The organism is Micromonospora antibiotica, from assembly GCF_017599305.1.
Classification (GTDB): Bacteria; Actinomycetota; Actinomycetes; order Mycobacteriales; family Micromonosporaceae; genus Micromonospora; species Micromonospora antibiotica.
The window spans coordinates 399,821-455,935 of the sequence record NZ_JAGFWR010000003.1 but is presented as its reverse complement, the minus strand read 5'-3'; the positions used below and the strand labels follow the sequence as shown (position 1 = coordinate 455,935).

28 protein-coding genes (1 of these 28 running past the window's edge) are annotated in these 56,115 nt (G+C 74.5%); 15 read left to right on the top strand and 13 right to left on the bottom strand.

All coding sequences use genetic code 11. The features are described from left to right. Nucleotides 1-5,894 (bottom strand): type I polyketide synthase (locus JQN83_RS10050; protein WP_208566789.1); only part of this gene is annotated, 5,894 nt, incomplete at its 3' end. Between the two features lie 835 nt (nt 5,895-6,729). Between JQN83_RS10050 and JQN83_RS10045 the strand changes: the two genes are divergently transcribed. After that, nucleotides 6,730-7,659 carry a sulfite exporter TauE/SafE family protein gene (locus JQN83_RS10045; RefSeq protein WP_208566788.1) on the top strand — a complete coding sequence of 310 codons (930 nt, stop codon included), beginning with the start codon at nt 6,730-6,732 and terminating at the stop codon, nt 7,657-7,659. Between the two features lie 136 nt (nt 7,660-7,795). Here JQN83_RS10045 and JQN83_RS10040 read toward each other — a convergent pair whose 3' ends face one another. Beyond that, complete coding sequence (locus tag JQN83_RS10040) at nt 7,796-8,446, bottom strand: hypothetical protein (RefSeq protein ID WP_208566787.1); 651 nt, start codon at nt 8,444-8,446, stop codon at nt 7,796-7,798. Between the two features lie 71 nt (nt 8,447-8,517). Here JQN83_RS10040 and JQN83_RS10035 point away from each other — a divergent pair, with 71 nt between their 5' ends. Next, nucleotides 8,518-9,357, top strand: a complete 840-nt coding sequence (locus JQN83_RS10035; RefSeq protein ID WP_208566786.1) for a fumarylacetoacetate hydrolase family protein — start codon at nt 8,518-8,520, stop codon at nt 9,355-9,357. 120 nt (nt 9,358-9,477) lie between these two features. On the opposite strand, the gene JQN83_RS10030 is transcribed toward JQN83_RS10035, so the two are convergent. Next, nucleotides 9,478-10,215 (bottom strand): SDR family NAD(P)-dependent oxidoreductase, encoded by a 738-nt coding sequence (locus JQN83_RS10030; protein ID WP_208566785.1) that lies wholly within the window; start codon nt 10,213-10,215, stop codon nt 9,478-9,480. Nucleotides 10,216-10,416: 201 nt separating this feature from the next. On the opposite strand from JQN83_RS10030, the gene JQN83_RS10025 reads away from it, so the two are divergent. The 4 genes from JQN83_RS10025 to JQN83_RS10010 all read left to right on the top strand — a co-directional run bounded on the left by JQN83_RS10025 (nt 10,417) and on the right by JQN83_RS10010 (nt 14,721). Beyond that, nucleotides 10,417-11,103 carry a (Fe-S)-binding protein gene (locus tag JQN83_RS10025; RefSeq protein WP_208566784.1) on the top strand — a complete coding sequence of 229 codons (687 nt, stop codon included), beginning with the start codon at nt 10,417-10,419 and terminating at the stop codon, nt 11,101-11,103. Beyond that, nucleotides 11,100-12,551: a lactate utilization protein B gene (locus tag JQN83_RS10020; protein WP_208566783.1), complete on the top strand. Its 1,452-nt coding sequence runs from the start codon at nt 11,100-11,102 to the stop codon at nt 12,549-12,551. Before JQN83_RS10025 ends, JQN83_RS10020 begins: the two co-directional genes overlap by 4 nt. Then, nucleotides 12,541-13,062, top strand: coding sequence for a LutC/YkgG family protein (locus JQN83_RS10015; RefSeq protein ID WP_208566782.1), 522 nt, complete (start codon nt 12,541-12,543; stop codon nt 13,060-13,062). The genes JQN83_RS10020 and JQN83_RS10015 overlap by 11 nt, the downstream gene beginning before the upstream one ends. A gap of 75 nt (nt 13,063-13,137) precedes the next feature. Next, entirely contained in the window at nt 13,138-14,721 is a 1,584-nt protein-coding gene (locus tag JQN83_RS10010; protein ID WP_208566781.1) for a DUF4139 domain-containing protein, read from the top strand. 49 nt (nt 14,722-14,770) lie between these two features. Here the strand turns inward: JQN83_RS10010 and JQN83_RS10005 are convergent, their stop codons facing one another. From JQN83_RS10005 to JQN83_RS09995, 3 genes are all read right to left on the bottom strand, one after another. After that, on the bottom strand, nt 14,771-16,303 hold the full coding sequence (locus JQN83_RS10005; RefSeq protein WP_208566780.1) for a polysaccharide deacetylase family protein: 1,533 nt from the start codon (nt 16,301-16,303) through the stop codon (nt 14,771-14,773). Nucleotides 16,304-16,415: 112 nt separating this feature from the next. Next, a complete protein-coding gene (locus JQN83_RS10000) occupies nt 16,416-17,792 on the bottom strand; it encodes a glycosyltransferase family 2 protein (RefSeq protein ID WP_208566779.1) in 1,377 nt (458 codons plus the stop codon). A 1-nt stretch (nt 17,793) separates the two neighbouring features. Continuing rightward, nucleotides 17,794-19,152, bottom strand: coding sequence for a nucleotide sugar dehydrogenase (locus JQN83_RS09995; RefSeq protein WP_208566778.1), 1,359 nt, complete (start codon nt 19,150-19,152; stop codon nt 17,794-17,796). A 631-nt stretch (nt 19,153-19,783) separates the two neighbouring features. Between JQN83_RS09995 and JQN83_RS09990 the strand changes: the two genes are divergently transcribed. From JQN83_RS09990 to JQN83_RS09970, 5 genes are read left to right on the top strand one after another with little or no spacing between them, the layout of a single operon-like run. Beyond that, nucleotides 19,784-20,659: a DUF4132 domain-containing protein gene (locus tag JQN83_RS09990; protein WP_208566777.1), complete on the top strand. Its 876-nt coding sequence runs from the start codon at nt 19,784-19,786 to the stop codon at nt 20,657-20,659. Continuing rightward, nucleotides 20,656-25,404, top strand: coding sequence for a hypothetical protein (locus tag JQN83_RS09985; protein WP_208566776.1), 4,749 nt, complete (start codon nt 20,656-20,658; stop codon nt 25,402-25,404). Before JQN83_RS09990 ends, JQN83_RS09985 begins: the two co-directional genes overlap by 4 nt. Beyond that, complete coding sequence (locus tag JQN83_RS09980; protein ID WP_208566775.1) at nt 25,401-26,564, top strand: AAA family ATPase; 1,164 nt, start codon at nt 25,401-25,403, stop codon at nt 26,562-26,564. The genes JQN83_RS09985 and JQN83_RS09980 overlap by 4 nt, the downstream gene beginning before the upstream one ends. Beyond that, nucleotides 26,548-30,099: a vWA domain-containing protein gene (locus tag JQN83_RS09975; protein WP_208566774.1), complete on the top strand. Its 3,552-nt coding sequence runs from the start codon at nt 26,548-26,550 to the stop codon at nt 30,097-30,099. The genes JQN83_RS09980 and JQN83_RS09975 overlap by 17 nt, the downstream gene beginning before the upstream one ends. Then, nucleotides 30,096-31,964, top strand: coding sequence for a hypothetical protein (locus JQN83_RS09970; protein WP_208566773.1), 1,869 nt, complete (start codon nt 30,096-30,098; stop codon nt 31,962-31,964). Before JQN83_RS09975 ends, JQN83_RS09970 begins: the two co-directional genes overlap by 4 nt. A 58-nt stretch (nt 31,965-32,022) precedes the next feature. Here JQN83_RS09970 and JQN83_RS09965 read toward each other — a convergent pair whose 3' ends face one another. Genes JQN83_RS09965 through JQN83_RS09950 form a run of 4 tightly spaced genes read right to left on the bottom strand, consistent with a single transcriptional unit; the run spans nt 32,023 to nt 42,828 of the window. After that, nucleotides 32,023-32,292: a phosphopantetheine-binding protein gene (locus JQN83_RS09965; protein WP_208566772.1), complete on the bottom strand. Its 270-nt coding sequence runs from the start codon at nt 32,290-32,292 to the stop codon at nt 32,023-32,025. Next, nucleotides 32,292-35,606 carry a non-ribosomal peptide synthetase gene (locus JQN83_RS09960; RefSeq protein WP_208566771.1) on the bottom strand — a complete coding sequence of 1,105 codons (3,315 nt, stop codon included), beginning with the start codon at nt 35,604-35,606 and terminating at the stop codon, nt 32,292-32,294. Before JQN83_RS09960 ends, JQN83_RS09965 begins: the two co-directional genes overlap by 1 nt. Before the next feature lie 23 nt (nt 35,607-35,629). Then, nucleotides 35,630-37,138, bottom strand: coding sequence for a class I adenylate-forming enzyme family protein (locus tag JQN83_RS09955; protein WP_307799138.1), 1,509 nt, complete (start codon nt 37,136-37,138; stop codon nt 35,630-35,632). Further along, entirely contained in the window at nt 37,135-42,828 is a 5,694-nt protein-coding gene (locus tag JQN83_RS09950) for a non-ribosomal peptide synthetase/MFS transporter (protein ID WP_307799137.1), read from the bottom strand. Before JQN83_RS09950 ends, JQN83_RS09955 begins: the two co-directional genes overlap by 4 nt. A 139-nt stretch (nt 42,829-42,967) precedes the next feature. Here JQN83_RS09950 and JQN83_RS09945 point away from each other — a divergent pair, with 139 nt between their 5' ends. After that, nucleotides 42,968-45,838: a condensation domain-containing protein gene (locus JQN83_RS09945; RefSeq protein ID WP_208566770.1), complete on the top strand. Its 2,871-nt coding sequence runs from the start codon at nt 42,968-42,970 to the stop codon at nt 45,836-45,838. An 82-nt stretch (nt 45,839-45,920) separates the two neighbouring features. On the opposite strand, the gene JQN83_RS09940 is transcribed toward JQN83_RS09945, so the two are convergent. Further along, the gene (locus JQN83_RS09940) at nt 45,921-48,002 is read right to left on the bottom strand and encodes a cellulase family glycosylhydrolase (protein WP_208566769.1); all 2,082 of its coding nucleotides are present in this window, start codon (nt 48,000-48,002) and stop codon (nt 45,921-45,923) included. Between the two features lie 574 nt (nt 48,003-48,576). Between JQN83_RS09940 and JQN83_RS09935 the strand changes: the two genes are divergently transcribed. From JQN83_RS09935 to JQN83_RS09925, 3 genes are all read left to right on the top strand, one after another. Then, nucleotides 48,577-49,629 carry a LacI family DNA-binding transcriptional regulator gene (locus JQN83_RS09935; RefSeq protein WP_244252077.1) on the top strand — a complete coding sequence of 351 codons (1,053 nt, stop codon included), beginning with the start codon at nt 48,577-48,579 and terminating at the stop codon, nt 49,627-49,629. Between the two features lie 689 nt (nt 49,630-50,318). After that, on the top strand, nt 50,319-51,707 hold the full coding sequence (locus tag JQN83_RS09930; protein ID WP_208566767.1) for an endo-1,4-beta-xylanase: 1,389 nt from the start codon (nt 50,319-50,321) through the stop codon (nt 51,705-51,707). A 235-nt stretch (nt 51,708-51,942) separates the two neighbouring features. Next, nucleotides 51,943-53,259 carry an extracellular catalytic domain type 1 short-chain-length polyhydroxyalkanoate depolymerase gene (locus tag JQN83_RS09925; RefSeq protein WP_208566766.1) on the top strand — a complete coding sequence of 439 codons (1,317 nt, stop codon included), beginning with the start codon at nt 51,943-51,945 and terminating at the stop codon, nt 53,257-53,259. A 173-nt stretch (nt 53,260-53,432) separates the two neighbouring features. Here the strand turns inward: JQN83_RS09925 and JQN83_RS09920 are convergent, their stop codons facing one another. Both JQN83_RS09920 and JQN83_RS09915 read right to left on the bottom strand, forming a co-directional pair. Beyond that, a complete protein-coding gene (locus JQN83_RS09920; protein ID WP_208566765.1) occupies nt 53,433-55,262 on the bottom strand; it encodes an alpha-galactosidase in 1,830 nt (609 codons plus the stop codon). Nucleotides 55,263-55,283: 21 nt separating this feature from the next. Next, nucleotides 55,284-56,115, bottom strand: the 3' portion of a protein-coding gene (locus JQN83_RS09915; protein WP_208566764.1) for an arabinofuranosidase catalytic domain-containing protein. It continues 635 nt past the right edge of the window; 832 of the gene's 1,467 nt are visible here — the last part of the coding sequence; its start codon lies beyond the right edge, outside the window; the stop codon is at nt 55,284-55,286.

Genomic DNA, 56,115 nt, shown 5'->3' with positions numbered 1-56,115 from the left:
ACGAGGTCTTCGAGTTCGCTCTCGTCGCCTTCGACGCTGAGGGAGAGGCGTTGGGCGACCTCGCCGGCGACTTCGGCGCGTTTGATGGAGTCGATGGAGAGGTCGGCTTCGAGGTCGAGGTCGGGCTCGATGAGGTCGACGGGGTAGCCGGTGCGCTCGCTGATCACCGCCAGGATCGCCTGCTGGAAGTCCGCTGCGGTCACGCCGACCTGGTCGCCGGAGGGCAGCGCGGCGGTCAGGGTGGCGGTGGCCGTGACCGTGCCGCTCATCTTCTGGTCGAGCCAGGTGACCATGGCGCGGACGGTGCGGGCCTTGACGAGGTCTTCGAGTTCGCTCTCGTCGCCTTCGACGCTGAGGGAGAGGCGTTGGGCGACCTCGCCGGCGACTTCGGCGCGTTTGATGGAGTCGATGGAGAGGTCGGCTTCGAGGTCGAGGTCGAGTTCGATGAGGTCGACGGGGTAGCCGGTGCGCTCGCTGATCACCGCCAGGATCGCCTGCTGGAACTCGGCGATGCCCGGCCCGGCCGGAGCCACGACCACGCCTGCCGGGGCGGCAGCCGGGACGACACCACCGACCGTGGGGAAGGAGGGCACGAGGTCCGGGGTGACCGGCGCGGGCCGTTCGATCACCGGCGCGGTGGCCAGCGCCGTGCCGCCGTTCGACGCCGCCACGGCGGGCATCGCTGCCGGAGCCGCCACGGCCCGGGGGGTCGGGGTGGGAGGCGGAGCCACCGCCGGCGTCACCGGGGGCCGGGGCGTCGCCACGGGCGTCGCCGCCGGGGTGGGCACCGGGGCCGGGGCGGGCGTCGGGGCCGGGCCGGCTGGCAGCGCCGGGTACTGCTCGACCCGGTACGTCTCGGTGGGCTGCCCGCCCACCCGACCGCCGCCGTCACCGGAGTCGCCGAGGAAGGCGAGCATCACGTCGCGTTGGGTGGCGATCATCTCCCGGGTGGTGCGCAGGTATTCGCTGAGCAGCTCGCCCCGGATGTCCCGGACGGCCGCCGGCTCGGGGACGGTGACGGTCCGGACCTCGCGGACGGTCACCGGTTCGGGGGCGCGGACGGTGCCGGTGGCGGTGCCGGGGGTGGTGGCGGTGCCGTTGGCGGGGGTCATCGACAACTCCTTGATCCGTCGGGGTGGGGTCATGCCACCGGGAAGACAGTTGCCGTGCTGGTCCCGGACGAGTTGACCGTCGACCGTCCACAGCGGACGACGACTCGGAGCGGTGGTGGTAGTGGTGTCGTCCGCGACCCGCCCGTGGAAGAGCCAGTCGGGGCGGACCGGTGCGCCGGCGCAGGCGAGTTCGGCCACCGAGATCAGGAATCCGCGCAGCCCGTCGGACGGACCGCGTTCGCAGGCGACCGTCCGGTGCGGCCGGTCGCCGAGGACCGCCTGCACCAGCCGGCTGAGCACCTGACCGGGGCCGACCTCGACGAAGAGGCGGGCGCCGGCGGCGTACATCGCCTCGACCTGCTCGACGAAGCGCACCGGTGCGCCGATCTGCTCGGCGAGGTGGTGCCGGACCTGGCCGGCGTCACCGGAGTACGGGGCGGCGGTCAGGTTCGACCAGACCGGGATCCGGGGCTCGGCGATCGGCCGGGCGGCGAGCACCTCGGCGAAGGTCTCCACCGCCCCGGCGACCACCGGGCTGTGGAAGGCGCAGGCCACCGGGATGGTCCGGGCCGACAGGCCGGCCTCCTTGAGCGCGACCACCGCCGCCCGTACCTTCGCCGTCGGGCCGGAGACCACCACCTGCTGCGGCGCGTTCCGGTTGGCCAGCACCACCTCGCTGGTCAGGCCGGCCCCGGCGAGCACCTGGGCGACCTGGTCGGCGGTGGCGGTGACGGCCGCCATGGTGCCCGGGTCCTCACCGCACGCGCCGAGGATGGCCGCCGCCCGTTCCCGGCTCAGGTCGAGCAGGGTGGCCGCGTCGAACGCCCCGGCGACGCAGAGGCCGACGAGTTCGCCGTAGCTGTGGCCGGCGGTCATGTCGGGGCGGACCCCCAGCCGGCGCAGCAGGTGGTCCATGGCCAGACCGCCGATGCCGAGCACCGGTTGGGCGGTCCGGGTGTCGCGTACCCGGTCGTCCTGGGCGCGGCGGGAGTCCTGGTCGAAGGCGGCCGGCGGGAAGAGCAGCTCCGCGGCGGCCGGGTCGAGTTCGAGGTAGTGCCGCAGCTCGGGGAAGGCGACGAAGAGTTCGGCCAGCGCGCCGGGGCGCTGGCTGCCCTGGCCGGGGAAGAGGAACGCCAGCTGACCGGGCCCGACCGGGTCGACCCCGGTCGGCTGGACCAGGCCCCGGACCGGGTCGTGTTCGCCGGCCAGCGCCCGGTGCAGCAGGGTCTCCAGTTCGGCCAGGTCGCGGGCGACCACCGCGACCTGGGTCGTCCCGGGCCGGTTGGCGGCCTTGGCGGCGACCGACGCGGCCAGCTCGGCCAGCCGACCCGACCGGTTGCCGGTCCCGTCGGCGGCCAGGCTCTCCAGCAGCTGCCGGACGCCCTGGTGGGCGGCGGCCCGGTCGGTGCCCCGGAAGCAGAACAGCTCCGCCGGCCAGATCCGGTGCGCGTGCCGGGGTTCCGCCGCGTTGGGGTAGGCGCTGAGCACGACGTGGAAGTTGGTGCCGCCGAAGCCGAAGGCGCTGACCCCGGCGATCCGCTCGGCGGCCGGCACCGGCCACGGGCGGGCCTCGGTGAAGAACGCGAACGGGCTGTGCTGCGGGTGCCAGGCCGGGTTGGGTCGTTCCAGATGGATGGTGGGGGGCCGGACGCCGTGGTAGAGGGCGAGCGTCGCCTTGATCAGCCCGGCCAGGCCGGCGGCGCACTTGGTGTGCCCGATCTGGGACTTCACCGAGCCGAGCGCGCAGCTGCCCGGTTCGGCGCCGGACTCGACGAACATCCGGGTCAGCGTCTCCAGTTCGGTGCGGTCGCCGACCACCGTGCCGGTGCCGTGCGCCTCGACCAGCCCGACCTCCCGGGGGGAGATGCCGGTGCGGTGGTAGGCGCGGTCCAGGGCCCGGCGCTGCCCGTCGGGGCGCGGCGCGGTCAGGCCGAGGGCCCGCCCGTCGCTGGCCCCGCCGAGCCCCTTGATCACGCCGTAGATCCGGTCGCCGTCGCGCTCGGCGTCGGCCAGCCGTTTGAGTACGACGCAGGCGACGCCCTCGCCGAGGGCGATCCCGTCACCGGTGCTGTCGAAGGGACGCGACCGGCCGGTGGGGGACAGCGCGTGCGCCGAGGTGAACATGAGGTAGTCGTTGACCCCGTTGTGCAGGTCGGCTCCGCCGCAGATCATCAGGTCGCTGTCCCCGGCGACCAGTTCCTTGCACGCGGCGTCCATCGCGGCCAGCGACGAGGCGCAGGCCGCGTCGATGGTGTAGTTGGGCCCGCCCAGGTCGAGCCGGTTGGCGACCCGGCCGGCGATCACGTTGGCCAGCACGCCGGGGAAGCTGTCCTCGGTGACCGTGGGCAGCAGCTCCTGCATCTGCTCGGGCACCTCACCGAGGTACGCCGGGAGCATGGTGCGCAGGGTCTGCGCGTGTCCCATGTCGCTGCCGGCCTCCGCGCCGAAGACCACGCCGGTGCGGGCGTGGTCCGCGCCGGGGGCGTCGTAGGCGTAACCGGCGTCGACCAGCGCCCGGTGGGAGACCTCCAGGGCGAGCAGTTGGGTCGGGTCGATGCTGCTCAGCGCGGCCGGCGGAATGCCGTAGCCGATGGCGTCGAAGGGCACCGGGTCGATGAACCCGCCCCACTTGGAGACGCTGATCCGGCCGGTCTGCCCCGGACCGACCTCGGGGGCGTAGTAGTGGTCGGTGTCCCAGCGGTCGGCTGGGACCTCGGTGACGGTGTCGACACCGCTGAGCACGGTGCGCCAGAAGCTGTCCAGGTCGGGGGAGCCGGGCAGCATGCAGGCCATTCCGACGATGGCGATGTCCAGCGGGGCGGGCGACTCGTCGAGGTCGGCGGTCGGCGGCGTGAGCCGGGCCCGCAGCGCGTCGAGCCGGTCGGCGTGGAAGCCGCGTACCTCGGTGGTCACCTCGTCGTGCAGCGCGGCGACGGTGGTGGCGGTGTTGCGCAGTACGGCGACCTGGCCGGCCATGAACAGGCCGTCGCTGGCCTGGACGCTCTCGTCGACGGACTCCACGACGTCGCCGGAGCGGCGCAGGCCCTTGCTGGCGATCCGCAGCCGGCCGACGTTGAGCAGCTCCAACTGTTCCCACACTTCGCGGTTCTCCGCCCCGGCGCCCTCCAGTTGGTTGCGCAACTGGTGGAAGTCGTCGACGAACGGGGTGTGCAGGCAGCGGGTGGCGTGCCCGGGGGCGGTCTCCAGCAGCGCGGTGTGCTCGGCGGTGAGCGCCTCACGCTGGAACAACGGCTGGACCGCGCCGTGGGTCACGGCCTCGGCGGTGAACAGGTAGGCGGTGCCCATCAGCACGCCGACCCGGGCGCCCCGGCGGGCCAACGGCGCGGCCATCGTGGCGACCATCGCGGCCGACCGGGCGTCGTGTACCCCACCGGCGAAGAAGACCTGGAGCTGGGCGCCGGCGGCCGGGTCGGTGTCGAGGTACTCGTCGAGCACCGCGAGCTGGGCCTCCCACAGCGGGAAGCTCGCCCGGGGTCCGACGTGCCCGCCGCACTCGGCGCCCTCGAAGATGAACTTACGGGCACCGGAGCGCAGGAACTGGCGCAGCAGGCCGGGGGAGGGCACGTGCAGGAAGGTGCTGATCCCCTGCTCCTCCAGGGCGCGGGCCTGCGGTGGGCGGCCACCGGCGATGATCGCGCAGGCGGGCCGGATCTCCTGGATGACCGCCAGTTGGGCGGCGCGCAGCTCCTCGGGGGCGAAACCGAGCACCCCGACGCCCCACGGGCGGTCACCGAGCTGGGCGGCGGTCTCGGTGAGCATCCGGCGGCACTGGTCGGCGGAGTTGAGGGCGAGCGCGATGAACGGCAACGCGCCGCCGTCGGCGACGGCGGCGGCGAAGGAGGCCTCGTCGCTGACCCGTGTCATCGGGCCCTGGGCGACGGGCACCCGCACCCCGAGGGCCTCGGCCAGGGGCGCACCGGGTTGGAGCAGGTCGGCGGCGTCCGGGCCGTCGACGGCGTCGAGCATCGCCGCGCGCATGCCGCGTACGGCGGCGGCGGTGTCCGGCCAGCGGTCGGCGAAGGCGGCGGCCAGCCAGCCGTCCTGGCCGACGGGGAGCAGTTCGGCGTCGGCCTGGTGCGGCCCGCCCCGGCGGATGCCGCGTACCCCGTCGCGCAGCACGGTTTCCGAGCCGTCCATCCGCCGGATCACGGCCTGGACGTCGGCCGGGAGTTCCGACTCGGGCATCAGGGCGAGCTGGGTGTCCAGGACGACGCCTGCCGCGCCGCCGACCAGGCAGGCGCCGGCGGTCCGCGGGCCGATCCCGCCGGCCACCCAGACCGGCAGGTCGAGGGTGTCGTCGGCGACGAGCTGCTGGAGCAGGACGAACGAGCTGAGCTCGCCGACCCGGCCGCCGGCCTCCATTCCCCGGGCGATCAGCCCGTGTGCCCCGGCCGCCGCTGCGGCGTGCGCCTCGGCCCGGCTGGTGACCTCCACGAGCACCCGGTGGTGCCCGGTGATCTCGGCGAGCGGCCACGGGCTCGCCGGCTCGACCACGACCAGATCCACCCGGCCGGCCGCGGCGCGTGCCACGTCGGCGGGGGTGGCCCGGCAGCCGGCGGGCACCCGGATGCCGATCGGGTCGGCCGACCAGTTCGCCGCCCGGGTGAGTGCCCGTAACGACCAGTCGTCGCCGGCGGCCAGGTCGATGATGCCGCGCCCACCACCGGCGGTGGTGGCGGCCGTGATCCGTGGGCCGGGTTCCAGGACGCCGACAGGATTGACGACCAGGATCAGGTCACGCGTGTACGGTGCGCTACTCATCGGGCTCCCACTTCGGTCGCGAAGGATCGCGTGGTGACGGGGGGATCTGCCGGCCGAACGCCAGCGAGCGCGGTTCTGATTTGCGGCAGTCAATGTCGCGCTGAGTCACAATCTAGTGTGGCTCAGTTACATCCCGGTTAAATCCAACCGTCGGAGCCGCTGCGGTGAAGATTTCCTACCAAGGCTACCGGATATGCCCTCGGGGCCACCAGGCAAAATGTCGGCCGGTGAGTCGACGCTGTCGCCAGATCGTGCCACGGTGAGTTGCCAGCTCATTTGCGGGTTTATTTCCAAACTGTTTTCTGCTGATCGAGAACGTCCTGGTAGCAGAGATCAACTCGCCGCGCATCCCACGATGTGGAACGGGTCTTGCCATGGATTGCGGTGAACATTAAAGATCCGTATCGGCATTCTTGCCGTCATTACCCATCGATTTGATATGGCATTCGTGAGGCGAGGTGGGATTGGCTTCGATCATTGGACTCCCTGGTCGGGAGCGGGGTATCGGTCACCCGGGCTCCCGCCTCGCCCATCGCCGCTGACCTCGGCGGTGACCACCGGCCGCGCGAAGATGCCCCGCCGGTGTCGCCGATAACGGCTCTGGGCTGGTCAAACGCCAAGCTTTGACGACAGTCGACGTACTCACTTAACGAACGTTTCACGCGCTGTCTGCCGACCCCCCTCCTGCGGGTCGGCGCAAGCGATCTGCGGGGGATTCCGCCAGCGGTTCCCACCCCCGTACAGGCCCCGACCAGCCGGGACGTCCGTCACCGCCACGGTGATCCGCCCTAGCCGGGCCGACTTTCCCCATTCACCTTCCGGATCGGCGGTAATTGTGCGTAGCCTGCTTCTTCTTGCCCTCGTCGGCCTCGGTGCGCAACTGGTCGACGGCAGCCTCGGGATGGCGTACGGCGTGACATCCACCACATTGTTGTTGGCCCTCAACACAGGCGCGGCCAGCGCCTCGGCGACCGTTCACCTGGCCGAGATCGGCACCACCCTGGTCTCGGGCGCCGCGCACTGGCGGTTCGGCAACGTCGACTGGACGGTGGTCCGCCGGGTCGGTGTGCCGGGCGCCGTAGGGGCGTTCGCCGGCGCGACCTTCCTGTCCAGCCTCTCCACCGCGACCGCGGCCCCGATCATGTCGCTGATCCTGCTCACCCTCGGCCTCTACGTGCTGATCCGGTTCACCGTCGCCGGGCTGCCCCGCGACCGGGTCGGGCTGCCCCTGCGCAAGCGCTTCCTCGGGCCGCTGGGGCTCGTCGCCGGCTTCGTCGACGCCACCGGTGGCGGGGGCTGGGGCCCGGTCGGCACGCCCGCGATCCTGGCCAGCGGCCGACTGGAACCCCGCCGGGTGATCGGTTCGATCGACACCAGCGAGTTCCTGGTGGCGGTCGCCGCGAGCCTGGGCTTCCTGGTCGGCATCGGCTCGGAGAACATCAACTTCGGCTGGGTGGGTGCGCTGCTGCTCGGCGGCATGATCGCCGCGCCGATCGCCGCCTGGCTCGTCCGGTTGGTCCCGCCCCGCGTGCTCGGTTCCGCCGTCGGGGGGGTCATCGTCCTGACCAACATCCGGACCCTGCTGCGCAGCGACTGGATCGGTGCGCCGGACGCCGTCCGCTACGCCAGCTACCTGATCGTCGTGGTGCTCTGGGTGGCTGCGGTGACCTGGTCACTGCGTCGGCACCTGGCCGACCGGCAGGCCACCCCGGTCGCCGTCGGACCGGAGGCCGGTGCCGGGGAACCCGCCACCACGTCCAGCTGACCGGGCGGTCGGTGGCTCCCCGACCTCCCGGCCCCGGGTAGGTCGGGGAGCCACCGGCAACCCCGGGCGCCGCAGTCCGGCCCGCGACTGCTGCCGGGGTCGGGCCGCCGACCGTGGCGTCGCCGGCGGGCGTGGTTCAGGGCGCGGCGTGCTCGGTCTGGGCCCGGATCTGCCGGAAGATCTCCTGCGGCTGGGCGGTCTGCGGAAAGTCGGCGAGGTGGACCACACCGAGCGTGTGCCGGTCGGCCCAGGCGCAGACGTCGAACCAGACACCCCCGCTGCGGCCGTGCCCGCAGCGGGCGGACCCACCGACCGGCCCCGGCGGCACCGGCGTCACCTCCGTGATGGCGGTGAGCCGGGCGAAGATCTGGTCCAGGGCCCGCTCGGGGTCGGGGACCGTGCCGGAGACCCCACTGAGCAGGACGACCCGACGGTCGCCGGGTCGGTACAGCCCGAGTTCGGCCGAGTGTTCCTCCTTGACCGGGATGTAGGCGGTGCCCACCGCGCTGCCCGGCTCACCGTCGAGCAGCGGCTTGAGCCCTGACATGGTGCTCTGGGCGACCATGGTCAGTCGCCGGTCGAGCGACTCGTTCCAGGTGCCCAGCACCGTCGTCGGCTTGTCCAGCCGCAGCACGGCGGGATCGGGGGGTGGCGGCGACGCCCCGGCCGACCTCGCGGCGACGGGCCCGGCGGTGCCCGAACAACCGGTCGCCGTCAGCAGGCCCGCGAGGACCAGCGCACCCGTGCGTACCGCCTGCCGTACCCCCGTGCTGGGTTGCGGATCCATGTGTGCCTCCTCCCCGGTCGCAGTGGCATCGGGCAGGATAGCGTGCACTGTCGTCAGTGGAGGGGGACCGGATGAAGCTGATGCGGGTGGGCCCGGCCGGCGCGGAGCGGCCGGTGCTGCATGCCGACGGCCGGCACTACGACCTGTCCCCGCTCACCACGGACATCGACGCCGCCTTCCTCGCCTCCGACGGCCCGGCCCGGGTCCGGGCGGCCCGCGACCTGCCGGAGGTGGACGTCACCGGCCTGCGGGTCGGTCCGCCGGTGGCCCGGCCCGGCGCGGTGCTCTGCGTGGGGCAGAACTACGCCGCGCACGCCGCCGAGTCCGGTGCCGCCCCGCCCGAGACCCCGATCATCTTCTACAAGGCACCCAACACGGTGGTCGGCCCGTACGACGACGTGCTGGTGCCCCGGGGCGCGACCGCCACCGACTGGGAGGTCGAGCTGGCCGTGGTCATCGGCCGGCGGGCCCGCTACCTGGAGTCGCCCGCGCAGAGCCTCGCCCACGTCGCCGGCTACCTGGTCTCCAACGACGTGTCCGAGCGCGACTTCCAGCTGCGTGACTCCGGTGGCCAGTGGTCCAAGGGGAAGTCCTGTGAGACCTTCCAGCCGCTCGGCCCGTGGCTGGTCACCCCGGACGAGATCGCCGACGTGCAGGATCTCGGGTTGCGTTCCTGGGTCAACGGCGAGCCCCGGCAGGACTCCCGCACCTCGGACATGGTCTTCGACGTGGCGTACCTGATCTGGCACCTGTCGCAGTACACGGTGCTCGACCCCGGTGACGTGATCAACACCGGTACGCCGGAGGGGGTGGCCCTGTCCGGCCGGTTCCCCTACCTGCGGCCCGGTGACGTGGTGGAGGTCGAGGTGGACGGGCTGGGCCGGCAACGGGTCACCATGGCGGCGGCCTGACCGGCGGCGCGGAGCCGCTGCCGGCGATCCCCGACGGGCCGGCACCGGCCTGACGGGAGCGGGCACCGGCCTGACGGGAGCCGGCGAACGCTGGCCGGGTGGCCCTGCCGTCCGCCCGGATCAGCGGACCAGCCGCAGGCCCGACATGCCGCCGTCGACGGCCAGCGCGGTGCCGGTGGTCGCCCCCGACAGCGGGGAGGCGAGAAAGGCCACCGCCTGGGCGACCTCGTCGGCGGTGACGAGCCGGCCGGTGGGCTGCCGGGCGGCGAGCCGGCGCTTCTCCGCGGCCGGGTCCCCGGCCCCGGCGAGCAGCCGGGTCACCCACGGGGTGTCCACCGTGCCCGGCGCCACCGTGCACACCCGGATGCCGTCGCCCACCAGGTCCGCGGCCATGGCCAGGCTGAGCGCGTGCACCGCACCCTTGGTGGCGGAGTAGACGGCCCGGTCGACCAGCCCCGCCGTCGCCGCGATCGAGGTGATGCTGACGATGGCGGCGCTGGTCGAACGCCGCAGGTGGGGCAGGGCGGCCCGGCAGGCCCGGGCGACCCCGACGACGTTGACGTCGAGGCAGCGGTGCCACTCGGCGTCGTCGGCGGCCTCCACCGCCCCCACCGCACTGACCGCCGCGCAGTTCACCAGCACGTCGAGACCGCCCAGGGTCGCGGCGACCCGGTCCATGACCCCGTCCAGCGGGGCGGTGACGTCGGCGGTGAGCCGCAGGTGCCCGCCGCCCGCACCGGGGTCGCGGTCGAGGACGGCGACCCGGGCCCCACGCGCGGCCAGCAGGTCGGCGACCGCCGCGCCGATGCCCGAACCGCCGCCGGTGACCGCCGCCACCAGACCGTGGAAATCCGTCATCTCGGCACCTCGTAGCACGGGCGTCAGGGACCGGCGGACGCCCCACCCGCACCGGACGTCCACCGGGGCCGGTGTGCCGTGGCGATCGGCGGGCCAGCCGCCCGCCCGGCTGCCGGGACCGCAGGACATCGCACCTCGCACCGGACGCCATTGATCATATACGATTTCTTCGATCGCGGCCGGGAGCGGTGAGGGGGCACGGTGCGCATCGCGTTGTTCGTCACCTGCCTCAACGACGCGCTCTTCCCGCGCGTCGGCATCGCCACCGTGACGGTGCTGGAGCGGCTCGGCCACACCGTGACCTTCCCCGCCGGGCAGAGCTGCTGCGGCCAGTTGCACGCCAACACCGGCTACCCGGGCCCGGCCCGCGCGCTGGAGCAGAGCACCGAGGCGGCGTTCGCCGGCCACGACGTCGTCGTCTCCCCGTCCGGCTCCTGCGTGGCCCACCTGCGGGCGCACACCCGACTGCCGGTGTACGAGCTGTCGGAGCTGCTGGTGGACGTGCTCGCGGTCACCGACGTGGGGGCCCGCTTCCCCTACCGGGTCACCTACCACCCGACCTGCCACGGGCTGCGGATGCTGCGGCTGGGCGACCGGCCCCTGCGGCTGCTCGGCGCGGTGCGTGACCTGGAACTGCTGGGCCTGCCCGAGCCGGAGCAGTGCTGCGGCTTCGGGGGCACCTTCGCGCTCAAGAACGCCGCCGTCTCCGGTGCCATGCTCGCCGACAAGTGCGCCCACGCGGTGGCCACCGGGGCCGACTACCTGGCCGCCGCCGACAGCTCCTGCCTGGCGCACATCGGTGGTGGTCTGGCCCGCCGGCCCGGCGCCCCGCGACCCGTCCACTACGCCGAGATCCTCGCCGCGACCGGGGCCGGAGCGGTGGGATGAGCACCCGACACCCCCCGCCGGGCCGGCAGTTGCCCATCGTGGCCGTCACCCCGTTCCCCCGGGCGGCGGCCGGTGCGCTGCGCGACGCCCAACTGCGGGCCAACCTGGGCCGGGCCACCCGCACCATCCGGGAGAAGCGGGCCGCGGTGGTGGCCGAGGTGCCCGACTGGGAGCAGCTGCGCGACCGGGCGGCCCGGGTCAAGGACGACGTGCTCGACCGGCTGCCCGAGCTGGTGGACCGGTTCACGCGGGCGGCCACCGCCGCCGGGGCGACCGTGCACCACGCCACGGACGCCGCCGCCGCCAACGCGGTGGTCACCGACCTGGTCCGGGCGCAGGGCGTCGACCGGGTGGTGAAGGTCAAGTCGATGGCGACCCAGGAGATCGGCCTCAACGAGGCGTTGGCGGCGGCCGGGGTGACGGCGGTGGAGACCGACCTGGCCGAGCTGATCGTCCAACTCGCCGACGACACCCCGTCGCACATCCTGGTGCCGGCGATCCACTACAACCGGGGGCAGATCCGGGAGTTGTTCGCCCGGCGGATGCCCGGCTTCCACGCCGACTCGGACGACCCGGCGGTGCTGGCCGGTGCCGCCCGGGACTATCTGCGGCGTACCTTCCTGGCGGCCCGGGTGGCGATCTGCGGGGCCAACTTCGCGGTGGCCGAGACCGGCTCGTTGGTGGTCGTCGAGTCCGAGGGCAACGGCCGGATGTGCCTGACCCTGCCGGACACCCTGATCGCCGTGGTCGGGGTGGAGAAGCTGCTGCCCCGCTTCGTCGATCTCGGTGACTTCCTGCGGCTGCTGCCGCGCTCGTCGACCGGCGAACGGATGAACCCGTACACCTCGATCTTCACCGGGGTGACCCCCGGCGACGGGCCGCGCCGGCTGCACGTCGTGCTGCTGGACAACGGCCGACGCCGGGTGGCGGCCGACCCGGTGGGCCGGGCGGCGTTGCGCTGCATCCGCTGCTCGGCCTGCCTGAACGTGTGCCCGGTCTACGAGCGGGTCGGCGGCCACGCCTACGGCTCGGTCTATCCCGGGCCGATCGGGGCGATCCTGTCGCCCCAGCTCACCGGGCAGGACGCCGGCCACAACGCGACCCTGCCGTACGCCTCGACGCTCTGCGGGGCCTGCTACGACGTCTGCCCCGTCAAGATCGACATCCCGGCGATCCTGGTGCACCTGCGCCAGACGGGGCCGAAGCCGGCCGCCGAGCGCGCGGCGATGGCGTGGCTCGGCTGGACGATGCGCGACCGTCGGCGGTGGCGGGCGGCGCTGCGGGCGGCCCGCTCCGGCGGCCGGCCCCTGCGGGTGCTGGGCCGGCGGCACGGCGGGCGGCTGCGCCGCGCCCCGTGGCCCCTGTCGGCGTGGACGACGCACCGCGACGCCCCACTGCCCGCCGAGGAGTCCTTCCGCGACTGGTGGCACCGCACCCATGACTCCTGAGCTGACCGCGCTCTTCGTCGCCCGGGCCGGGGACCACCACGCCGGGGTGCACCCCTGCACCCCGGCGGAACTGCCCGGGCTGCTCGCCACCCTGCTCGCCGGGGCGACCGCCGTGGTGCTGCCGGCCGGGACACCACCGCAGTGGACCGCCCGGCTGGGCCCACCCACGCTACCCGGGGACACCCTCACCGCCACCGAGCTGGACGCCCCCGGCCTGGCCGTGCTCACCGGCTGCGCACTCGCCGTCGCCGAGACCGGCACCCTGGTCCTCGACGGGGGCGCGGCGCAGGGCCGCCGCCTGCTGACCCTGGTCCCCGACCACCACGTCTGCGTGGTCCGCGCCGCGCAGATCGTGGCCGACGTGCCCGACCTGGTGATCGCGCTGCCCGACCCCACCCGCCCCCTGACGATGATCTCCGGCCCCTCCGCGACCAGCGACATCGAGCTGAACCGGGTGGAGGGCGTGCACGGCCCCCGCCGCCTCGACATCGTCTGCCTCCCCCCGGGGTAGCCGGGCCGGGCCCACCGGACCCCGCCACCGACCGGCAGCGCGGGTCACGAGCGCACCCCGGCTACCCTCGCCGCCGTGGACGCTGTGGAGATCGAAGCACCCGTGGTCGCGGTCACCGTCTATCCGGACCGGGCCCGGGTCACCCGCCGGGGGAGCACCCGGTTGACCGCCGGGGAACACCGGATCCGGATCGCCCCCCTGCCGCTGCGGCTGCGCCGGGACTCCCTGCGCACCGGGGGCGGGGGCGCGGTCACCGTCCTCGGGGTGGAGGTGAGCACCTGGCGGCAGCCCCGCAGCACCGACGGTCAGGTCGACGCGCTCACCCGGCGGGCCCGGGAACTGGCCGACGCCCTGGCCGAGGTCGACGACGACGCCGAGGTCGAGACGCAGCGGCGACAGTTCCTCACCCGGCTGGCCGACCGGGCCGGCGGCACGTACGCCCGCACGCTGGCCGCCGGTGACACCGCCCCGACCGACGTGGCCACCTTCGCCGACGCGGTGGCCGCCCAACTCGCCGAGTCCCACCGCCGTCGACGCGGGCTGGCCCGGCGGCGCACCGAGCTGACCGAGGAGTTGGCGGCCGTCGAACGGGAGCTGGCCGCCGCGAACGGCAAACGGGAACCGGACCGGCTGGCCGCCGAGGTGACGGTGGCGGTGGACGCCGACGACACCGGCGTGGACCTGGAGCTGAGCTACCTGGTCGACGGGGCACGCTGGGAGTCCTCCTACGACCTGCGGCTGGTCGAGGAGACCATGTCGGTCACCTGGTTCGGTCTGGTCACCCAGGACACCGGCGAGGACTGGCCGCAGTGCGCGCTGCAACTCTCGACCGCCCGGCCGGCGGCGGCTGCCGGCGTACCCGAGTTGCCGCCCTGGTATCTCGACCGGGTGCGGCCGGTGCCGGTGCCCCGGACGGCGGCGAGCTTCGGCGCACCACCGCCCCCCGCGCCCGCCGCCGCCCCGGCCGGTGGTGGTGGGGTGGCCCGCGCGGGTGCCCCGCGCCCCGCGGTGCGGGAGAGCGTGGCCGAGGTCGAGCAGGGGGTCACCGCGGCCACCTACCGGCCGGCCCGCCCGGTGGCGGTGCCCGCCGACGGCAGCGCGTACCGGGCCGTCATCGCCGTGCTGGACCTGCCTGTCCGCCTCGACCACGTGACCGTGCCGGTCCGGGCCGCCGAGGCGCACCTGCGGGCGACGGTCCGCAACACCTCGGCGCACACCTTGCGCGCCGGCCCGGCGGCGGTCTTCCACGGCGCCGACTTCGTCGCCGCCACCCGGCTGCCGACGTGGGCGCCCGACGAGGAGACCGAGCTGGCGCTCGGGGTGGACGACCGGGTCCGGGTGGAACGGGAGCTGACCCGGCGGGCCGATACCCGGGCCACCCTCGGCTCCACCCGGCGGCGGGACGTGGAGTACCGGATCAGCGTGGCCAACCACACCCCCCGGCCGGCGACCGTCGAGGTCCACGACCAGCTGCCGGTCTCCCGCGACGAGGCGGTGGCGGTCCGGGAGGCCGCCCTGACCCCGCCGCCGGACGAGCGTACCGAGCTGGGCGAGCTGACCTGGCGGTTGCGGCTCGGCCCGGGCGAGAGCGGCGAGATCACCCTCGGTTTCCGGGTCGAACTCGGCAAGGGGGTCGACCTGGCCGGCTGGCGGGAGTGACCGCCGCTCCCGCCGCGACCCGCCCGGCCGGCCGGGCGGGTCGCGGCGGTCACCCGACGGCCGTCACGGTGAGTGCGGCGACCGACGGGTGGGGCCGCCCCTGAGCGTCGTCGATCGCCACGGCCAGCCCGCCGGTGGCCCCGGGCCCGGTGGGTGTGACCACCCGCAGGGCCGGGCCGCCGTCGACCCGGGCCACCGTCTCCCCGTCGCGCACGGTGACCGCGAGCCGGTGGGTGGCCGCCGGATCCAGCGCGGCCTCGGCGACCACCCGGCCGTCGCGCAGCAACGCCACCCGGCCGTGGGCCACCCGCACCGACACCGTGGCGTCACCGTTCACCCCGACCAGCACGGTCACCGTGCCGCCGTCGGCGCGCAGGCCACGCACCGTGGCGTCGGCCGTGTAGCCGGTCCAGTCCGCGCTGGCGTACGCGAGCAGGGTGCCGTAGGCGCGGCGGGGGCTGTCGGCGGGGAACCGGCCGCCGGTCAGCGGGGACAGGTCGGTCATCGGCTCGCCGTGCTGGTCGCGCCAGTCCCAGGCGCGGGCGAACGGGTCGGTCACCTCGGCCGGCACACCCGTGCGTTCGACGACCGCGCTGACCAGTTCGGCGGCGTCGGTCGTGGCGTACACCTCGGCCCGCTCGACCTGCCCGTCGGCCGCCGACCGGCGGCTGCCCGGTTGCGGGGCGAGCGACTTGTTGGTCAGCGCGCCGACGAACCGGGCGGCGATCAGGTCGCGGCTGAACGCGGCGGCCTGCGGGTCGGTCGTCGCGTCCCCGATCTCGGAGAACGGGTATGCGAACAGGCGCGGCCGGGGCAACCCGTGGGTGGTGAACGCGGCGAACATCGCATCGAAGTCGGCGGTGAGCCGCTGCCGGTAGGCGGCCAGGCTCTCCTGGGTGCCGGTGGTCGGCTCCCACCGCCGGTGGGTCAGCGGGGAACCGAGCCGCCCCGGCGCGGTCTGTACCCGGGTGTGCAGGTCGTGGGTGTGCGCCTGGAAGTCCCACCGGCCGGAGCGGCGCATCCGGTCGATCTCCGCCCAGCTCAGGTAGTACGGCCGGTGGGTGCCCACCTGCGCGGTGATCAGGTAGGAGGCGGCCACCATCCGGTGCCGGCGCAGGATCGGGTCGGCGTACGACCACAGGCCCCGGGTGCCGTCGTCGAAGGTGAGGTAGACCGAACGGGCCGGCACCTCGCCGCCGCGCAGGTAGTCGACGTACTGGGCCGAGGAGATCGTCCGGTAGCCGGCGGTGCGCAGTGCGGTGAGCTGGGCGTCGAACGCCTCCGGGGTGACCACGTAGTGTTCCCGGCCGCCCGGCGTGGTCGCCGCCGGGTCGTCGCCGTGCGGTCGGATGTCGTGGTAGGCCACCACCACCGGCGCGGCCCGCTCCGGCAGCCGCCCGGCTGTCTCGGCGAAGCGGCGCAGGTCGGCGGGGTCGACCCGGGTGACCGGGGTGTCGTGCTGGCCGCTGACGTGGCGGCGCAGGTCGTCGAGGTACCAGGACACCCCGAAGGGCGCCGCCACCACCAGCAGGGTGACCAGCGACAGCAGTCCGCCGAGCGTGCGGGGCCACAGCCGGCTCACCGGAGCACCTCGCCCCGGGAGAAGACCACCGCGTAGAGCAGCACCAGCACCGCCGCCCCGGCGAGGGTGAGCGCCACCCGGGCCAGCCGGCTCAGCAACCGCCGTCCGGCGTTCACACCGTGCTCCGCGACCACACGCCACGCCGGATCGTCCCCACCGACCAGGGCAGCAGCCAGGACAACATGGTGGCGGAGAGCACGCTCATCAACGGCCGGTACGCCCAGCGCGGGTCACCGGGGTTGTCCAGCCGGTAGGCCAGCCCCCACGCGGTGCCCTTGAGCAGCACCCCGCACAGGTAGAGCAGCGGCACCGCCCACCAGCCGCGCAGCGGCGCCCAGACCAGGTGGGAGAAGGCCATCGCCGGGGCCAGCGCCACCCACAGCGCGTGTCCGTAGTAGAGCGCGGCCGGGCCGGGCCCCCGCCGCCACATGAACGTGCCGGTGAAGAACAGGTTCCGCACGTAGCTCTTCTTCCAGCGGGTCTGCTGGCGCAGGAACGGCCGCAGCCGGGCCGGCACGGTGGTCCACACCTTCGCCGAACGCACGTAGCCGACCCGCCAGGCGCGGGGCGGGTGGTCCTCGTCGCGGACGAACGGCGAGTCGGCGAAGCGCGCCTTGAGCCGGTCGCCGATCCAGCGTTGCCCCAGCACGTAGCCGGTGAGCTGCCGGTCGGTGGCGAACCGGAACTCGCCGCCGAGGAACCGGTCGGCCGCCCAGGCGGGCAGGTAGTTGAGCACCGCCTCCCGTCGGAACACCGCCAGCGGGCCGGAGACGCAGGTGACCGCCCCGAACGACGCCTCGGCAGCCTTGGAGACCCGGAACTGGCCCTCGTACCAGACGTCCTGGACCCGGGTGAGCAGCGACTCGTCGGGGTTCAGCGCGCGGGCGTGGCCGCTGACCGCGCCGAGGTCGGGTTGCCGCAGCAGGGCCTCGACGCAGCGGCCCAACGCGTCCGGGGCGAGCACGCAGTCGGAGTCGGTGAAGGCGAGCACGTCGCCGGTGGCGTACCGGGCGGCGTGCACCAGGGCCCGCTTCTTACCGACGTTGCGCGGCAGGTGCAGCACGGTGACCGGGAGTTCGGCGGCGAGCCGGTCGAGCACCTCGGCGGTGCCGTCGGTGGAGCCGTCGTCGACCACGATCACCTGCAACGGGCGGATGTCGCTGCCGGTCATCGACCGGACGCACGCCTCGATGCCGTCCGCCTCGTCCTTGACCGCCACCAGCAGGCTCACCGTCGGGGCCGGCGGCAGCGGCGGGAACGTGGCGGCGTGCCGGGGCTGCGCCGGGGCCTCGGCGGGGTCGACGTAGCGGGCGTAGGCCAGGTAGAACACGGCGACGGTGGCGGTGAGCACGGCGAAGCCGTAGAACGCCAGCAGCGGGGCGTACGGCAACTGGGGCAGTTGCCGGGCCAGCAGCACGATCAGCGGCAGCAACGCGAGCACGGTGAGCAGCCGGCGCAGGCCACGCCGGACGGGGGCGGTCACCGGCATCTCAGACGACCTCCCGCCGGGGCAGCCCGGCCAGCCGGTAGGTGGCGTCGAGCACCATCGGCTGCCCGCGCAGCCACGCCTCGTCCAGGCCGGACTGGCTGGTGTGCACGACCACCAGGTCCCACTCCCGGTCGGCCGGGTCGGCGACCCGGTGCAGGGTCTGGCCGTCGGGGGTGCGGACCGTGTCGACGAGCTCGTCGACGAAGCCGACGTCCGCGCCGGCCCGGACCAGCTCACCGATGATCTCCAACGCCGGGGACTCCCGTACGTCGGCCACCCCGGGCTTGTAGGTCACCCCGGCGAGCAGCACCCGGGCGCCGAGCAGCGGGCGGCCGGCCCCGGCGAGCAGTTCCCGGATCCGGTCGACGACCCGGCGGGGGCGGGCGGCGATACCCCGCATCGCGGTCTCGATCAGGGGCGCCTCCCGGCGTTGGCCGCGTACCTGCCACAGCAGGTAGTGCGGGTCGCAGGGGATGCAGTGCCCGCCCACCCCGGGGCCGGGCTGGAAGGCCATGAACCCGTACGGCTTGGTGTCCGCCCCGTCGATCACCTCGGTGACGTCCAGGTGCAGGTCCCGGCAGAGGTCGGCGAACTCGTTGGCGAGGGCGATGTTGACCGCCCGGAAGGTGTTCTCCAGCAGCTTGGTCATCTCGGCGGCCTCGGGGGAGCCGAGCCGGTGCACCAGGGGGGTGATCCGGGACAGCGCGGTGGCGGCCCGTGCGGTGCAGTCCGGGGTGGTGCCGCCGACGACCCGGGGGGTGAGTTCCTGGCGGTGCCGGTCGTTGCCGGGGTCGACCCGTTCCGGGGCGAAGGCCACGAAGACCTCCTGCCCGACCCGCAGGCCCCGGGCGGCCAGCGGCGCGACCAGCAGCTCCCGGGTGGTGCCGACGTAGCTGGTGGAGGTGAGCACGATGGTCTGGCCGGGGCGGGCGTGGGCGACCACCGCCGCGCAGGCCGCCCGCAACGCGGTGAGGTCGGGGGCGAGGTGCCGGTCGACCGGCGTGGGTACGCAGATCAGCACCGTGTCGGCGTCGGCGATCTCACCGACCGCGGTGGTGAGGCGCAGCGCGGGATCGGTGGCCCGCAACGTCTCCCGGAGCCGGTCGTGGTCGTCGTCGAGCAGGTCGGCGCGACCGGCCCGGATGTCGTCGAGCCGGTCCGGGGAGATGTCCACCCCGATCACCCGGGAGCCGCTGGCGACCAGGGCCAGGCTGGTCGGCAGGCCCACGTAACCGAGGCCCACCACGGCGGTACGCGCCCCGGGGGCGGTGGTGGCGGTGGCCGGCTCCGGTGGGGCGGCCGGGGCCGTCGGGGCGCTGGTCGGGACGTCGGACCGGGCGGCGGGCAGAAGCTGCGACATGGTCGGTGACCCTCACGGACGGTGAACGGGGATGACCCAAGAGTGCGACCAGCCCACCCCCGTCGGCTGTCCGACGAACAGTCGTCACGAAGCGAAAAGACTACGGTCGGTGACCGTCCGTTCGGTCAGTTTTCGGCGTGCTACCTGCCCGGAAGCGGTGTTGCCGCCTGGAAGTCCTGACCGGCGGTGGTCTCCGGCGCATCATGGGTCCCGCCCGTCCCACCGCTGTCACCGGCCGGTGCGGAGTAAGAATCATCACTGGCGGTGAGCCGTCGATCGTGCGCAACCCGCCGGGCCGGCGGTCCGACCGGTCGGCCGTTCCCCGGCTCCACGGCCCCGCGTGTCGCCGCGGGAGCGCCCGGGCGGGGCGGGCCCGATCCGGCGAGCCGTGTGGTTCGCTGCCGCTGCCGCTGCCGCTGCCGCTGCCGCCGGGGGCGACGGGCGACGGGCGGGTGTGGTGTCGCCCGGCTGCTCCGACGGGTACCCCGGGCAACCCCCGTCGATGGTCACCCACGGTGACGCAGCGGTGCCGGCTGCCGGGTGCCGCCGCGTGGCGGGACGACGGCCCGGCTTTGTCGCCCGGGTGGGCTAGCCTCCGGTGTCTTAACCCACCGAGCCATGGGGTGTCCACATGGGATGGTCAGAGGTGTCGGGTGGCTACCAGGTCACTCTCCGCGATGGTGATGTCGTCGCCCGCAACGCCAAGGGACGGGAACTCCGTTCCGTGCCGGCGTCCCTGCGCGACGACCCGACCGTGGTGGGGCTGCGTCAGCTCACCGAGTGGCTGACCCGGCACGAGGGCCAGTGCCGCACGGACATCGAACGCTGGATGGTGCGTTCGCTGCCGGTGCCGGTCGCGGTCCTGACCGAGGTGTGGCCGGACGAGGCGTGGCGCACCGCGCTGACCGACCTCGTCGTCGTGGTGCTCGACGACGACGGCCACCGGGACCCGGACGGCGTGGGTCTGCTCCGCGAGGTCGGCGACGGTCAGGTCGGGCTGGTCGACCTCGACGGTGACTCCGTCCGCCGGGCCGCCCGACGGATCGTCATCCCCCACCCGGTCACCCTCGACGACCTCGACGACCTCCGGGAGTTCGCCGCCGAACTCCAGGTCCGCCAGTCCGTCGACCAGCTCTTCCGGCAGACCTGGGTGCGGGGGCCGCAGGTCGACGCGACGGCGACCCGGTTCGGCGACTACGCCGGCGGCCGGTACGACCAGCTGCGCCACCTGACGGCCCGCGCGACGAAGCTCGGCTACCCGGTGCGCGGCGGCAACGCGGTGTGCCGGATCGTCGAGGACGGGCGCACCGTCGAGGCCCGGTCGTGGGTCGGCGCGGAGGACCCGTACTTCGAGACCGAGACCGGTGACCTCGTCTTCACCGACCGGCACGGCACCGCCCTGCCGCTGGGCGCGGTCGGCCCGGTGGCCTGGTCGGAGGGAACCCGGATGGCCGCCGCGCTGTACGCCGGCCGGGTCGTGGCAGCAGAGCAGGAGGAGGACCGGTGAGCATCGACGCGATGGACCTGTTGGAGGCGGGCGCGGTGCTGCCCGTCGGCACGGTGGTGGCCAAGGACGACACCACCGACACCCTGACCGCCCGCCGGTACACCCACCCCGTCCTCGCCGGACGGACCGTGGTCCGGCTGGTCAGCGAGGCGCTGGGCGAGGCCGAGGACCTGTCCATGGAGTTCCTCGGCTTCGACCGGCCGCAGCGGGTGACCCCGGTCGGCGTGGTCCGCCAGCAGGCGCTCGGCTTCCCGGCCTGGGCGCTGGTCCACGACCCGGCCAACGGGCACCACGCCCTGGCTCTGGTCAAGGAGATCGAGCGGCTGGCCCGTACGGCGCGCTCCCGGGTCGGCCCGGCCAAGGACGGCTTCAACGCCCTCGGGGAGCGGCTGGCCCGGTCGGTGCCGCACTTCCTGCCCACGTTCTACGAGGAGGCCGGTCGGGCGTTCCTCGCCGCCGACAGCGTCACCCACGCGGCGACCATGTTCGGCAAGGCCCGCGACGCCGAACGCGCCTACGGGCTGACCATCGACGAGGACCGCCAGCACGCCGTGTTCCTGGAGTTCGCGCTGGCCGGGGCGCTGACCGCGAAGGCGCTCTCCGGTCACGCCCGGGACCTCGCGACCCGGCGTTCCGCCGCCGACGCGTACGCGATGTTCCTGCGGCTGTGCGTGGAGCGCACCCTGGGTGGCCTGCCCCCGTACGCGGCGATGCACACCGACCTGCGCCGGCTGGCCCGCGCCGCCGGGCTCGACCCGGCCGCCGAGGACGAGCGGGTACTCGGCGAACTGCTGGCCGCGCCCGCGCTCAACCGGTCGCCGGAGGCGTTCTGGAACGCCTACCGGGCGTCGTTGGCCCGGCTCGCCGCGAACGACCCCGCCCTGCGCGGCCGGCTGCTCGGCCTGACCCCCCAGCACTGCGGCGACGACGTCTGGCTGGAGGTGCTGGAGTCGGCCGGCGCCACCGAGGCGCTGACCGGGCCGGCGGGCGGCGTCCCCGCCGAGGCCGAGTCGCCGGACGGGCCCGCCGGCTGGCTGCGCCGCTTCGACGAGCACCGGGAACGCCGCTCGTGGCGGGTCCGCAAGCGGCACCCGGGGCTGCTCGCCCTGGTGGACCGGATGGCGGGACGGCTCAAGGCCGACGGGGTGCCGGTCGTTCTCTGCCGCGCCCACGACACCGTGGACCTCGACCTGCTCGACACCTGCCTGGCGCTGGGGGTGCCCGTCGCGGATCCGGCCGACGACGTCCGGCACCGGCTGGAACTCTGGTTCTCCGACGACACCGACGGCCGGCGTGACCTGGTCGCCGTGGCCGCCGACCCCCGGTTCCTGCCGGTGCTCGTCGAAGGCGTCGAACGGCGACTGCGCACCGGCGCGCGCGACCAGCGCGACCCGACGCCCCGGGTACGGGAGATCGTCGCGGTGCCCGGCCTACGGACCGCCCTGCGCAGCTGGCTGGACACCCTCGCCGACGCCGTCGGGCGGCAGGGGTTGCCGACGCTCGACCAGCACCTCGACCGGGTCGGCACCGTCGCCTGCCCGACCGGCTTCGCCGTCAACCCCGACGCGGTACGCCGGCTCGTCGACCACGACCTCGGCCCGGTCCTCGGCCGTACGCTGCGCTCCGGCCTGCTCGACGAGTACGGCTGGCCCGCCCTGGACACCGCCGCCGAACGGCTCACCGAGTCGACCACGGACGTGCAGCTCACCGGGCAGTGGCCGAACCTGCTGCTGCTCACCGGCGACCTGGTGACGGTCATCGGGCCGGACGCCGTGGAGCAGGAACACCTGATGCGGATCCCGGCCGGGGAGAACCGGTACCGCTGGCGGCTGGTGCTGCGCCACGTCGACGGGCAACTGCTGGTCTGCTGGGACCGGGGCCGGGACCGGGCCGCCTACTGGAGCGGCACCCCGGACGACGTCTTCACCCTCGCCGACGACGCCTTCACCACCTACCCCCAGCTGTCGCTGCCGCTGCCCGGCGGCGGGCGCACCATGGGGCGGCGTCCGTTGCGGGTCGGCGACCGGGCCGAGCGGACCGGTGGCCGGGTCATCAGCGACGGCACCACCTACTGGCTACGCGCCGCCGACCACCCGCTGGGCTGGCAGGAGTACGACCCCACGACGGGCGAGCGTGGACGGTTCTCCCGGCCGACGTTCTTCGAGGACGGCACCGTCGACGGTCGACCCCTCGACGCCGGCGCGTCCTGGCTGCGCCCCACCGAGTCGTCCGACAGTCCGCTGGGCCGCGCCGACGGGCTCGCCGGCTGGCGGGTGCGGCGCGGGGCGGACGGCGGCTGGTCCGGCGAAGCCGTGAACGGGCGGTCCTTCGCCCTGCCGGCGGATGCCTCCGACGGCAGGCTCGCGGCGGCGGTGCAATTCCCCGGCGCGGACACCACCTTCGGACTGCTGCACGGTGGCCGGGGCGCGAACGGCGAGCTGCTGCTCTGCGCCGAGGACGGCTTCCTGCTCGGGCGCTACCCGGCCGGTGGTGAGCGGTCCGCCTTCGCCGCCGGCAGCCGGCTGGTGCCGCCGGCGGAGTACTGGCACTTCCTGCGACCCCGCGACGAGGCCGGCTCGGCGGCGCTGCGCGGCGTCACCGACGCGCAGGCCGGCGCCCTGCTGGCCGAGGCGGCCGGGCTGGACGCCGCCCAGGTGCGTGCCCTGGTCGGCCGGCACCTGCCGCAGCTCACCGCGCCCGCCCTCGTCGCCGGGGTCGCCGGGCTCGTCACCCGGGCCGCCGAGCAGGTGACGCGGCTGCGGACGCTGGCCGCCGTGCTCGACGGCGAGCAGGACAACGCGCTGCCCGCGCAGGAGGCCCCGGCCGGGTCGCCGGCGGTCGACCGGCTGCTCTCTGAAGGGCTCGCCGGGCTGATCCAGTACTGCTACGCCGCGGAGGACAGCTCCCTGCGGCTGATCTCCCGCGCGGGTGCCGCGCTCACCGGCACCGACCCGACGCCTGCCGCCCGGGTCCAGCTGGACGGTGACCTCGACTGGTTCGACCTGCTGGGGGTGCTGCCGGCCGCGATGTACCGGGCGGTGGCCCCGATCTGTCTGTCCGAGGTCCGTGAGGCGCTGCTGACGCTGCTGGAGGTGTGCGCCCGTTCCGGGCTCCTCGCCCCGGGCAGCCGACTGCGGCGGGTCACCCTGGTCGCCGACGGCAACCAGCCGCTCGACCACGTCCGGGGACAGGTGCTGACCGAGGCCGGCCGGCGGTTGCTGGTGCTCGCCGTCGACACCGACGACCGTGAACTCGACGTGCTCGACTGGACGCCGACCGGACGGTTCTCGGCGGTGTCCGGCTTCCGGATCACCGAGGAGCGGATCCTGCCGACCGGTGACGTCACGCCGCAGCGGATCGACGAGTTCGTCCGGCTCGCCCGGGCCAACGAGCCGATGGAGTGGCAGCCGGAGTGGGCCCGCACCCTGTCCGACGCGGCGGGCATGAGCTACGCCGAGGCGGTGCTGCTGCTGGCGGGCCTGCCCCGGCTCGTGTGGGAGAGGGCCCCCGCCGAACTGCTGACCGTCCTGGAACTGCCCGACCCGGCCGTCCCCGCGGCGGCGGCCCGGTTCTGGGGCACCGGCGGTCGCGGCCGGCAGGTCTTCGCCAACCTGCTCGGACGGCTGATCCCCGAGGACCCGGCGCGGCTGTGGGTCGACGGGCCCCGGCAGGATCTGATCGTTCAGGAGTGGGTGCGGCGGCACGGGCCACGGCGACCCGTGTCCGACGAGTTGATCGTCGGAGTGGACAAGGCCGGGGTGACCAGCCCGCTCCCGGCCTCGACGGTGCTCCACTGGGTCGCCAACGCGGCCACCGGCCGGTGGTTGGCCGGGTCCGACACCGGTGTCGACGACGACGACGCGCTGATCGCGCTCACCAGGACGCTGCCGTGGCTGGCGTACCACCTGGCCGTCGACGACCCGATCCGGGCGGCGCTGCCGGTCGCCGCCGACCTGGCCCGGCAGCGGTTGGCCGACCCCGGCTTCACCATCTTCGTCGGGCACGTCGACGGCACGAAGCTGCCGGCGTTCACCGCCGCGTTCGGCCTGCCGGTGACGACCGGCCCGGCCGGCACCGAGGTCGGCCCGGTGCTGATCCCGCCGACCGACCGCTGGCACCGGGTCCGGTTGTACCCGTCCCGGCTGTCCGGAACGGACGATCCGGCGGTGGCCGTGCTGCGGGCCCGCCTCGACCACGTCAACGAGCAGCTGCTCGCGGCGCTGCGGGCGCTGGTCGGCGGCCAGCTCACCGAGGTGGTGTCGCACGTCGTCCCGGCGATGGATGACGGCTTCGCGCAGGACCCGACCCGGTCCGCCCCTGAACTGGTCGCCACGGTCGCCACGACGCTCGGGCTGGGTGCCGACGCGGCGGCGCTCTACCTGCAACTGCTCGCCCTGCCCGACCCGACCGACCGCAACGTCGCCCGGTGGACCGGCTGGAAGCCGGCCCGACTCAAGGCGGCCCGCGCCGAGTTGGCCGCGACCGGGCACGTCGTGGTGGCGAAACGGCCCCGGGCCGGGCGGTCGCTGTTCCTGCCCGGCGGCTGGTTGGCGCTCAAGGCGCCGCTGCTGCCGCTGGAACGGTGGAAACTCCCGCTGCTGATCGGGGGCGAGGGTGGCGTGACCGCGTTGGGCATCGTCTCCCCGGTCGCCCCCGCGCCCCGCCTGTTCGCGCTCGCCTGGGCCCGGCTGCGCGACGGCGACGCACCCCGCTTCGACGATCTCGTTACGGAAGGCCGCCGATGACCACCACGACCACCCCGACGGCGCGTCAGGTCGAGCCGGCCGAACACGCCCACGCCACCGAGCTGGCGTTCCTCGCCGCGTACGACGACGGGGCCCGGCCGCCGGGCTGGCGGTTGACCCCCCGTGCCGTCGTCACGTTCATCGTCGGCAGCGCCGGTGTCCCGCTGGAACTGCCCCGACAGGCCCGCCGCGACGACCTGCCCCGCACCCTGACCGTGGCCGCCAAGTTCGTCGGGGAACGGGCACTGGTCGAACGCTGCGTCGTCACCCTCGCCGGGGAGCGGGGCCTGCTGCTCGTCGGCGAACCGGGCACCGCCAAGTCGATGCTGTCGGAGCTGCTGTCCGCCGCGATCTGCGGCAGCAGCGAACTGGTCGTGCAGGGCACCGCTGGCACCACCGAGGACCAGCTCCGCTACGGCTGGAACTACGCGCTGCTGCTCGCACACGGGCCGAGCGCCGCCGCGCTGGTGCCGTCGCCGATCCTGTCCGCGATGCGTACCGGCGCGGTGGCCCGGGTGGAGGAGATCACCCGCTGCCTGCCGGAGGTCCAGGACGCGCTGGTGTCCATCCTGTCCGACCGGCGGATCGCGGTGCCCGAGCTGTCCGGCACCGCCGACGCCACCGTCCCCGCCGCGCCCGGGTTCACGCTGATCGCCACCGCCAACCTGCGTGACCGGGGGGTGTCGGAGATGTCGGCGGCGCTCAAGCGCCGGTTCAACTTCGAGACCGTCGGCCCCATCGGTGACCTGGCCCAGGAGATCGCCCTGGTGCAGCGGCAGGCCCGCGCCACGCTGGAGCGGGTGCAGGCCCCCTTCGCGGTCGACGAGGCCGTGCTGGAGGCCCTGGTCACCGCGTTCCGGGATCTGCGCGCGGGTCGGTCGGTCGAGGGCTGGGAGGTGGAACGGCCCTCCACCGTGATGAGCACCGCCGAGGCGGTGGCGGTCGCATCGTCGCTGGCGCTGGCGGCGGCCTACTTCCCCGGCGACCGGGACGTGTTGTCGCTGCTGCCGGGGCACCTGCTCGGCGTGGTCCGCAAGGACGACCCGGCCGACGGGGCCAAGCTGCTCGGCTACTGGGACGGCGCGGTGCGGCGACGGGCCGAGGACGGTGCGCGGCTGTGGCGGCAACTCTGGGAACTGCGCGATGTCCTCGCCGACTGAACCGCCGTCCCCGGCCGGGCCGCCGTCGCCGCGCGCCGAGCAGGTGCCCGCCGGGCCACCGGCGGAACCGGTCGACCCCACGGTCGCGGTCACCGCGCTGGCCGGGCACCGGCGGCCCTACCTGATCGGGGTACGCCACCACTCGCCCGCGCTGGCGGTGGCCCTGCCCCGGCTGCTGGCCGGGTACCGGCCCGAGGTGCTGCTCCTGGAACTCCCACCGGAACTCGGCGAGTGGCTGCCGTGGCTCGCCGACCCGGCCACCACCGCCCCGGTGGCGCTGGCCGGGGTGGTCGGCGAGGGCGGGGGACCGGCGTTCTACCCGTTCGCCGACTTCTCCCCGGAACTGGTCGCGGTGCGCTGGGCCGCTCGTAACGGGGTTCCGGTCGTACCGTGTGACCTGCCGTTGGCGGACGCGGCCTGGGGGGAACGCGAGCCGGGTGCCGCCCCGGCGCCGGGCGTGTCGTTCGCCGACGCGCTGCGCGCGCCGGGCAGCGGGCGGGCCGACGAGGACCTGTGGGACCGGTCGGTCGAGGCCCGCGCCCCGGGCGCCGACCCGGAGGCGGTACGCCGGGCGGCGCTCGCGGTCGGCTGGGCGATGCGGGCCGACGCCGAACGGGGGACCGGGGTGTCCCCCCTCGACCTGCGGCGGGAGGCACGGATGCGGCAGTGCCTGGCGGAGGCGGGGCAACGTCGGGTCGCCGCCCTGGTCGGCGCGTTCCACGCCCCGGCGCTGCTGACCGGTGCGCCGGCCCCGTCCCGGGCCGGCCCGGCCGGTGCGTCGTCGGTGGTGACGTCGCTGGTGCCGTACACGTTCGGGTTGCTCGACGCCCGGTCGGGCTATCCGGCGGGCATCCGCGATCCGCAGTGGCAGCAGTCGGTCCTCACCGCCGCCGGCGACCCCGCCGCGGTCGAGTCGGCCACGACCGCCGCCGTGGTGGCCGTCTGCGCGGCGATCCGCCGGGCCGGCCACCCGGCCGGTCCCGGCGAGGCCCGGGAGACGGTCCGGCTCGCCCTCGACCTGGCCCGAATGCGCGGCCTGCCCGCACCGGGCCGGGGTGAACTGGTCGAGGCGATCCAGAGCGTGTTGGCCCACGGCGAGGTGCTCGGTCGGGGTCGGGCGGTGGCCCGCGCGATGGAGGAGGTACTCGTCGGGGACCGGCGCGGCGCGCTGGCCCCCGGTGCCCCCCGCTCCGGGCTGGCCCCGGCGGTGCGGGAACTGCTGGCCCGGTTGCGACTGCCCGGGGCCGGCGACCCGGCCAGGGAGCTGCGGTTGGACCCGCTGCGTTCGCCGCTGGACCGGCGGCGGGAGATCACCCTGCACCGGCTGACGGTCTGTGGCGTCGGCTACGCCACGCCGGTCGCCGGCACGGGGGTCGGCGGGGTCGACCCGGTCACCACCCGCTGGCGGGTGGAGTGGTCGCCCCGGACCGAGGCGACCATCGAGGTGGCCGGGCTGCACGGGGTGACCCTCGGCCAGGCCGCTGAGGGTGCGTTGGTGCAGCGGCGACGGCGGGAGCGGGCCGAGGACGGACCGACGGTGACCGCCCTGATCGCCGGGCTGGAGGACGCCGCCCGGTGCGACCTGGCCGGGTTGGCCGCCCGCCGGCTCGCCGAGGTGGCGGTCACCGTACCGGCCGAGGGCACCCTCGGTGAACTGGTCGCCGCGTTGGCGCTGCTCGACCGGTTGCGCCTCGGCCACCTCCCGGGCACGTCGGCGCTGCCGGCGGACGAACTGGGCCGGGTCGTCGAGGCGTTGGAGAGCGCGGCGGTCCGGCAGGTCGACGGGCTGCTCGGCGCCGAGGACGTTTCCGACGCGGAGGCGTTGGCAACGCTCGCCCAGCGGGCCGACGCCGCCGGGGCGGGGCTGCGCCTGGCCGACTGCCTGGCCCGGCTCGCCACCGGGGGTTCGCCGCTGATGGCCGCCGCCGCCGGGGCGGTCCAGGTCCTGCTGGGCCTGCGGGAGCCGGCCGCCTACGGGCGGCTCGTCACGTCCTGGCTGGACACCGCGACGACGCCCACCGGACGCCAGCAGCTGCAGGGCCACCTGACCGGGTTGCTGGTCGTCGCCGAACCGCTGCTGCGGGCCAGCGACGAGGTGCTCGACGGGCTCCTGGAACGGGTCGAGACCCTGCCCGACGAGGAGTTCCTCACCCGGCTGCCGGCGCTGCGCGCCGGCTTCCACGTGGTCAGCCCGGCCGGGCGGGACCGGCTGCTGGACGCGGTCCGGGAACGACTGGACGACACCGGCCCAGCCGCCGACGTCGCGGTGCTCGACGACCCGGACGCCCTGCTGGTCCGGCTGCACGCCGACGCGGCGGGCCGCCGGGCGCTCCTGGCGCAGGGTCTGCTCGCCGCCGAGCCGGCGGACCCGTCGCCGCAGCCGCCGACGGTCACCGACGCGACGCGGCCGGCCGCCCGGCGTACCCCGGCCGGTGGGTTGTCGACAGTGGACCGGTGGCGGCTGGTGCTCGGCCGGGAGTCGACCCGGGTCGGGCCGCGCGCCCGCCGCTACGCCACCGCGCTCGACGAGCTGTACGGGGCCGGCCGGGGTGAGGGGGCCGGTGCCGAGGCGGCCGGTCGCGCCGGCCGGGAGGCGTCCTTCCCCGGCGTACGGGAGTGGGCGCAGGAACTGTCCGCCCTGTTCGGCCCCGGGGTGCGCGAGGAGGTGCTGGCCCGGGCGGTGGAGGCGGGGCGGCTGGACGCGGTCACCGAACTGGACCCGGCGGCGGTCCGCCCGTCGGTCGAGCTGCTCCGTGACGTGCTCACCCTCGCCGGTGGCCTGCCGGAGTCCACGGTGGCGCGGCTGCGCCCGCTGGTGGCCCGGATCGTGGCGGAGCTGACCCGGCAGTTGGCCGCCCGGCTGCGCCCGGCGTTGACCGGGTTGACGACCCCCCGCCCCACCTACCGGCCGGGCGGCCCGCTGGACCTGCCCCGGACGCTGCGCGCCAACCTGACCACCGCCCGCCGCGACGGGCAGGGCCGGGTGACGCTGGTGCCGGAGCGGCCGGTGTTCCGCACCCGGGCCCGCCGGGGGGTCGACTGGCGGCTGGTGCTCGTCGTCGACGTCTCCGGCTCGATGGAGGAGTCGGTGATCTGGTCGGCGCTCACCGCCGCGGTGCTGGCCGGTGTCCCGGCGCTGAGCACGCACTTCGTCGCCTTCTCCACCGAGGTGGTGGACCTGACCGAGCGGGTGGACGACCCGCTGGCCCTGCTGTTGGAGGTCAGCGTCGGCGGGGGCACGCACATCGCGGCCGGGCTGCGCTACGCCCGGTCCCTGGTCACCGTGCCGCAGCGGACGATGGTGGTGGTGATCAGCGACTTCGAGGAGGGGTACCCGATGGGTGGTCTGCTGGCCGAGACCCGGGCGTTGGTGGAGGCGGGCTGTCAGGTGCTGGGCTGTGCCAGCCTGGACGACACCGGCCGTCCCCGCTACTCGGTCGCAGCGGCGGGTCAGCTGGTCGCGGCGGGGATGCCGGTCGCCGCGTTGAGCCCGCTGGAGCTGGCCCGGTGGGTCGGCGAGCAGGTGCGGCGGTGACCGGCCTGCCGCCGGTGACCGCGCCGGTGCTGGCCGAGGCCCTGGAGGCGCTGCCCGCCCGGCTGCGCCGCAAGGTCGACGACGCGGTCGCCCGGGCCGCTGGCTGGCCGGTCACCGGCACGGACGGCGGGGCGACGGTCCGGGTCGACGAGGCGACCACGGTGACCCTGGTGACGGCCGACGGGGTGGTGCGCCGCGCCGCCGACGCCCGGTGCAGTTGCCTGCTCGCGCCGAACTGCCTGCACCGGATGGCGGTGCTCGCCCTGGCCCCGGTGGACGACGCGGCCCCGGTGGACGACGCGGCCGCCATGAACGACGCGGCCCGGGTGGACGACGCGGCCGCCGGCCGGCCCGTCGATCCGGCTTGCGCCACCGAACCGCCCGCCGGGGTGACCGGTGACGCGGTGGCGGAGGGTGCCGGGTCGCCGCCCGCGCCCACCGGGCGGCAGCGGACCGCCGCCGACGGGCTGTGGCAGGTGAGCGTGGCGGTGCTCGGGGCGGGGATCGTCGGCTGCGGGGTGGTGCTGCGGACCGCCCTGCTGCGGGCTGTGCACGAGGCCCGGGCCAACGGGCTGCACCGGGCTGCCGCGGCCGGCACCCGGGTCGCGGCCGGGCTGCGGGCCGCCCGGGAGGGCGAACCCCAGCACCGGCTGGCCGACCTGACCGACGACCTGCGGGAGCTGCTGGCGGTGTCCCGCCGGCTGCGTGGGGAGACGCCGGCCGGTGACCTCGGCGCGTTGCTGGGCACCGCCCGGCGGGCCTACGACCCGCAGGCCGGCCTGCGACTGTACGGGCTCTGCACGGTCCCGATGGTGGCCGATTCCGGGTACGCCGGGGTGGTCACCTACCTGGCGGACCGCGACGGTCGACTCTGGACGGTCGCCGATCTCGCCCCGGGTGACGCGGGCCGGGCCGCCGGCGCGGGTGACGCGACCGTGGCGGTGGGCGAGTCGGGGCTCAGCCACCGGCAGCTCACCCGGGCCGGGCTGGTGGTGTCCGGCGGCACCGCCTCGGAGTCGGGGCAGTTGGGTGCCGGGCGGGCGGTCCGGGCGGCGCGGGCCGCCGGGGTGGGCTGGGCCGAGGAACCCCTCGCCGGGCTCTGGGCGCAGCCCCTGCCCGACCAGGTCCGGCGGGCCTTCGGCGCGGTGACCCTGCCGCTGCCGGAGCGCCCGGCCGGTGCCGACCTGCTCTTCCTGACCGTACGGGTGCTGGGTGGGCACGACCACACCGTCCTGGTCGACACCGCCGACGGGGCGGTCCTGACGCTGACCGTCGCCGACGAGCACGCCGCCCTGCCGCACCGGGCCAACCTGCGCCTGCTGGGGCAGGCGGTGGGGGCGCGGCTGCGCCTGGTGGGTCGGCTCGATCCGACCCGCCGGGCGACCGTCCAGGCGCTCGCCGTGGGACCGGTCGACGACGGGCCGGGGATCACCCTGCCGGTGAGCTGGGCGGGTCACGCCGATCTCGGCTACGACCGGCTGCACACGAGCCAGCTCCGGACGGCGGACGTTGCGGCGGTGCCACCGCCCGACCGGCTCGCGGCCCCGGACCCGGCCGTGCCGCGTCCCCGGCTCGGCGATCCCGCCCTGGAGTCGTTGCGCCGGCAGGTGGAGCGGGTCGTCTCGGGTGGCCGGGCGATCCAGGCGTTGGCCGACCCGACGGAGCGGAAGCTGCGGCTGGCCCGCCTGGACCTCGGCGCGCATCTGCTCGCCGCGATGGGATCGGCGGCCCGGGCCCGACCCCGGGATGCCTTCGGGCGGCTCACCGACGACGACGGGCAGGCGTTCGCCGCGTCGTGGCTGGCGTTGGCGGTCTACGAGGAGGCGGCGTCCCGGGCGTCGGCGGAGGCGTCCTGGCTGCCCTGACCGTCCACGCCCGGCCGGGTCATCCGCCGGTCGGCCCGGCCCGCCCGGGTCGGGCCGGTCAGCGGGCGTCGTCGGGTACGGCGGTGGACAGCAGCGTGACCAGGTCGTCGAGGGTGTCCAGGGGCCGGCCGGGACCGTTCAGCTCGACCTCGACGTCGTACTCCAGCTCGATCGCGTCGACCATGCGGAGCAGGCCGAGCGAGTCGACGCCGAGAGCGACCATCGAGCCGCCGGTGAGCAGGTCGGTGGCCGCGACGTCGCCGCCGGTGGCCTCGCTGACCAGGTCGGCGAGCCGCCCCCGCAGGTCGGTGGTGTCGTTGGTGTCCATCAGCGCTCCTTCACGGACGGCCGGACGATCTCGGCGATCTCGGCGATGGTGGGGGTGTCGAAGAAGGCGTCCAGGGGCACCTCGACGCCGAGTCGTTGCCGGATGCGGCCACTGATCCGGGTGATCGTCAGCGAGTGGCCGCCCAGGTCGAACAGGTCCTCGTGCACGCCGATGTCGGGGATCCGCAGCACCTCCTGCCAGATCAGCCGCAGCTGGGTCACCACCGGATCGTCGTCCCCGACCGGCATGACGGCCCCGCCCCGTGCCGGGTCGCCGGGCGGCCCACCGGTCCCGGTCGTGCCGGGTGCTCCGATGCCGGGCGTGCCGGTGGCGCCGGGCGTGCCGGGTGCTCCGGTGCCGGGCGCGACGGTGGTGCGGGGCGCGAGGATGGTGCCGGGGGGATCGTCGGTGGTGCCGGCCGGGGGCGTCGCGGTGCCGGCCGGGCGGGTGGGGTCGGTGACCGGTGGCCGGGGGAGGTCCACGGCGAGGTCCCGGGCGGCCAGGGCGGCCCGGTCGACCTTGCCGTTCGGGCTCGACGGCAGCCGGTCGAGCGGCACGAAGTCGGTCGGCAGCACGGCCTGCGGCAGGCTCGCCGCCAGGTGCCGGCGCAGCTCGGCCGGTGCCGGGTCGGTGCCGGTGCGGGCCACCAGGTAGGCGACGAGCCGGGGCCCGTCGGCGTCCGGGCGCAGCACCGTCGCCGCGCCGGCCACGGCCGGATGGTCGAGCAGCCGGGCGTCGATCTCACCCAACTCAATTCGGTGTCCCCGGATCTTCACCTGGTCGTCGGTGCGGCCGAGGAATTCCAGCCGCCCGTCGGGCAGCCACCGGCAGCGGTCGCCGGTGCGGTAGAGCCGCTCCCCGGGCCGCCCGAACGGGTCCGGCACGAACACCTCGGCGGTCCGGTCGTCGCGGCCGAGGTAGCCGGCGGCCAACCCGACGCCGGCCAGGTGCAGCTCACCCGGCACCCCGATCGGCACCGGTCGTCCCGAGGCGTCCAGCAGGTACGCCCGCACGTTCGGCAGGGGCCGTCCGATGGTGACCTCGTCGGGATCGGCGGGGACGTCGGCCATCGTGGCGTACACCGTCGCCTCCGTCGGGCCGTACCCGTTGATCAGGCGGCTGGTGCGGGCCCGCAGGTCCCGGGCGAGGGCGACCGGCAGGGCCTCCCCGCCGGTGACCGCGACCAGCGGCGGGGTGGGCCCGGCGGCGTCCGGTGCGGGCGTGCCGAGGCCGGCCTCCAGCAGCACCCGCCAACCCGACGGGGTGGCCTGGGCGTGGGTCACCCCGGTGGTGTGGACCAGCCGCAGCACGCCCGCGCCGTCGAGGGGGCCGACCGTCGAGGCGACGACCACCCGGCCGCCGGTGACCAGCGGCAGGAAGACCTCCACGGTGGAGATGTCGAACGACAGCGAGGTCAGGTGCAGCCACCGGTGTGCCGGGCCACTGCCCAGCAGGTCCCGGACGCCCAGCAGCAGGTTGGTCAGCGCCCCGTGCCGCACCGACACACCCTTGGGTCGGCCGGTCGAGCCCGAGGTGTAGAGCACGTAGGCCAGGTCGTCGGCGTCCGGCGGCACGGCGGGGGCGACCGGCGTCGGCCCGGTGAGCAGGTCGATCCCGTCGAGGGCGAGGGTCGGCCAGGTCAGCGCGGTCGCCGTCGGCGTCACCACCAGTGTGGGGGTGGCGTCGGCGAGGACGAGTTCCCGGCGGGCCGGCGGGTGCTGCGGATCCACCGGCAGGTACGCGGCCCGGCAGCGCAGCACCGCCAGCAGGGTGACCACCGCCCGCCAGGACCGGTCCAGGGCGACCGCGACGAGTGACCCGGGCCCGACCCCGCGTTGGCGCAGCAGCCCCGCCAACCGGTCGGCGGCGGCGTCGAGCTGGGCGTAGCTGAGGGTCAGGTCGTCGTCGACCACGGCCGGCGCGTCCGGGTCGGCGGCGACCCGGGCGGCGAAGAGGCCGGGCACGCTCGCCCCGGCGGGGTACGCCCGGCCGGTGTCGTTCCACACCCGGGTGACCCGGTCGAGTTCCCCGGCGGGCAGCACCGGCAGCTGCGCCACCGGCCGGTCCGGGTCGGCGACCACGGCGGCGAGCAGGGTACACAGGTGCGCCCCGATCCGGCGTACCGCGTCGGTCGGGATCGCCGCCGGGCTGTGCTGGAGGCTGACCGTGGGGCCGGTGGGGGCGTCCACGATCTGCACGTGCAGGGCGTTGCGGGCGGCGCCGCCGAACAGCGTCCAGTCGACCGCTGCGGTCACCCCGGGGAAGACCGGTTCCGCGCCGCGCCGCCGGTAGCCGACGCTGACCGGGGTCACCGCCGGGGCGGGCCGCAGACCGGGCACCGCGTGGGCCAGCGGCACGGCCCGGTGCCGGTACACCTCGCGCAGCCGGACCCGCACGGCGCGGGCGTACGCGCGGAACGTGCCGTCGGCCGGGTCGACGGTGACGGGTAGTTCGTTGACGAACAATCCGATCCGGCCGGCCTGTTCGGGGGTACGGGTGGACAGCGCCACCCCCACCGGCGTGCCCTGGTTGCCGTACCGCCCGAGCAGGGTGTGCAGCGCGGCGAACAGCAGCTCGAAGCGGGTCACCCCGAGCGACCGGGCCGCCGCGTCGAGGCCGTCGACCACGTCGGCGGGCAGCGCCACCTCGACGGCGACGCCGGGTTCGGCGCCGGTGGGCAGCCGGCGCAGGCCGGGCAGCACCACGTCACCGGGGCCGGACCAGTGCCGCGCCCAGAAGTCGCGGGCGGCGGGCAGGTCGACGGCGATCCGCTGTTGGTCGACCGCCGCGCGGCCGGCGTGGTCGTCGCCGGGCTGTTCCGGGCCGGTGTCGGCGGGCCGCTCCGGGCCGGCGGACCGGGCGGCGGCGTATCCGGCGGCCAGGTCGTGGACCAGCACGTCCTTGGAGGTGCCGTCGAAGACCAGGTGGTGCGCGGTGACCAGCAGCAGGTGGGCACCCGTCGTCCCGGTCAGCAGGGTGAACCGGGCCAGCGGGCCGGTCCGCAGGTCGTACGGCCGGGCGATCTCCTCGGCGATCCGGGCGTCGGTCAGCTCCCCGAAGGTGACCGCCGGGCGGGTGTCGGCCGGCGTCAACCGGGGGGTGCCGTCGTCGTCGGTGCCGACCCGGGTGGCCAGGACCGGATGCCGGGCGACCGTCGCCGCGCACGCCGCGACGAGGGCCGCCCGGTCCAGCTCCGCGCCGAACCGGATGCCCAGCGCCAGGTGGTACGCCGTGCCGGCGACCCCGGCCTGTTCGGTGAACCAGACGGCGTGCTGCGCGAAGGTCGCCTCGGCGGTGCCCACATGCTCTCCCATGGTCGTGCTGTCGGTGCGGGTGGTCAGTTGTCGAACAGGACGGTCAGCTGCCGTTTGAGCACCTTGCCGCCCTCGTTGCGGGGCAGCCGGTCCAGCAGCAGCAGCCGGGCGGGCAGCTGGTGGTCGGCCAGCCGGTCGGCGAGGAAGCCGCGCAGCACCGGTAGCGTCAGCCCGTCCGTGCCGGCCTGCGGCCGGGTCACCACGGCGGCGGCCACCGCGGAACCGAGCACCGGATGCGGCACCCCCACCACTGCTACCTCGGCCACCAGCGGATGCTCGTGCAGCGCCGCCTCGACCTCGACGGTGGAGACCTTGAACGCACCGGTCTTGATCACGTCCTGGTGCCGGTCGGTGAGGTAGAGGTAGCCGTCGGCGTCGATCCGGCCCACGTCACCCATCCGTACCCACCCGTCGCGGAAGGTGGTCCGGTTCGCTGCGTCGTCGCGGTAGTAGGCGCGCGGGTGCGGTGAGCGCAGCCACACGTCGCCGCTCGTCCCGGCCGGCAGCGGGCGGCCGTCGGGGTCGGCGACCATCAGCTGCCCGCCGACCGGCCGACCGACCGCGTCCGGCCGGGCCGGGTCGTAGATCATCGTGGTCTGCGCCGGGGCGGCCTCGGTGGAGGTGTAGTAGTTGACGATCGTGGCCTGCGGGAAGGCCGTGGCCAGCCGGGCCGCGACCGCCGGTGGCAGCGGCGCGGCGGTGGACCCGATCAGCTGTACGCCGCTGGTGTCGCGGTCCCGCAGCGCCCCGGAGTCGAGCAGCTCGATGGCGATCGACGGCACCACGAACACCGTCCCGGTGCCGGCGGCGGCGACCAGCCGGGCGAACCGGACCGGGGTGAAGCGGGGCAGGGTGAGCGCGGCGGCCTTCGCGGTCAGCGCGTTGAGCAGCATCGTCTGCCCGGCGTTGGTGCCGATGGCGAAGGCGTGCAGGAACCGCTGCGAGTGGGCCAGGGCCAACCGGCGCGGGTGGTGCGGCGCACCGGCGGTGAGGTTGGCGTGCCGCGCCGACACCCCCTTGGGGCGGCCCGTCGTCCCCGACGTGTAGAGGATCTGCGCGAGGTCACCGGGGCGGACGGTGACCGGGTCGCCGTCGTCGGGGTACCCGTCGGCGCGTAGCTCGGCGTCGCCGAACACCGCCACGCCGGGTGGGGCGGGCGGGGCGGGGGTGTCGTCGCCGTGCACGACGGCGGTGGCCGTGCAGTGGGTCAGCGCGTACCCGAGCTGCCCGGCGGCGAGCCGGTCGGACAGCGGCACCGCCACCCCGCCGGCCCACAGGACCCCGCAGTACGCCACCGCGTACCGGACCCAGTCGCGGGGGCCGAAGACCAGGCCGACCCGGTCGCCGGGGCGCAGCCCCCGACGGCGCAGCGCGGCGGCGACGGCCCGTGCCCCGGCGGACCATTGGGCGAAGGTCAGCGTGGCCACCTGGTGCACCTCGACCGCCACCTGGTCGGGGTGCAGCCCGGTGCGCCAGTCGAGCAGTTCCGGCAGGGTACGCGGCGGGGGCGTCCCGGTGGGTGTCGTGCTCACCGCGACCCTCCCGTCCCGGCACCCACCGGGGTCCGGTCGGCGGGGGTGGCCGTACGGGCCCGGCGTTCCTCGAGGCCGACCAGGTCGTCCGGGGGCGCGTCGGGCACCTCGTCGTCGAACCGGGCCAGGGTGGGGGTGGCCAGCGACACCAGCGCGGTCAGCGCGATGCACACCCCGAACAGCACGTAGAGCAGCCCGTGTCCCCGACCCGGCCCGACCCCGAGCACCACCCCGACGGTGCCGGCCAGCGCCCCGTCGGGCAGCAGCGTGGGCTCCACCACCCGGGCGGCGAACGGGGCGACGACGCCCCAGCCCAGCGGCAGGGTGGACTGGGCGACCATCTGGTTGACCGCGAACACCCGGCCGTGCACCCGGGCCGGCACCTTGGTCTGGATGATCGTCTGGTAGACGCCGTTGACGATGCCCAGCGCCAGGTACATGCCGAACGCGCCGGCCCCGATGAGCAGCAGGTTGGGTCGCAACCCGGTCAGCACGGCGGCCACCGCGATGCCGAGGGTGCCCAGCAGCACCGCCCGCATCCGGCGTCGGCGGGGTCCGCCCCAGAGCAGCATCACCAGGCCCCCGGTGGCCGCACCGACCCCACCGGTCAGCGCGACGCGGGACACGTCGGTGAGGTCGGCGAAGCCGAGCACCAGCGGGGAGAGCAGGAACAGCACCGGGAACAGGAAGAAGTTGAGCGCGGCGAAGAACGCCAGCATGGCGCGGAACTCCCGACGCCGCAGCGCGTAGCGCAGCCCGGCGACGATCTCGGTGCCGATGCCCTCGCGGCGTTGCAGGGCCAGGGTGCGGGGGAACCGGACGACCGCCAGCACCCCGACCGCGAACAGGTACGACGCCACGTCGACGAGCAGGATGCCGCGCAGCCCGACGGTCTCCAGCAGGGCCACGGCGAGCAGCGGCACGGTGAACTGGGTGAGGCCGACGGCGGTCTGGGTGAGGCCGTTGGCGTGCCCGAGGAAGCGTTTGGGCACCAGTTGCGGCACCGCCGAGACGAACGCGAGCCGTTGGAAGGCCAGTGCCACCGACAGCCAGCCGACCAGCGGATAGAAGTGCCACACCTGCGCCCGGTCGGTGAGCACCAGCCCGGCGAGCACCGCGTTGGCGCTGCCGGCGGCGAGGCCGGCGAGCAGCAGCACGCGCCGCCTGCTGGTGCGGTCGATCAGCGCGCCGGCCAGCGGTGCGACCAGCAGGCCGGGCAGCAGGCCGAGCACGGCGAACAGGGCGAACCGGGCGAGCGAGCCGGTCTGCGTGTAGATCCACAGTGGAATCGCGAAGGTGGTCAGCGCGGTGCCCAGCCCGGAGACGACCTGACCGGCCGCGACCAGGCCGAAGCGGCGCAGGCTCGGCGGTGGCGCGGTCCGGCCCCGGTCCGCGCCACCCACGCCTGCCGGGGGCGGGTCGGACGTGGGGGGTCCGTCGGCGCTGCGGCGGGAGACGGCGGCGAGCTGCCAGGCCGGTGGCGTGGCGGCCGACCCGGTCGGGGCGGGCCGGGGTGGAGTGTCGAGCCGCCGGTGCACGTCGGTGACGATCTCGGCCAGTTCATCCGACCGGTACTTGAGGAAGTAGTGCCCGCCCTCGTCGACCACGACGAGCGCGGTGCGGTCACTGAGGAAGTGCCATTCCCGGAACCGTTCCTCGTGGTAGTCGGTGCTGCGGTCCCGCTCACCGACCACCGAGACGACCGGTGCCCGCAGCGGGGTGACCCGCCGGCGCATCAGGTCGGTGAAGTAGTCCTCGGCCACCCGGGCGTCGTGCCGCATCGCCCGGACCAGGAATCGCACCTCGTCGGGGGCGAGCGAGCCGACGGCGGTGCCCTGCGCCTGCAACCAGGTGCGGTAGATCCGGTCGCTGCGCAGCCGTTCGGCCAACCGCAGCCGCAGCAGCGGCCCGAGCGGCCCGTCGGCGGGGCGGGCGAACGGGAACACCGCACCGAGGTAGACCGCGAGCAGGTCCCGTCCGGCGGCCTCCAGCCGGCGGGCGACCTCCACGGCCAGCGCCCCGCCGGGGCCGCAGTGCCCGTACACGATCAGTGGGCCGGTGACCCGGCCCAGAAGTTCCGCGACCACCCCGGCGGCGACGTCGGCGATCGGTGCGGGCTCGTCGGCGAGGCCGATGTCGTGTCCGGGTACGGCCACCGCCAGCAGCCGGTACCCGGCCGGCAGCGCGTCGGCCAGCGGCTGGTACACCACCGCGCTGCCCCCGCCGTACGGCACGCACACCAGGGTGGCGACCCGGTCGGCGGCGGGCACCGGCGGCGTCAACTCGTGCAGCAGCCCGGCCCGACCCGGGTCCGGCCCGCCGACGAGGCCGGCCAGTTCGCGTACGGTGCGGTACCGGAACAGGTCCATCACGCTGACCGTCGGGGTGCCGTCGGTGACGGTGGGCAGTTCCCGGCGCAGCCGGGCCACGACCCGGGTGGCCAGCAGCGAGTGCCCGCCCAGGTCGAAGAAGTCGTCGGTGACGCCCACCTCGGGCACTCCGAGCACCGTCCGCCACACGTCGGCCACCAGCGTCTCCACCGGCCCCACCGGCGGCACCCGCTCGCCGGTCGGGCCGTCGTCGGTTGGCTCGGGCAGGGCCCGCCGGTCCACCTTCCCGTGTTCCTGCAACGGCAGCCGGTCCAGCACCACCCAGCGGGTGGGCACCATGTGCTCGGGCAGCCGCCCGGCGAGCAGGCGACGCCAGCGCGCCGGGTCCGGGGCGTCCGCGTCCGGCCCCGGTTCGGCATCCGCGTCCGGCCCCGGTTCGGCGTCCGCGTCCGGCCCCGGTTCCCGCTCCAGGTAGGCCACCAGCCGGTCGTCGCGCAGCAGCACCGCCGCCTGGCGTACCCCCGGGCAGTCCCGCAGGGCGGCCTCCACCTCACCCAACTCGACCCGGTAACCACGGATCTTCACCTGGTGGTCGCGGCGACCGAGGAAGACCAGCTCCCCGTCGGCCCGCCACCGGCCCAGGTCACCGGTGCGGTACAGCCGGGACCCGGGCGGCCCGTACGGGTCGGGCACGAACCGTTCGGCGGTCGGGCCGGGCCGGTGCAGGTAGCCCCGGGCGAGCCGCTCCCCGCCGAGGTACAGCTCACCGGGCACCCCGACCGGCACCGGACGCATCCGCTCGTCGAGCACGTGCACCGAGGCGTACGGCAGCGGCCGGCCGGTCGGTACCGGGCCGACGTCCGGCCCGTCCACGGGCACCCGGTAGGTGGCCACGCCGACGGTGGCCTCGGTGGGCCCGTAGTGGTTGAACACCCGGGTCGGCCCGGCGGCGAGCGGGGCGATCCGCTCCAGGTCGGACGCCTCGCCGCCGAGGATCAGCGCCCGGGCCGGCAGCAGGTCCTCCGCTGCGCAGTCGGCGGTCAGCGCCGCCAGGTGCGACGGGGTGATCTTCAGGTAGTCGATCCGTTCGTCGCGCAGCCGGGCGGCCAGCTCGGCCCCGGTGCCCCGGCGGGGGAGCAGGTGCACCGTGCCGCCGGTGGCCAGCGCCAGGTAGAAGACGGTGACGGCGAAGTCGAACGACATCGACTGCAACAGCCCGTACCGGGCGGCCGGGACGACGGCGAACCGGTCCGCCACCCCGTCGAGGTAGCGCAGCACCGGCCGGTGCGGCACGGCCACCCCCTTCGGGGTGCCGGTCGAGCCGGAGGTGTAGATGACGTAGGCCAGGTGCTCGCCGCCGACGCCGGTCGTGGGTCGGTCGTCCGGTGCGGCGGTGACCTCGGTGGCGATCTCGTCCAGGCGGTTCGCCACGGTCCCGGCGGGCAGCCGGTCGAGCAGGTTCGCGCTGGTCAGCAGCACGGTCGGCCGGGCGTCGGCGAGCATCAGGCCGAGCCGGGCGGCGGGCTGCTCCGGGTCCAGCGGCAGGTACGCGCCGCCGGCCCGCAGCACCCCGAGCAGCGTCACGGCCAGCTCGACCGACTGCTCCAGCAGCACCCCGACCAGCCGGTCCGGGCCCACCCCCCGGGCCCGCAGCCAGTGGGCGAGCCGGTTGGCCCGCCGGTCCAGCTCCCGGTAGCTGATCCGGTCCGACCCGCAGACCACGGCCGGCGCGTCCGGGGTGGCGGTGACGTGCGGGGCGATCAGGTCGGCCAGGGTGACCGCCGCCCCGGTGACCCCGGTGCGGTCGTCCGACGGCAACCCGCGCGCCTGCTCCCCGGCCCACCGGTCCGGAGCGGGCGGTGCCTCCGGAGCCGGCGGTGCCTCCGGAGCCGGCGGTGCCTCCTGAGCCGGCGGTGCCTCCGGGGCGGGCGGCGTCGCCGGAGCGCCGGCGAGGGCCAGCATCCGGTCCCGTTCGGCCGGGTCGAGCAGGTCCAGGTCGACGACCGGCCGGTCCGGGTCGGCGACGGCGGCCCGCAGCAGGGTCTGGAAGGACCCGGCGAGCCGGGCCACGGTGGCGGCGTCGAACAGGTCGGTGTGGTAGACGAACGTGCCGCGCAGTCCGTCGGCGCTCTCCCCGACGTACAGCGACAGGTCGAAGCGGGCGCTGGCGGCGTCGGTGCCGACGCCCTCGACGTGCAGTCCGGCCGGCCACCGGTCGCCGCCCCGGGCGTAGTTCTGCAGGGTGAACAGCACCTGGAACACCGGGGCGCGGGTGACGTCCCGGGTGACGTTGAGTTCCTTGACGAGGCGTTCGAACGGGATCTCCTGGTGCGCCAGGGCACGCACGACGATGCCCCGGTTGCGGCGCAGCAGGCTCGCGAAGCTCGGCTCGGCGGCGGTCGTCGGGTCGGGGGAGAGGTCGGCGCGCAGGGCCAGGGTGTTGACGAAGAGACCGATCAGGTGTTCCAGCTCGGGGACCACCCGGCCGGCCACCGGCGAGCCGACGGCGAAGTCCCGCTGCCCGCTGTGCCGGAACAGCACGGCCTGCAAGCCGGTGAGCAGGGTCATGTAGAGGGTGGCCCGGTGGGTCCGGCCCAGTCGGCGCAGCCCGTCGGTGAGGTCGGCGTCGACGGTGAACCGGTGGGTCGCGCCCGGGTAGGACTGCACGGTCGGGCGGGGCCGGTCGGTGGGCAGCTCCAGCGGCGGCACGCCGGCCAGCGCGCGGGTCCAGTGGGCGAATCCGTCCCCGGTCGCCGGGCCGTCGAGCCGGTCCCGCTGCCAGCGGGCGTAGTCGACGTAGCGGGTGACCGGCGGGGCGGGTGGTTCGCCACCGTCGCGCAGCGCGGCGTAACCGGCGGCGATCTCGCCGAGCAGCAGGTCCAGCGACCAGCCGTCGCTGACGATGTGGTGCATGGCCAGGTGCAGCAGGTGCTCGGTGTCGGCCAGCCGGACGACGAGCACCCGCAGCAGCGGCGCGACGGTGAGGTCGAACGGGGTGTGGACCGACTCGGCGACCAGCGCGTGGGCGGCGTCCCCCGTCGCTGCGGCGGTGACGGTCACCGGCACCCGCACCTCGGGCAGCACCGTCACCACGGGCTCCCCGTCGACGCTCTCGGTGAACCGCATCCGCAGGCTGTCGTGCCGGGTGGCGGTGGCGTCGAGGGCGGCGCGCAGCAGGTCGACGTCGAACGGCCCGCGCAGCCGCACCGTCGCGTGCACGACGTACGCGGCGGTGCCGGGGGAGAGCTGTTCGGTGAACCAGATCCGTTCCTGACCGAATGACAGACGCGGATTTCCGGTGGACCGGGGGATGGTGGAATGTGGCGGGGCGGCCCGCGTCGGTACGTCAACGTTCGTCACGCGGTGCCTTACTCGAAACGGTGCGGGCAGTGGCCAGTAGTGTGCACGTCGGGTGCGAACCGTCGGATCGGCTGATCGGTCCACTATGGAAAGCACCTTCGAGCGATTCGGCGACGGCCGTCACGTCGTACGGTCGGGAATGCGATTCGCCGACGCGGTGGTGCCTGCGCAATGGGCGTCCGAGACCCTGGTCCACGCCGAGTTCTCCGGCGACGGTGCCGGGGTGGCCCCGTTGACCTGGGCCCAGCGGGTGATGTGGCGCTCGATCGCCCGCAACGGCTCGAACCACGTCTTTCTCAACCTGCGCCGTACCGTCCCGGTGTCCCGGCGGGCGGGGGCGGCGGTGCCCGGCGTCGCCCGCGCGGTCGGCGCGTTGGTCGGTCGGCACGGCGCGTTGCGCACCCGGGTCCGGGAGGTCGACGGGGAGCCACGCCAGGAGACGGCGGCGGCCGGGGCGCTGCCGCTGCTGGTCTGCGCCGGGACGCACGACGGCGCAGAGGCCGCCCGGGAGGCCGCCGGCCGGCTCGGCGACGTCGCTTTCGACCACGCCGCCGAGTGGCCGCTGCGGGTCGCGCTGGTGACGGTCGACGACCGGGTACGACAGGTCGTGGTGGTGTTCAGCCACTCCACGGTGGACGCGTACGCCGCCGAGACGGTGCTGCGGGACCTGCGGCTGATCATGCTGCGTGGTGATGTGTCCACCCCCGCCGGACCACAGTCGGCGGACGTGGCGCGGGGGCAGCACGGGGCCGACCGGGACCGCTCGGCGCGGGCGGTCGGGCACTGGCTGCGGGAGTTCGACCGGCTGCCGACGTCGCCGCCCGCGCAGCCGGGGCCGGGCCTGACCCCGCCGTGGCGGCGGGGGGTGCTGGTCTCCTCCGCCGTCGACACGGCCACCCGGCTGATCGCCGCCCGGCACCGGGTCAGCGGCTCCGCGGTGTTGCTGGCCGGGGTGGTGGCGATGGCCGCCGGTGCTGACGGACAGGACCGTCGCGGCCTATTCCCGATGGCCCACAATCGATTTCGCGCCGGGTACGCGAATGCCGTCGCCAATCTCGGCCAGATCGGTTTCGGTGTGCTGGATCTGTCCGGTCGCCCCCATTTCGGGGAGTTGTTGTCCCGGGTGTGGAGCGCCTCCCTGGACGGCCTGCGGCACGCGTATTACGACCCGGTCGCGCTGCGGCACGCATTCGTCGAACGGGGGGTCGACCCGGCGTCGGCGTTCCAGCCGCACTACTACTTCAATGACATCAGGTTGCCCCTCGGCGGGGTCGACCGGCTGCCGGTGGTGACCCGGGACGCGCTGCGGGCCGCCACGGGCCGGAGCACCTTCTCCTGGACGACGGGGCTCGACCAGGCGTCCTGGCAGCTGCTGACCCACGTGGTCGACGAGCCGTCGGGGGTGGGTGTCACACTCACGGTCGACACCCGGCACCGGACGCTGGACGCCGTCGAACCGTTCCTGCGCGGGCTGGAGGAGTTGCTGGTGGAGGCCGCTTTCCACGAGGTGCCCTGGCCCTGGTCCCCGGCTGCCGTGCCGTCCCCGGCCGCTGGGTCGGCGCTCACCGCCGGGCCGTCCCCGGCTGCCGGGCCGGTGCCCACCGGGGGGCCGGGTGGCGACGCCTGGCCGGGCGGCGACCGGGTGGCGTACGCCGAGTTCGACGGGGGTCGGGACGCGACCGCGCCGTTGACGTGGGGGCAGCGGGCGATGTGGCGGACGGTGGCGGAGTTCGTGGCGCCCGCCGCCTACCGGGTGCTGACCCTGCCGCGCACGCTGGCGGTGTCGGCACGGGCCGGGGTGGACGTGCCCCGGGCGGTGCGGGCGGTGGGGGCGCTCGTCGCCCGGCACGAGTCGTTGCGCACCCGGGTCCGCCCGCACGACGGGCAGCTGTGCCAGGTGGCGTCGGCGGCCGGGCGGCTGCCGGTCCCGGTGCACGCCGTACCCCGCCCGGCCGACGACCCGGACGGCGCGCGCACCGCGGCGGAGCTGGCCGCGCGGCTGGCCGGGGTGCCCTTCGACCACGCCGTGGCGTATCCGCTGCGGGTCGCGCTGGTCACCGTGGACGATCGGGTACGGCAGGTCGTGCTGGTGTTCAGTCACTGCGCCGTCGACTTCCACGCCGCCGGCATCGTCCTGCGGGACCTGCGGTTGCTGCTGCTACGGGGAGTGTTGGACAGCCCGCCCGGGCTCCAGTCGCTGGATCTCGCCGCGCGGGAGCGCACGGTGCAGCGGCGGCGTTCGCAGCGGGCGGTGGCGTACTGGACCAGGCAGTTCGCGGGCCTGCCGATGGACCTGGCCGATCCGACCGGAGCGGGGTCGACGCCCCGCTACCGGCGGGGTTCGCTGGTCTCCCCGGCCGTCCACCACGCGGTGCGGCTGGTCGCCGCCCGGCACGGCGTCAGCACCTCGACCGTCCTGCTGGCCGCGACCGCCGCGGTGCTGAGCGGGGGTGGGCAGGATGCCTGCGGGATGGTGGTGATGGCGAACAACCGCTTCCCGCCGGGGTACGACCAGGCGGTCGCCACCCTGAACCAGATCGGGCTCTGCCGGCTCGACCTGGTCGATCGACCGGACTTCGCCGAGTTGCTGTCCCGGGCCGGGCGGGCGGCCCTGGACGCCTACCGGCACGCCTACTACGACCCGGCCGAGTTCGAGCGTGCCTTCACCGAGCTGGGGCACGACCACCGTAGCGTGCTGGCCCCGCTGTGCTACCTCAACGACACCCGGCTCGCCCCCGAGGTCGGGCCCGGCGCGGCCGGTCCGGACGAGGCCGGCCTGCGGGCGATGGTGACGCCCGGCGCGTTCCGCTGGGTGGGGGAGCTGGACCGGTTCGCGTGGCGGTGCCGGGTGCAGGTGCTCGACGCCCCGGGCGCGGTGGAACTGGTCGTCACCGCCGACACCCGCTACCTGTCCGTCGAGCGGGCCGAGGGGCTGCTGTCCGGCATCGAGGCGTTGCTGGTCGAGGCGGCCTTCCACGGGGTGCCGTGGCCGTGGTCCACGGCGGGGTGAGGGTGCCCCAGAGGCCCGGAGGGACACCCTCACCCCATTGGCCGGGGCGTCGCGGTCCATCGTCCGCGACGCCCCGGCCGGCTCAGGCCGGACTGCCGGTGACCGTGCTCCCGGACTTCGTGATCCGGTACGTCTTCTGTGTACCGCTCCAGAAGTGGAAGGTCAGGGTGACCGGGCCGTCGTTGACCTCGGCGAAGAACTCCGGCTTCAGCAGGATGGTGTTGGCGCTGTAGTCCGGTTGGAAGTGCGTCCAGAACTCCTTGTAGGAGGTCCAGTTCGCCGGTCCGGCGCCGCTGCCGTCGGCGTACTTGGCCTCCATGGTGGCGAGCTGGTCACCCCGGAACTGGGTGGGGATGGCGAACGAGCTGGTCGTCCCGCTGGCCGCCGACTGGGTCGGCGGGTCGTAGGAGATGATGCTGATCTGCCACGGCACGCCCTGGGAGAAGCGGGCCTCGATGGTGGCGTTGACCCCGGCGGCGCGGTTGCCGGCCAGCCGGCTCAGCGCCGACGCGGTCAGCGTGAGGGTGCTGCCGGAGACCGTGTAGTCGGTGCCGTTGACCAGGTTGGTGCTGCCCTGCCGCAGGCCCTGGAACGACGTGCCGTTGAGGTTGAGGGTGAGCGACCTGCTGGTGATGGTGCCGCTGCGCGGCAGGTAGACCTGGTCGGCGGACGCGGTGGCCGAGCGGGTGGTCAGGTTCGCCTTCATCAGGTCGGCGATGCCCTGGTCCCGCCACTGCAACGTGGGGCGGTTGAGGAAGGATCCCGCGTCCCAGAGCATGGTGGTGAGGTTGCGGATGCGGGCGTGGTAGCCGACGGCCTCGAAGAACTTCAGCAGTTCGCCGCGTTCGATGATGCCGGGGCGGGTGTAGTCGTAGCTGAGCAGCGCCCACTCACCGATGATCACGGGGATGCCGCGGGCGACGAAGGAGGCGCGGGCCCGCTCGAAGGTGCCGACGAGGTCCTGCTCGACGTTGCTGTCGTAGCGGGTGCCGCCGGCGATGTTGACGCTGAACGGCCAGTACCCGTAGAAGTGGATGGTCGCGGCGATGTTGGGGTCGCGCAGCTGGCTGAGCGTGGTGTTCAGCGCGTCCATCCGGGCCTGCTCGCCGCTGGTGTGCAGGGTGGGCAGCACCAGCAGCCGGGTGGCGTTGCCGCCGCCGGACTGGCGGATCAGGCGGACGAACGCCAGGTGCAGCTCCCGCAGCACCTCGTCGCCCTGGGCGTCGTCGGAGGTGCCGGTGAACTGCGGCTCGTTGATGTTCTCGAAGACCAGCTTGGCCGGGTGGTCGCGGAAGGTGGTTGCGATCTGGGTCCACAACGCGTTGTACCGGTTCAGGACGGTGGTGCGGTCGCCCGGGTACGTGTTGATCCACTGCCAGGAGTCGTGATGCAGGTTGATCATCACGTAGAAGCCCTCGGCCAGCGACCAGTCGACCACCTGCCGGACCCGCGCCAACCAGACCGGATCGATGGTGTAGGTCGGCGCCGGACCGGTGTGGTCGGTCCAGGTCACCGGGATGCGGATGCTGTTGTAGCCCTGTGAGCGCACCTGGTGCAGCAGGGCCTGGGTGGTCAGCGGGTTGCCCCACGCGGTCTCGTCGGGAATGGCGTCGAGGGTGTTGCCCAGGTTCCAGCCGGGCTGCATCGCCGCCACCGTCGCCATCGGGTCCCCACCCGGCGACGGCGACGGGGAGGTCGTCGGCGTCGGGGTGGGGGTCGGCGTCGGGGTCTGGGTGGGGCTGGCGGTCGGGGTGCCGCCCGGGTTCCCGGTGCACGCGACGCCGTTGAGGGTGAACGAGGTCGGTACGGGGTTGCTGCCCGTCCACGACCCGTTGAAGCCGAAGGAGACCGTGCCGTTGGTGGCGATCGCCGCGTTGTAGCTCAGGTTCTTCGCGGTGACCTGGCTGCCGGCGGCGGTGACCGTCGAGTTCCACGCCTGGGTGACGCGCTGGCCGGCCGGGAAGGACCAGGTCAACGTCCAGCCGTTGATCGCGTCACCGAGGTTGGTGACCTGCACGTCGGCGGTGAATCCGCCCTGCCACTGCGACGGCACGGTGTACGCCACCCGGCAGCCGGCGGCGGCCTGGGCGCTGCCGGTGATCATCAGGCCCGCGAACAGCAGTGCGGCAAGTGCGCCGGCGAGCAGGCCGGCCCGCCGCCGCATTCTTCGGAGGTGGTGTGAACTCATCTGGGAACTCCTCGCCATGGTGGCACGGTGGTTGGGGTCGTCGGACGTCTCGCCGACCGGGCCGCCCTGACGGGTCCGGGGTGAACCGGATCGGGTGGGGCCACCGCACCGGGCCACCGCAACCGGGAGAACGGGGTTGCGCCGGGCGGGCGTGACCGTCCGACGGCACGGCCGGGCGTGGCGGATACGGACGCTGCCCAGTGCGTCCGTACGGAATGGCGAGGCTCCCGCCTGGAAACAATCGGAGGATGGACTCGGAAAGTTTCCGTCGCAGACCATACAAGTGTCGGTTGACGCACGTCAATGGAGGGGAAGTTCCCGGGTTGTCCGGGGCCTGGCCCGCTGGTCTGGCCCCGGTGGCGACACGGGAACACCGGGAGGTGCTGAGTTCAGATCGACAGATGACGGAAACTCTTGGTCGTACCCCCGAATGTGCGTCGGGGTCGGACGCCGGCCGCCGGGTTATCCTGGTTTCCCTGAACGGTGCCGGCGGCCCGGTCGCGTGGCGATGCCGGCCCGACCGGCAGCCGCCGCAGAGGAGGAGGCCGGATTGAGGCACGTCGAGTCGGGCAGGCCGGGCGGCGACCTGGCGTCGTTCGTCGATCCGACCAGACCGGTGACGATCGCGGCGATCGCGGAGTCAGCCGGCGTGTCGATTCCGACCGTGTCGAAGGTGATCAACGGTAGGTCCGGTGTCGCGGCGGACACCCGGGCCCGCGTCGAGGCGGCGATCAGTCACCACGGCTACCGCAGGACCGCCCCGGCGACCCGCAGCAACATCATGGAGCTGGTCTTCGACGAGATCGAGGACATGTGGGGCCTGGAGATCATCCGGGGCGTCGAGCGGGCGGCCCGGCAGCAGCGCGTCGGCGTCGTGCTGACGGAGTTCGGGCCGCAACGCAACGCGATCCGGTACTGGATCGACGACACCCTCGCCCGCCGGCCGGACTGCCTGGTGATGGTGGCCCAACTGGGCGCGGAGGACCACCAGCGGCTACGGGCCCGGGGCATCCCGTTCGTGGTCTTCGACCCCACCACCGAGCTGCCCGAGGACGTGCCGTTCGTCGGTGCGACGAACTGGGCCGGCGGCCGGTCGGCCACCCGCCACCTGATCGGGCTCGGTCACCGACGGATCGCGATGATCGGTGGCCCGGAACACGTCCTGTGCTGCCGGGCCCGACTGGACGGCCACCGGTCCGCCCTGGAGGCGGCCGGCCTGCCGGTGACCGCCGACCTGGTCGTGCACACCGGCCTGAACCCCGCCGACGGCCAGGCCGCGGCGCTCGACCTGCTCCGCCGGCCCGACCGGCCGACCGCCATCTTCGCGTGCAACGACCTGCAGGCCCTGGGCGTCTACCAGGCGGCCCGGTCGCTGGGGCTGCGGATTCCCGCCGACCTCAGCGTCGTCGGCTTCGACGACCTGCCGATGGCCGCCCTGGTCGATCCGGCGCTGACCACCGTGCACCAGCCGTTGATCGAGATGGCGGCCACCGCCACCGAGTTGGCGCTCGCGCTCGGCCGGGGGGAGCCGACCGGCCAGGTCCGCCTAGAGCTGGCGACCACCCTCACCGTCCGGCAGAGCACCGCGCCCCCGGCGACCTGACGGGACGGCCGCCCCGCGACCGCCCGCGTGCTGCCCGGTCCGCCCACGTGCTGCCCGGTCAGCACCTGGACCGCCCGCCCCGCCGGACCCGGTCGGTCGGGCGTGGCGGGCCGGTCCGCGTGCCGATCTCGATCGCCGCGAGAAACTCCCGGCCCGCCGGCCCGCCCGGCGGCGACGGTGGACGGTCGGATCGACCCGGACAGATCGCTACGACTTGACGAATGACATGTTATCGCTCACAGTCGATGCGAGGACGACAGCACCTGATGGCTCACCGGGCGAGCCGTGCTGGTCGCACCTTGGATCGCGACGTCCCCCCAGGGCATGCGGGACGTCGGATCAGGATTCCCGTCAGCAACTGCCGGTGGCGGCGCGACCGGCCCCGTACGCATGGGGTCGGACGGTTCCGCCCGGCCGGCCCGGTCTCCTCTGACAAGGAGGATCATGGCTCCCTTTTCGGGCGGCGCCACGCCGTTCCACCGTACGGGCGATCCTCCCGCCGGCCCGGGCTGCGCCCTCGGCGTCGAGGTCACCGGTGTCGATCGCGTGCGTGGACCACGGCGGGGTCTCCGCCCGTCCGCGCCGTGGCTGACCGGGCGGCGTACCACGCCGGCCGGTGCGGTCCGCCGTACGGGGAGTCGGGCATCCCAACACCACCACCGCTGCACCCACACCGAGAAGGATGCGACATGAGACCCAAGAGAGCCCTGCTAGCGACGGCGACCCTCGCCGTCGCCGGCGCACTCACCGTCGGAATGACGCTGGCGATGGCCCCCTCCGCCAGCGCCGGGACGACCCTGCGGGCGGCGGCGGCCGAGAAGGGCCGCTACTTCGGCGCGGCGGTCGCGACGGGCAAGCTGTCCACCAGCACCTACACCACCATTCTCAACCGCGAGTTCAACTCGATCGTGGCCGAGAACGAGATGAAGTGGGACGCCACCGAGCCGCAGCAGGGCCGGTTCAGCTACACCGGCGGCGACCGGATCGTCAGCCACGCCCAGGCCAACGGGATGAGCGTGCGTGGCCACGCGCTGCTCTGGCACCAGCAGGAGCCGGGCTGGGCGCAGGGCATGTCGGGCAGCGCACTGCGCAGCGCGATGATCAACCACGTCACCCAGGTCGCCACCCACTTCCGCGGCAAGATCTATGCCTGGGACGTGGTGAACGAGGCGTTCGCCGACGGTGGCAGCGGTGGGCGTCGTGACTCCAACCTGCAGCGCACCGGCAACGACTGGATCGAGGCGGCGTTCCGGGCCGCCCGCGCCGCCGACCCGGGCGCGAAGCTCTGCTACAACGACTACAACACCGACGGCGTCAACGCGAAGTCGACTGGCGTCTACAACATGGTGCGGGACTTCAAGTCCCGGGGTGTGCCGATCGACTGCGTCGGCTTCCAGTCCCACCTGGGCACCACGATCCCGGGCGACTACCAGGCCAACCTCAAGCGCTTCGCCGACCTCGGCGTGGAAGTCCAGATCACCGAGCTGGACGTGATGACCGGTGGCAACCAGGCCAACATCTTCGGCACGGTAACCCGGTCCTGCATGGCCATCCCGCAGTGCGCCGGCATCACCGTGTGGGGGGTGCGCGACTGCGACTCGTGGCGCGGCTCCGACAACGCGCTGCTGTTCGACTGCAACGGCAACAAGAAGCCGGCGTACGACTCGGTGCTGAACGCGCTCAACGCCGGCCCGGGCAACCCGACGACCACCCCGCCGAACCCGACCACCACGCCGCCGAACCCGACGACGACCCCGCCGAACCCGACCACGCCGCCTCCGGGCGGGGCGGGGTGCTCGGCGTCGGTGTCGTTGAACTCGTGGACGGGTGGTTTCGTGGCGACGGTGAAGGTGACCGCGGGTTCGTCGGGTACCCGTGGGTGGACGGTGAGCGTGACCCTGCCGGGTGGGACGAGTGTGACCGGGACGTGGTCGGCGACGGCCAGTGGTAACTCCGGGACGGTGCGGTTCACGAACGTGGACTACAACGGTGCGCTCGGTGCCGGTCAGTCGACCGAGTTCGGTTTCCAGGGCACGGGCAGCGCGGCGGGTGTGACCCCGACCTGCACCGCCAGCTGAGTACCACCGTCAGATTGAGCACCAGCGTCAGTTGAGTACCACCACCGCCGGCCCGACCCGGGCGCACCCGGGTCGGGCCGGCGGTGCATCACCCCCGACCCGCCGGCCGGTGCGACGTGCCCCGGCCGGACCATCGTCGGCCAGCCCCGGACCGGGCCGGTCCGGACCGTCGTCCCGCACGCCGGGAGGGCCCGTCGTCCGTCGCTGACCACCGACTCCGACAGAGGAACCGCCGATGAAACCCCGACTCGCACTGCTGGCCGCCGCGCTGGCGACCGCCCTGGCGACCGTCACGGCCGTGGTCGCGGCCCCCAACCCGGCGTCGGCCGCGACGCTGACCCAGGTGACCAACTTCGGCACCAACCCGACCAACCTGCAGATGCACCTGTACGTGCCCGACCGGGTGGCCGCCCGGCCGGCGCTGCTGCTGGCCCTGCACTACTGCACCGGCAGCGGCCCGGCGCTGCACACCGGTTTCGGACTCAGCTCGCTGGCCGACCGCTACGGCTACATCGTGATCTACCCGTCGGTGACCCGCAGCAGCAAGTGCTGGGACGTCTCATCCCCGCAGGCGCTGCGGCGCAACGGCGGCAGCGACCCGGTGGGCCTCATGTCGATGATCGACTACGTGCGGAACCGCTACCCGGTCGACGCGAACCGGATCGGCGTCGCCGGGTTCTCCTCCGGCGCGATGATGACCAACGTGATGGCGGGGGTCTATCCGGACGTGTTCAACGCCGGGGTCAGCTCCTCCGGTGTCCCGTTCGGCTGCTTCGCCACCACCAACGGCTCGGAGTGGAACAGCGACTGCTCCGGCGGGCGGATCGTGAAGACCCCCCAGCAGTGGGGTGACCTGGTCCGCAACGCCTACCCCGGTTACACCGGCAAGCGGCCCCGGATGCAGATCTGGCACGGCACCACGGACACCACGCTGAGCTACGTCAATTTCGGCGAGCAGGTCAAGCAGTGGACCAACGTGCTCGGTGTCGCGCAGACCCCCAGCTCTACCGACTACCCGCAGACCAGCGCCACCCGTACCCGCTACGGCGGCACCGGGGGCACCGCGCCGGTGGAGGCGATCAGCTTCCAGGGCTACGGGCACTCCATCCCGTTCGACGCCGCGCAGGCCGTCCGCTTCCTGGGCTTCGACAGCGCCAGCCCCACCACGCCGCCGCCGACGACGCCGCCGAACCCGACGACGCCGCCGCCGACCACTCCGCCGAACCCCACGACGCCGCCGCCCACGACCCCGCCGGCCACCGGTGGCTGTTCGGCGTCGGTGTCGTTGAATTCGTGGACGGGTGGTTTCGTGGCGACGGTGAAGGTGACCGCGGGTTCGTCGGGTACCCGTGGGTGGACGGTGAGCGTGACCCTGCCGGGTGGGACGAGTGTGACCGGGACGTGGTCGGCGACGGCCAGTGGTAACTCCGGGACGGTGCGGTTCACGAACGTGGACTACAACGGTGCGCTCGGTGCCGGTCAGTCGACCGAGTTCGGTTTCCAGGGCACGGGCAGCGCGGCGGGTGTGACCCCGACCTGCACCGCCGCCTGACCGGGAGTTTCCACCTCCTGCGGGGTGGGGCACCGCCGAGGTGCCCCACCCCGCAGTCGCGTCCGCGCGGCGGCCGGCGCGGCAGACGCGGTGCGGCCCACGCGGCAGGGCGCAGGGCCGGGAGACGATCCCGGCCCTGCGCCCTCCTCACCGGCGGAGCATCGTCCGCCCTGTCACACCGGCGTACGCCGCCACTGCTGGTTCGTGCCGGCGCCGCAGGTCCACTGCACGACCTGCACCCCGTCGGTCAGCCCGGCGTTGAGCACGTCGAGACACTTGTTGCTGTGCCGGGCCACCAGCTGCACCTGGCCGTCACCGACGTCCTGGAGCCGCCACTGCTGGTTGGTGCCCCCGTTGCAGGTCCACTGCACCACCCGGGCGCCGTCGGCGGTCGTGCCCGCGCCGCCGTAGACGTCGAGGCACTTGCCGCTGTTGACGCTCACCACCGTGGACCAGCCGCCGCCGACGTCGGAGAACCGCCACCGCTGGTTGGCCTGACCGTTCGCGGCCCACTGCACGACGTTCGCGCCGTCGGTCGTGGCGGCGTTGTTGACGTCGAGCAGCTTCGCGCTGTGCCGGGCGGTCAGCGTGTACGTCGTCGGGGTCGGGGTGGTGGTCTGCGGCGTCAGCCGGTAGAGCCCGGCACCGTGGGCGGGCAGCGGACGGCTGAACGTCCCGGTCGAGGTGCCCAGGGCCGCGCCGGACCAGAGGTCGGTGGCGGTTGCCGAGCCGATGCCCAGGTCGGCCAGGTTCACCGACACGGTGGCCGCCGCGCCCTCCCGGTTGAACAGCGCGACGTACCGGTCCGTGCTGTCCGGCACGTCGGCGACCCACACCTGCCGGGTGCCGCCGGTGAGCTGGCGGTTGTTGGCGCTGCGCTGGTCGACCGCCAGCACCGCGCTGTTGGTCATCAACGCCAGCTCCGCCGGCCGGTTCTCCACCAGGTTGCCGCCCCACATCAGCGGCGCCCGGTTGATCACCCAGAGCGACATCAGGGTGCGCTGCTCGTCCGCGCTGAGGTTGGAGTAGCGCGGCGAGCCGACCGGGCCGTGCTTCGACAGCCGGCCGATCGGGATCATGTCCGGGTCGGGCCAGGCCCCCGCCCTGCGGTACGGCGTCCAGTTGCGTAACTGGTCGAACAGGGCGTCCACCGACGACCAGTTGTCCCACAGGTCGTTGACGATCCGCCACATGTGCGCGTTGTTCTGCACGTGCGGGCCGGCGGACAGCGGCGTGGCCCCCGGCGACAGGCTCAGCACCATCGGCCGGCCGCTGCGCCCGATCGCCGTCCGGTAACCCTCGACCTCCGCCTGCCGGTAGGTAGGCGCGGCGATGTCGTCGACCTTGACGAAGTCGACGCCCCATCCGGCCAGCAGCTGGAACACCGAGTCGAGGTACGCCTGCGCGCAGGGGTTGGACATGTCCAGCCCCCACATCAGGTTGAGCCAGGCCGCGCTGTTGCCGGCGTCGATCTGGTTGGCCCGGCACGAGGTGCCGAGGATCGGCACGTTGTCCGCGACCGCCTGCCGGGGGATGCCCCGCATCAGGTGGACGCCGAACTTCAGCCCCTGGGCGTGCACGTGGTCGGCCAGCGGTTTGAACCCGTTGTCGCCGGCCGCCGACGGGAACCGGGTGGTGTCGGGCAGCAGCCGCCCATTGGCGTCCATCCGGAGCCGGGGTTGCAGGTTGGCGTCCTGGTTGGGGCTGCCGTTGTGCTGCCCGGGGAAGTACCACGCCCAGTCGACGACGATGTACTGCCAGCCGTACTTGCGCAGGTTCGCGCCCATGTAGTCGGCGTTGGCCCGGACGTCGGCCTCGGTGACGCTCCAGTTGAACGAGTCGTAGCTGTTCCAGCCCATCGGTGGGGTGTCGGCGACGCCGTTGTCCCACGCCTGCGCCGGCTGTGGGGCGCCGACGCCGACCAGGTTCGTCACGAGCAGGACGGTGGCGGCCAGCAGGACCGCCGCCCGTCGGGTCGCTGAATGGATGACACGGTGCTGCATCGGACCTCCTCGATCACCGGATCAGCGGTAGCCGGCGGCGGTGATGTTGGCCTGTACCGCGTTCTCGGTGGCGTCCGACGGGTAGCCGGCGACCATCGCCCCCTCGTAGAAGGTGCCGACGCTCTGGTTGGTGTTGTCGATGCAGCAGTCCCCGCCGCTGCCCAGGATGATCGCGCCCTGCTTCTTCATCGGGCTGTACCCGCGCGGCAGCGACCCGTCATAGAGGGTGTAGAGGCTGCCGGACTGGGCGTTGCTGCCCTTGATGGCGAACCGGGAGGTGCCGTTGTTCTTCAGGGTGGCGGTGACGAACTTGCTGGTGAACGCCCGCTGGTTGGAGTTCCACGAGCTGCTGCCGCCGGGGTAGAGGCCGTACTCCAGGTCGGCCTGCACCCAGGGCCCGGAGCCGGAGCAGCCACCGAACCAGCAGCTGGTGCCGAAGTAGATCGCGTCCATCGCGCCCGCGCCGTCGGCCCGCCGGGTGGTCTCGCTGTTGCCGTAGTCGAAGCAGCAGCCGCTGTTGACGTGGGTGCCGCTGGTGACCATGTACATGCCCTCCGGCGCGGCGCCGGTCGGCACCCCGGTCAGGTGACCGTCACGCCAGTAGCTGCTCTTACCGGGGATGTAGAGCGAGTACACCTTGTCGCCGCCGACCGTCAGCGACTCCTTGTTCGCCACCGCCGGCTGGACGGCGCCACCGACCCCGCCGGCACCCTGGTAGCCGAGGTTGTTGCCGCGTCCGGACTGGTCGAAGATGATCGTGATGACGCAGGTGGTGTTCGCGCAGAAGCTGTCCTGGCTGGCGGCGTTGGCCCGCCCGCCCGGCGACAGCACGCCGATGTTGCGGGTGGTGTTG

Excerpts from the sequence above, each read along its gene's own strand:
- JQN83_RS09980 (WP_208566775.1), top strand. The coding sequence starts at position 25,401 with ATGACCACCACGACCACCCCGACGGCGCGTCAGGTCGAGCCGGCCGAA.
- JQN83_RS10020 (WP_208566783.1), top strand. The coding sequence starts at position 11,100 with ATGAGCACCCGACACCCCCCGCCGGGCCGGCAGTTGCCCATCGTGGCC.
- JQN83_RS09995 (WP_208566778.1), bottom strand. The coding sequence starts at position 19,152 with ATGTCGCAGCTTCTGCCCGCCGCCCGGTCCGACGTCCCGACCAGCGCC.
- JQN83_RS09930 (WP_208566767.1), top strand. The coding sequence starts at position 50,319 with ATGAGACCCAAGAGAGCCCTGCTAGCGACGGCGACCCTCGCCGTCGCC.
- JQN83_RS09940 (WP_208566769.1), bottom strand. The coding sequence starts at position 48,002 with ATGCGGCGGCGGGCCGGCCTGCTCGCCGGCGCACTTGCCGCACTGCTG.
- JQN83_RS09965 (WP_208566772.1), bottom strand. The coding sequence starts at position 32,292 with ATGGACACCAACGACACCACCGACCTGCGGGGGCGGCTCGCCGACCTG.
- JQN83_RS09925 (WP_208566766.1), top strand. The coding sequence starts at position 51,943 with ATGAAACCCCGACTCGCACTGCTGGCCGCCGCGCTGGCGACCGCCCTG.
- JQN83_RS09945 (WP_208566770.1), top strand. The coding sequence starts at position 42,968 with ATGCGATTCGCCGACGCGGTGGTGCCTGCGCAATGGGCGTCCGAGACC.
- JQN83_RS10015 (WP_208566782.1), top strand. The coding sequence starts at position 12,541 with ATGACTCCTGAGCTGACCGCGCTCTTCGTCGCCCGGGCCGGGGACCAC.
- JQN83_RS09990 (WP_208566777.1), top strand. The coding sequence starts at position 19,784 with ATGGGATGGTCAGAGGTGTCGGGTGGCTACCAGGTCACTCTCCGCGAT.
- JQN83_RS10035 (WP_208566786.1), top strand. The coding sequence starts at position 8,518 with ATGAAGCTGATGCGGGTGGGCCCGGCCGGCGCGGAGCGGCCGGTGCTG.
- JQN83_RS10030 (WP_208566785.1), bottom strand. The coding sequence starts at position 10,215 with ATGACGGATTTCCACGGTCTGGTGGCGGCGGTCACCGGCGGCGGTTCG.
- JQN83_RS09960 (WP_208566771.1), bottom strand. The coding sequence starts at position 35,606 with ATGGGAGAGCATGTGGGCACCGCCGAGGCGACCTTCGCGCAGCACGCC.
- JQN83_RS10000 (WP_208566779.1), bottom strand. The coding sequence starts at position 17,792 with ATGCCGGTGACCGCCCCCGTCCGGCGTGGCCTGCGCCGGCTGCTCACC.
- JQN83_RS09975 (WP_208566774.1), top strand. The coding sequence starts at position 26,548 with ATGTCCTCGCCGACTGAACCGCCGTCCCCGGCCGGGCCGCCGTCGCCG.
- JQN83_RS10040 (WP_208566787.1), bottom strand. The coding sequence starts at position 8,446 with ATGGATCCGCAACCCAGCACGGGGGTACGGCAGGCGGTACGCACGGGT.
- JQN83_RS09920 (WP_208566765.1), bottom strand. The coding sequence starts at position 55,262 with ATGCAGCACCGTGTCATCCATTCAGCGACCCGACGGGCGGCGGTCCTG.